General features: G+C 65.5%; 54 protein-coding genes (2 of these 54 running past the window's edge). 29 read left to right on the forward strand and 25 right to left on the reverse strand.

Annotated elements, in window-relative coordinates; all coding sequences use genetic code 11:
• The 3 genes from K410_RS0101795 to K410_RS0101805 all read left to right on the forward strand — a co-directional run.
• Positions 1-314, forward strand: partial view of a MaoC family dehydratase gene (locus K410_RS0101795; RefSeq protein WP_028133243.1) — the 3' portion only. 169 nt of this gene lie to the left of the window's left edge; the window shows 314 of its 483 coding nt (coding positions 170-483); its start codon lies beyond the left edge, outside the window; its stop codon occupies positions 312-314.
• Positions 315-398: 84 nt separating this feature from the next.
• Complete coding sequence (gene obgE / locus K410_RS0101800) at positions 399-1439, forward strand: GTPase ObgE (RefSeq protein WP_028133244.1); 1041 nt, start codon at positions 399-401, stop codon at positions 1437-1439.
• A gap of 236 nt (positions 1440-1675) precedes the next feature.
• A complete protein-coding gene (locus tag K410_RS0101805; RefSeq protein ID WP_028133245.1) occupies positions 1676-3310 on the forward strand; it encodes an alkaline phosphatase family protein in 1635 nt (544 codons plus the stop codon).
• 23 nt (positions 3311-3333) lie between these two features.
• On the opposite strand, the gene comJ is transcribed toward K410_RS0101805, so the two are convergent.
• Together comJ and K410_RS0101815 are read right to left on the reverse strand one after the other, a co-directional pair.
• Positions 3334-3840 (reverse strand): competence protein ComJ, encoded by a 507-nt coding sequence (comJ, locus tag K410_RS0101810; protein WP_028133246.1) that lies wholly within the window; start codon positions 3838-3840, stop codon positions 3334-3336.
• 27 nt (positions 3841-3867) lie between these two features.
• On the reverse strand, positions 3868-4833 hold the full coding sequence (locus K410_RS0101815; protein ID WP_028133247.1) for a Bug family tripartite tricarboxylate transporter substrate binding protein: 966 nt from the start codon (positions 4831-4833) through the stop codon (positions 3868-3870).
• Between the two features lie 191 nt (positions 4834-5024).
• Between K410_RS0101815 and proB the strand changes: the two genes are divergently transcribed.
• The 10 genes from proB to K410_RS0101865 all read left to right on the forward strand — a co-directional run bounded on the left by proB (position 5025) and on the right by K410_RS0101865 (position 14787).
• A complete protein-coding gene (gene proB / locus K410_RS0101820) occupies positions 5025-6146 on the forward strand; it encodes a glutamate 5-kinase (protein ID WP_028133248.1) in 1122 nt (373 codons plus the stop codon).
• A gap of 216 nt (positions 6147-6362) precedes the next feature.
• A complete protein-coding gene (locus tag K410_RS0101825) occupies positions 6363-7658 on the forward strand; it encodes a glutamate-5-semialdehyde dehydrogenase (RefSeq protein ID WP_028133249.1) in 1296 nt (431 codons plus the stop codon).
• 19 nt (positions 7659-7677) lie between these two features.
• Positions 7678-8322, forward strand: a complete 645-nt coding sequence (locus K410_RS0101830; RefSeq protein ID WP_028133250.1) for a nicotinate-nucleotide adenylyltransferase — start codon at positions 7678-7680, stop codon at positions 8320-8322.
• A gap of 237 nt (positions 8323-8559) precedes the next feature.
• Positions 8560-8916 (forward strand): ribosome silencing factor, encoded by a 357-nt coding sequence (gene rsfS, locus K410_RS0101835; RefSeq protein WP_028133251.1) that lies wholly within the window; start codon positions 8560-8562, stop codon positions 8914-8916.
• A 126-nt stretch (positions 8917-9042) separates the two neighbouring features.
• Positions 9043-9525 carry a 23S rRNA (pseudouridine(1915)-N(3))-methyltransferase RlmH gene (rlmH, locus tag K410_RS0101840; protein WP_028133252.1) on the forward strand — a complete coding sequence of 161 codons (483 nt, stop codon included), beginning with the start codon at positions 9043-9045 and terminating at the stop codon, positions 9523-9525.
• Between the two features lie 32 nt (positions 9526-9557).
• Positions 9558-10919 carry a murein hydrolase activator EnvC family protein gene (locus K410_RS0101845; RefSeq protein ID WP_028133253.1) on the forward strand — a complete coding sequence of 454 codons (1362 nt, stop codon included), beginning with the start codon at positions 9558-9560 and terminating at the stop codon, positions 10917-10919.
• Positions 10916-12277 carry a S41 family peptidase gene (locus tag K410_RS0101850; RefSeq protein ID WP_028133254.1) on the forward strand — a complete coding sequence of 454 codons (1362 nt, stop codon included), beginning with the start codon at positions 10916-10918 and terminating at the stop codon, positions 12275-12277. The genes K410_RS0101845 and K410_RS0101850 overlap by 4 nt, the downstream gene beginning before the upstream one ends.
• A gap of 155 nt (positions 12278-12432) precedes the next feature.
• Positions 12433-13641, forward strand: a complete 1209-nt coding sequence (locus K410_RS0101855) for a divergent polysaccharide deacetylase family protein (RefSeq protein WP_028133255.1) — start codon at positions 12433-12435, stop codon at positions 13639-13641.
• Positions 13642-13719: 78 nt separating this feature from the next.
• Entirely contained in the window at positions 13720-14226 is a 507-nt protein-coding gene (locus K410_RS0101860; RefSeq protein ID WP_028133256.1) for an RNA pyrophosphohydrolase, read from the forward strand.
• A 60-nt stretch (positions 14227-14286) separates the two neighbouring features.
• Complete coding sequence (locus K410_RS0101865; RefSeq protein WP_028133257.1) at positions 14287-14787, forward strand: RNA pyrophosphohydrolase; 501 nt, start codon at positions 14287-14289, stop codon at positions 14785-14787.
• A 196-nt stretch (positions 14788-14983) separates the two neighbouring features.
• Here K410_RS0101865 and K410_RS0101870 read toward each other — a convergent pair whose 3' ends face one another.
• From K410_RS0101870 to K410_RS0101890, 5 genes are all read right to left on the reverse strand, one after another.
• On the reverse strand, positions 14984-15391 hold the full coding sequence (locus K410_RS0101870) for a F0F1 ATP synthase subunit epsilon (RefSeq protein ID WP_028133258.1): 408 nt from the start codon (positions 15389-15391) through the stop codon (positions 14984-14986).
• A gap of 114 nt (positions 15392-15505) precedes the next feature.
• Positions 15506-16939: a F0F1 ATP synthase subunit beta gene (gene atpD / locus K410_RS0101875; RefSeq protein WP_025032831.1), complete on the reverse strand. Its 1434-nt coding sequence runs from the start codon at positions 16937-16939 to the stop codon at positions 15506-15508.
• 83 nt (positions 16940-17022) lie between these two features.
• A complete protein-coding gene (locus K410_RS0101880; RefSeq protein ID WP_028133259.1) occupies positions 17023-17895 on the reverse strand; it encodes a F0F1 ATP synthase subunit gamma in 873 nt (290 codons plus the stop codon).
• Between the two features lie 146 nt (positions 17896-18041).
• On the reverse strand, positions 18042-19571 hold the full coding sequence (gene atpA, locus K410_RS0101885; protein ID WP_028133260.1) for a F0F1 ATP synthase subunit alpha: 1530 nt from the start codon (positions 19569-19571) through the stop codon (positions 18042-18044).
• Positions 19571-20131, reverse strand: coding sequence for a F0F1 ATP synthase subunit delta (locus K410_RS0101890; protein ID WP_028133261.1), 561 nt, complete (start codon positions 20129-20131; stop codon positions 19571-19573). Before K410_RS0101890 ends, atpA begins: the two co-directional genes overlap by 1 nt.
• A 675-nt stretch (positions 20132-20806) precedes the next feature.
• On the opposite strand from K410_RS0101890, the gene K410_RS0101895 reads away from it, so the two are divergent.
• Complete coding sequence (locus K410_RS0101895; RefSeq protein WP_028133262.1) at positions 20807-21304, forward strand: septal ring lytic transglycosylase RlpA family protein; 498 nt, start codon at positions 20807-20809, stop codon at positions 21302-21304.
• Between the two features lie 230 nt (positions 21305-21534).
• On the opposite strand, the gene K410_RS0101900 is transcribed toward K410_RS0101895, so the two are convergent.
• A complete protein-coding gene (locus K410_RS0101900) occupies positions 21535-23745 on the reverse strand; it encodes a primosomal protein N' (RefSeq protein WP_028133263.1) in 2211 nt (736 codons plus the stop codon).
• Positions 23746-23868: 123 nt separating this feature from the next.
• Here K410_RS0101900 and K410_RS0101905 point away from each other — a divergent pair, with 123 nt between their 5' ends.
• Together K410_RS0101905 and K410_RS0101910 are read left to right on the forward strand one after the other, a co-directional pair.
• Complete coding sequence (locus K410_RS0101905; RefSeq protein WP_028133264.1) at positions 23869-24834, forward strand: tyrosine recombinase XerC; 966 nt, start codon at positions 23869-23871, stop codon at positions 24832-24834.
• A 90-nt stretch (positions 24835-24924) separates the two neighbouring features.
• Complete coding sequence (locus tag K410_RS0101910; RefSeq protein WP_028133265.1) at positions 24925-25512, forward strand: DUF4337 domain-containing protein; 588 nt, start codon at positions 24925-24927, stop codon at positions 25510-25512.
• Positions 25513-25686: 174 nt separating this feature from the next.
• Here K410_RS0101910 and K410_RS0101915 read toward each other — a convergent pair whose 3' ends face one another.
• From K410_RS0101915 to zapE, 10 genes are all read right to left on the reverse strand, one after another.
• Positions 25687-26217, reverse strand: a complete 531-nt coding sequence (locus K410_RS0101915; RefSeq protein ID WP_028133266.1) for a hypothetical protein — start codon at positions 26215-26217, stop codon at positions 25687-25689.
• A 32-nt stretch (positions 26218-26249) separates the two neighbouring features.
• Positions 26250-27650, reverse strand: coding sequence for a dihydrolipoyl dehydrogenase (lpdA, locus tag K410_RS0101920; protein WP_028133267.1), 1401 nt, complete (start codon positions 27648-27650; stop codon positions 26250-26252).
• A gap of 56 nt (positions 27651-27706) precedes the next feature.
• A complete protein-coding gene (locus K410_RS0101925) occupies positions 27707-28468 on the reverse strand; it encodes an SDR family oxidoreductase (protein WP_155253194.1) in 762 nt (253 codons plus the stop codon).
• Between the two features lie 52 nt (positions 28469-28520).
• Positions 28521-29762 (reverse strand): 2-oxoglutarate dehydrogenase complex dihydrolipoyllysine-residue succinyltransferase, encoded by a 1242-nt coding sequence (gene odhB, locus K410_RS0101930; protein WP_028133269.1) that lies wholly within the window; start codon positions 29760-29762, stop codon positions 28521-28523.
• A gap of 154 nt (positions 29763-29916) precedes the next feature.
• Entirely contained in the window at positions 29917-32874 is a 2958-nt protein-coding gene (locus tag K410_RS0101935; protein WP_028133270.1) for a 2-oxoglutarate dehydrogenase E1 component, read from the reverse strand.
• A gap of 137 nt (positions 32875-33011) precedes the next feature.
• Positions 33012-33896, reverse strand: a complete 885-nt coding sequence (gene sucD / locus K410_RS0101940) for a succinate--CoA ligase subunit alpha (RefSeq protein ID WP_028133271.1) — start codon at positions 33894-33896, stop codon at positions 33012-33014.
• 33 nt (positions 33897-33929) lie between these two features.
• Positions 33930-34409: a DUF1579 family protein gene (locus tag K410_RS0101945; protein WP_028133272.1), complete on the reverse strand. Its 480-nt coding sequence runs from the start codon at positions 34407-34409 to the stop codon at positions 33930-33932.
• A 4-nt stretch (positions 34410-34413) separates the two neighbouring features.
• On the reverse strand, positions 34414-35613 hold the full coding sequence (sucC, locus tag K410_RS0101950) for an ADP-forming succinate--CoA ligase subunit beta (protein ID WP_028133273.1): 1200 nt from the start codon (positions 35611-35613) through the stop codon (positions 34414-34416).
• Positions 35614-35816: 203 nt separating this feature from the next.
• Positions 35817-36785 carry a malate dehydrogenase gene (gene mdh / locus K410_RS0101955; protein WP_028133274.1) on the reverse strand — a complete coding sequence of 323 codons (969 nt, stop codon included), beginning with the start codon at positions 36783-36785 and terminating at the stop codon, positions 35817-35819.
• A gap of 235 nt (positions 36786-37020) precedes the next feature.
• Positions 37021-38208: a cell division protein ZapE gene (gene zapE / locus K410_RS0101960; RefSeq protein ID WP_028133275.1), complete on the reverse strand. Its 1188-nt coding sequence runs from the start codon at positions 38206-38208 to the stop codon at positions 37021-37023.
• A gap of 199 nt (positions 38209-38407) precedes the next feature.
• Here zapE and K410_RS0101965 point away from each other — a divergent pair, with 199 nt between their 5' ends.
• On the forward strand, positions 38408-38662 hold the full coding sequence (locus K410_RS0101965; RefSeq protein ID WP_028133276.1) for a type II toxin-antitoxin system VapB family antitoxin: 255 nt from the start codon (positions 38408-38410) through the stop codon (positions 38660-38662).
• On the forward strand, positions 38662-39066 hold the full coding sequence (locus tag K410_RS0101970) for a type II toxin-antitoxin system VapC family toxin (protein WP_028133277.1): 405 nt from the start codon (positions 38662-38664) through the stop codon (positions 39064-39066). The genes K410_RS0101965 and K410_RS0101970 overlap by 1 nt, the downstream gene beginning before the upstream one ends.
• 17 nt (positions 39067-39083) lie before the next feature.
• Here the strand turns inward: K410_RS0101970 and thpR are convergent, their stop codons facing one another.
• Together thpR and K410_RS0101980 are read right to left on the reverse strand one after the other, a co-directional pair.
• Positions 39084-39620, reverse strand: coding sequence for an RNA 2',3'-cyclic phosphodiesterase (gene thpR, locus K410_RS0101975; protein ID WP_028133278.1), 537 nt, complete (start codon positions 39618-39620; stop codon positions 39084-39086).
• A gap of 171 nt (positions 39621-39791) precedes the next feature.
• Entirely contained in the window at positions 39792-40427 is a 636-nt protein-coding gene (locus K410_RS0101980; protein WP_028133279.1) for an arylesterase, read from the reverse strand.
• 55 nt (positions 40428-40482) lie between these two features.
• Here K410_RS0101980 and K410_RS0101985 point away from each other — a divergent pair, with 55 nt between their 5' ends.
• The 4 genes from K410_RS0101985 (at position 40483) to K410_RS0102000 (ending at position 45695) form a co-directional block, all read left to right on the forward strand.
• Complete coding sequence (locus K410_RS0101985) at positions 40483-41205, forward strand: ABC transporter ATP-binding protein (RefSeq protein WP_028133280.1); 723 nt, start codon at positions 40483-40485, stop codon at positions 41203-41205.
• The gene (locus K410_RS0101990; protein WP_028133281.1) at positions 41202-43772 is read left to right on the forward strand and encodes an ABC transporter permease; all 2571 of its coding nucleotides are present in this window, start codon (positions 41202-41204) and stop codon (positions 43770-43772) included. The genes K410_RS0101985 and K410_RS0101990 overlap by 4 nt, the downstream gene beginning before the upstream one ends.
• Before the next feature lie 281 nt (positions 43773-44053).
• A complete protein-coding gene (locus K410_RS0101995; RefSeq protein WP_028133282.1) occupies positions 44054-44845 on the forward strand; it encodes a Bax inhibitor-1/YccA family protein in 792 nt (263 codons plus the stop codon).
• 319 nt (positions 44846-45164) lie between these two features.
• Positions 45165-45695: a GNAT family N-acetyltransferase gene (locus tag K410_RS0102000; RefSeq protein WP_028133283.1), complete on the forward strand. Its 531-nt coding sequence runs from the start codon at positions 45165-45167 to the stop codon at positions 45693-45695.
• Between the two features lie 9 nt (positions 45696-45704).
• Here K410_RS0102000 and K410_RS0102005 read toward each other — a convergent pair whose 3' ends face one another.
• From K410_RS0102005 to acnA, 3 genes are all read right to left on the reverse strand, one after another.
• Positions 45705-46076 carry a DUF2794 domain-containing protein gene (locus tag K410_RS0102005; protein WP_028133284.1) on the reverse strand — a complete coding sequence of 124 codons (372 nt, stop codon included), beginning with the start codon at positions 46074-46076 and terminating at the stop codon, positions 45705-45707.
• 573 nt (positions 46077-46649) lie between these two features.
• Positions 46650-47426, reverse strand: coding sequence for a DUF1223 domain-containing protein (locus tag K410_RS0102010; protein ID WP_028133285.1), 777 nt, complete (start codon positions 47424-47426; stop codon positions 46650-46652).
• 235 nt (positions 47427-47661) lie between these two features.
• On the reverse strand, positions 47662-50382 hold the full coding sequence (gene acnA / locus K410_RS0102015; protein WP_028133286.1) for an aconitate hydratase AcnA: 2721 nt from the start codon (positions 50380-50382) through the stop codon (positions 47662-47664).
• A gap of 239 nt (positions 50383-50621) precedes the next feature.
• Between acnA and ccmA the strand changes: the two genes are divergently transcribed.
• From ccmA to K410_RS0102040, 5 genes are all read left to right on the forward strand, one after another.
• Positions 50622-51224, forward strand: a complete 603-nt coding sequence (gene ccmA / locus K410_RS0102020; protein WP_028133287.1) for a heme ABC exporter ATP-binding protein CcmA — start codon at positions 50622-50624, stop codon at positions 51222-51224.
• A gap of 163 nt (positions 51225-51387) precedes the next feature.
• Positions 51388-52056 carry a heme exporter protein CcmB gene (gene ccmB, locus K410_RS0102025; RefSeq protein WP_028133288.1) on the forward strand — a complete coding sequence of 223 codons (669 nt, stop codon included), beginning with the start codon at positions 51388-51390 and terminating at the stop codon, positions 52054-52056.
• Between the two features lie 91 nt (positions 52057-52147).
• Positions 52148-52936: a heme ABC transporter permease gene (locus K410_RS0102030; RefSeq protein ID WP_028133289.1), complete on the forward strand. Its 789-nt coding sequence runs from the start codon at positions 52148-52150 to the stop codon at positions 52934-52936.
• On the forward strand, positions 52933-53118 hold the full coding sequence (gene ccmD, locus K410_RS0102035) for a heme exporter protein CcmD (RefSeq protein ID WP_028133290.1): 186 nt from the start codon (positions 52933-52935) through the stop codon (positions 53116-53118). The genes K410_RS0102030 and ccmD overlap by 4 nt, the downstream gene beginning before the upstream one ends.
• Entirely contained in the window at positions 53115-53708 is a 594-nt protein-coding gene (locus K410_RS0102040; RefSeq protein ID WP_028133291.1) for a DsbE family thiol:disulfide interchange protein, read from the forward strand. The genes ccmD and K410_RS0102040 overlap by 4 nt, the downstream gene beginning before the upstream one ends.
• A 136-nt stretch (positions 53709-53844) precedes the next feature.
• On the opposite strand, the gene K410_RS0102045 is transcribed toward K410_RS0102040, so the two are convergent.
• A complete protein-coding gene (locus K410_RS0102045) occupies positions 53845-54447 on the reverse strand; it encodes a septation protein A (protein WP_028133292.1) in 603 nt (200 codons plus the stop codon).
• 3 nt (positions 54448-54450) lie between these two features.
• Positions 54451-55398: a signal recognition particle-docking protein FtsY gene (gene ftsY / locus K410_RS0102050; RefSeq protein ID WP_028133293.1), complete on the reverse strand. Its 948-nt coding sequence runs from the start codon at positions 55396-55398 to the stop codon at positions 54451-54453.
• Positions 55399-55442: 44 nt separating this feature from the next.
• Here ftsY and K410_RS0102055 point away from each other — a divergent pair, with 44 nt between their 5' ends.
• Both K410_RS0102055 and K410_RS0102060 read left to right on the forward strand, forming a co-directional pair.
• On the forward strand, positions 55443-56144 hold the full coding sequence (locus K410_RS0102055; RefSeq protein WP_028133294.1) for an RluA family pseudouridine synthase: 702 nt from the start codon (positions 55443-55445) through the stop codon (positions 56142-56144).
• A 221-nt stretch (positions 56145-56365) separates the two neighbouring features.
• Positions 56366-57246, forward strand: partial view of a DUF2336 domain-containing protein gene (locus tag K410_RS0102060; RefSeq protein WP_028133295.1) — the 5' portion only. Its footprint extends 229 nt past the window's final position; only the first 881 of its 1110 coding nucleotides appear in the window; the start codon lies at positions 56366-56368; the stop codon falls past the right edge of the window.

Raw genomic sequence — 57246 nt, forward strand, 5'->3', positions numbered from 1 at the left:
AATATTGCCGCAGCCGCGGCATGCCACATCTGCTCGCCCACGGCTTCCAGACCCTGATCCACACCGCGCCCGGCGCCGGCCTGTTTCCGTTCATGGTCGAGGACTCCCTGGTCGGCTTCCTCGAGCAGTCGAGCCGGTTTCTCAAGCCGGTGTTCGCGGACGACACGATCTATCCGGCGCTCGAGGTCACCGAGCTGGTGCCGGGCCGCACCACCGGCGCGGTGACGCTGCGCAGCACTGTGTTCAACCAGCGCAAGGAGCTGGTGCTGGAAGGGATGCAGAAATTCCTGATCCGGAAGCGGCCGGCTAGTTAAGCACGCCCCAAATTCGCGGAAATTCGGCCGATTTGCGGGCCTGTCCGGGTTGCCGCAAGGCACCGGCTGGCCTACCTATGGCCGATGAAATTCCTTGACGAAGCAAAGGTCTATATCCGCTCCGGCGACGGCGGGAACGGCTGCGTGGCGTTCCGCCGCGAGAAGTTCATCGAATTCGGCGGCCCCTCCGGCGGCAATGGCGGCCGCGGCGGCAACGTCATCATCGAGGTCGCCGACGGCCTCAACACGCTGATCGATTACCGCTACCAGCAGCACTTCAAGGCCCAGAAGGGCGAGAACGGCTCCGGCTCGGACCGCCACGGCGCCAACGGCAAGAACATCGTGCTGAAGGTGCCTGTCGGCACCCAAATCTTCGACGAGGACCGCGAGACGCTGATCCACGACTTCACCAAGGTCGGCGAGAAGTTCGTGCTGGCCGAGGGCGGCAATGGCGGATTCGGCAACGCGCATTTCAAGTCGTCGACCAACCGCGCGCCGCGCAACGCCAATCCCGGCCAGCCCGGCGAGGAACGCTGGATCTGGCTGCGTCTGAAGCTGATCGCCGATGCCGGTCTCGTCGGCCTGCCCAATGCCGGCAAGTCGACCTTCCTGTCCAAGGTCAGCGCGGCAAAGCCGAAGATCGCCGACTATCCCTTCACCACGCTGCATCCGCAGCTCGGCGTCGTGAATGCCGACGGCCGCGAATTCGTACTGGCCGACATTCCCGGCCTGATCGAGGGCGCGCATGAAGGCGCCGGTCTCGGCGACCGCTTCCTCGGCCATGTCGAGCGCTGCCGCGTGCTGCTGCACCTGGTCGACGCAACCTGCGAGCATGCCGGCAAGGCCTACAAGACGGTGCGCAAGGAGCTCGACGCCTATGGCGGCCAGCTCACCGACAAGATCGAGATCGTCGCGCTGAACAAGATCGACGCGGTCGAGCCGGACGAATTGAAGAAGCAGAAGGAGCGGCTGAAGCGCGCCGCCAAGAAGACCCCGCTGTTGCTGTCCGGCGTCACCGGCCAGGGCGTCAAGGAAGCCTTGCGCGCGCTGGCCGAGGTGATCGGCGAAGCCCCGGTGTCGGCCAAGGCCAAGAGCGCGGCGGAAGCCGAGCCCTGGTCGGCGTAGAGTCCCTCCGCTGTCGTCCCTGCGAACGCAGGGACCCATACCGCGTGATCTCTCGATTGCGGATGGTCGTATTACCGAACGACGAGTCTTCGCCAAACCACTCCCTGGGGTTATGGGTCCCTGCGTTCGCAGGGACGACAGCGGAGTGTGTGGCTGCGGGCAAGCGCAGCACCGGCTTGTCTTCACGCCTTCAATAGCGCAGCATCGAACAATCAAGAAACGACAAGGGACGACGCATGGCGCGCGCGAAGAACGTTCTCTGGATCATGTGCGACCAGCTTCGCTATGACTATCTCGGCTGCACCGGCCATCCCACGCTGAAGACGCCCAACATCGACGCCATGGCCAGGCGCGGCGTGCTGTTCAGCAAGGCCTATGTGCAATCGCCGATCTGCGGGCCCTCGCGGATGTCGTTCTACACCGGCCGCTACATGCGCTCGCACGGCTCGCACTGGAACGGCTGGCCGCTGCGCGTTGGCGAGCCCACGCTCGGCGATCACCTCAAGAAGATCGGCGTGCGCAACGTGCTGGTCGGCAAGACCCACATGGCGCCCGATCTCGAGGGCATGAAGGCGCTCGGCATCCCCCCGGAATCGGTCATCGGCGTGCATGTCGCCGAATGCGGGTTCGAGCCCTACGAGCGCGACGATGGCCTGCATCCGACCGGGCGGCCGCGCCCGAAGTACGATGAGTATCTGCGCCAGCAGGGCTTTGAAGCCACCAATCCCTGGGAGCACTGGGCCAATTCAGGCGCGGCCGACGACGGCAGCTTGCAGAACGGCTGGCTGCTGGTGCACGCCGACAAGGCCGCGCGCGTGCCGGAGGAGCATTCCGAGACGCCCTACATGACCCGGCGCGCGATGGACTTCATCAGCGAGGCCGAGACCGACGGCAAGCCGTGGTGCCTGCATCTGTCCTACATCAAGCCGCACTGGCCCTATATCGCGCCCGAGCCCTATGCCAGCATGTATTCGACATCAGACATGATCCCGGTGATCCGCTCGGAGCGCGAGCGGCAGAATCCGCATCCGGTGTTCGGCGCCTATATGGACATGCGCTACTCCCGCAACATGGCGCGCGACGATGCCCGCGAGAAGGTGATCCCGACCTATATGGGCCTGATCACCCAGATCGACGACCAGATGGGCGTGCTGATGAAGTTCTTGGGCGAGCGCGATCTGCTGGATACGACCATGATCGTGTTCACGTCGGATCATGGCGATTATCTCGGCGATCACTGGATGGGCGAGAAGGATCTGTTCCACGAGCAATCCGCGAAGATTCCGCTTGTTATCATCGACCCCTCGAAGGAGGCCGATTCCACGCGCGGCACGCGCAGCGACGCGCTGGTCGAGGCCATCGACCTCGCCCCCACCTTCGTCGATTATTTCGGCGGCAAGGTGCCGGGCCACATCCTCGAGGGACGCTCACTGCTGCCGCTGCTGCGCGGACCGACGCCCCCGGACTGGCGCAAGGTGGCGTTCTCCGAATACGACTACGCCATGCAGGACGTCAGGCTGAAGCTGAACCAGCCGATCGAGCGCTGCCGCCTGTTCATGGTGTTCGACGGCCGCTGGAAATACGTCCACGCCTCCGGCTTCCGCCCGATGCTGTACGACCTCGAGACCGATCCGGACGAATATCTGGACCGCGGCGACGATCCCGAATGCGCCGGCATCGTCGCGCGATTGCAAGCCGAGCTGTTCGACTGGGCGCTGCATCCGAACGGCCACATCACCACGCCCCGCGAGAAGATCGCGGCCTATGCGGACAACCAGCTCCAGGTGAAGAACGGGGTCTTGATCGGCATCTGGGACGAGACAGAGCTCGCCGCCATCAAGGACGGCATCGCGCAGCGCGCGAAGATGTAAATCAAATTATGGCTCGGCACGTCTCAAGGGCGGTCCACGAGCCGTCCTTCGACGTCCGGCCTGCCCGGAACCAGAAAGAGGCGATACCACTCGACATCTTTTCGCTGGGCGAATTCGAGATCAGTGAGCTTCGTACTCTCGCCGAGGCTCAATTGATCGATTCCAAGATTTTGCGCGGCCGCATAGAGCGAATAATCGCCCGGCTCCACGCCTGCCGAATATGCAGACTCATTGTCGATCACCGACATGACGTGAACCCGTCCGCTCCCGGATCGGAAGTGGACGCAAGTGATCCGCTGCCATTCATCGAACGAGGGCGGCCGGCTAGCGGCGACAAGCTCGACCCAATGGTCATTGAGATCAGCTTCGGTATTGATCATGCGGAACGTGGGCGCGCCTGCAAAGCCCCGTTTGGATTTCTCGTGGTTCCAATTCTCATCAGCACCAAGCGGTCTGCGCGGATCGTCGCATACGACGATCTGATAGTGACTCGCAAACAATCGCGCGGCGCCAAGCAGTTGCTGTTCCATTAGCGGGGCCGAATTCACGATTACGGTTCAATTCTCGATCTTGTAGCCTGTCGCCTTCACGATCGGCTGCCACAACGCGGTGTTGGCGGCGAGTTCCTTGGTCAATCCGTCCGGGGCCGAGCCGACCGGAATGAGGCCGATCGCGGTGAGCTTCTCCTTCACCTCCGGCTTGGCCAGCGCCGCACTCGCGGCCGCGGCGAGCTTGCCGGCGAAGTCCGGCGGGCTGCCGGCGGGAAGCCACATGCCGTACCAGGCGTCGGCAACGAGATCGATGCCGCTCTCCTTCAGCGTCGGCACTTCAGGCGCGAACGGCGAACGTTCGGCGCTCGACACCGCGATGATCTTGACGCCCTTGGCGCGATGCTGCGGCAGCGCATCCGCCAGCGTCGTGATGCCGAACGCGATGTGACCGCCGACGAGGTCGTTGAGGATCGGCGCGCTGCCGCGATAGGGCACGCGGGTGAGGGGAATGCCGAGGTCCTTCTCGAGCTTGGAGCCCGTGAAGTGGGGAATGGTGCCGTTGCTCGGCACGCCGAACGAGGTCTTGTCCGGATGCGCCTTCAGCCACGCCACGAAGCTCCTGAAATCGGCCGCCTCGACCGCCGGGTTGATCACCAGCGCGAATTCGAACCGCGCCAATAGCGACACCGGCATGAAATCCTTGGCGGTATCGAAGCTCGGTGTTTTCTCCACCATCGGCAGCAGGTACATGGTCGGACCCGTCGTCACCAGCACCATGCTGCCGTCGGGGCTAGCCCCCTTCACCGCCTTGATGCCGATCAGGCCGTCGCCGCCGGTGCGGTTCTCGACCACCATGGTCCGTTGCAGCACCGGTGCCATCTCCTGCGCGAGCAAGCGGCACAGCGTGTCGCCGCCGGCCCCTGCCGCAAACGGGAAGATGATCTTGGTCAGCCCGGCCTGCGCGTGCGTCTCACCCGCCTGCGCCAGCAGCGGCAGAGCGATACATCCGGCCATGAATTCGCGGCGATCCATGCGTTTCCCCTTTGACCCCATTTTGATTGGTATCAATTAGGACCAGAGCAGCGTCCCGGACAAGGCCGATCTTGGCCGTTTACCATGCCGGCCGCCTTGCGCCGGACATCGTCCTGCTGCAAAAGCGGGCCTATCGGCGCCGCTCTTTCGCTCCGCCGTTTCCAACGCAGAGCAGATCGTCCAAGCGCATGATGGCCAGCCCCGAACTCAGTCAATTCCGCCGCATCGTCGTCAAGGTCGGCTCGGCGTTGCTGGTCGATTCCGACAAGAGCGAGGTGCGGGCGTCCTGGCTGGCCGCGCTTGCCGACGACATGGCCAAGCTGCACGAGGAAGGGCGCGACGTCCTCGTGGTCTCCTCCGGCTCGATCGCGCTGGGCCGCAGCCGGCTGAAATTGCCGCGCGGCCCGCTGAAGCTGGAAGAGAGCCAGGCCGCGGCCGCGGTCGGCCAGATCGCGCTGGCGCGGATCTGGTCCGAGGTGCTCGGGGCCCACGGCATCGGCGCCGGCCAGATCCTGGTGACGCTGCAGGACACCGAGGAGCGCCGCCGCTATCTCAACGCGCGCTCCACCATCGGCAAGCTGCTGGAATGGCGCGCCATCCCCGTGATCAACGAGAACGACACGGTGGCGACCAACGAGATCCGCTACGGCGACAACGACCGCCTCGCCGCGCGCGTCGCCACCATGGCGAGTGCCGACCTGCTCGTGCTGCTGTCCGACATCGACGGGCTCTACGACGCCCCGCCGAAGAACAACCCGAATGCCAAGCTGATTCCGGTGGTCGAGAGCATCTCCTCGGAGATCGAGGCGGTGGCGGGCGATGCCGAATCCGAGCTGTCGCGCGGCGGCATGCGCACCAAGGTCGAGGCGGCCAAGATCGCCACGACAGGCGGCACGCATATGCTGATCGCCTCCGGCAAGATCGAGCATCCGCTGCAGGCGATCGCCGATGGCGGCCGCTGCACCTGGTTCCTGACGCCCGCCAACCCCATCACCTCGCGCAAACGCTGGATCGCGGGCACGCTGGAGCCGAAGGGCACGCTGACGATCGATGCCGGTGCGGTCACGGCGCTACGCGCCGGCGCCAGCCTGCTGCCGGCCGGCGTGATCAAGGTCGAGGGCCAGTTCGCCCGCGGCGATGCCGTGATCGTGCGCGGCCCCGACTTTAGCGAGGTCGGCCGCGGCCTGATCGCCTACGACGCCGACGAGGCCGAGCGGATCAGGGGCCGTTCCTCCCCGGACGTGATGGCCATCCTCGGCATCAGCGGCCGCGCCGAGATGATCCACCGCGACGATCTGGTGGTGGGCGGGTAAGGGACTTACCGTCATGCTTGGGCTTGTCCCGGGCATCCACGTTCTTTCGGAGCCAGCCAAGGCGTGGATGGCCGGGCCAGGCCCGGCCATGACGCCGGTGATAGGCCAGTGAACGAGCCTGCCCCGCCGGTCGGGCCCCTGCCATACCCTGCCCGCCCTTCGCAAAAGCGGGATTTCCGTGCTAGGACACCGCCTTAGCAGAAGGTTGAAACTCCAATGGCCGCCCCCCTCAAAGCCGTCGACGGCAATGCCGATCTCCAGGCGCTGATGTCCGATCTCGCCACCCGTGCCCGCGCGGCCGCGCGGGTGCTGGCGCTGGCGCCGCCGGAGCAGAAGAACCGGGCGCTGGATGCCATGGAGCGGGCGATCCGCAGCCGTGCGGCCGCCATTCTCGCCGCCAATGCCGAGGACGTCGCCGAGGCCCGCGCCTCCGGCAATGCCACCTCCGCCTTCATCGACCGCCTGACGCTGACCGAGGCGCGGATCGAGGGCATGGCCGAGGGTATCGCCATTGTGCGCGGCATCGCCGATCCGGTCGGCACCGTCACCGAGAGCTGGCAGCGGCCGAACGGCATGACCATCGAGCGCGTGCGCGTGCCGCTCGGCGTCGTCGGCGTGATCTTCGAGAGCCGGCCGAACGTGGCGGCGGACGCCGGCGTGCTGTGCCTGAAATCCGGCAACGCCGTGATCCTGCGCGGCGGCTCCGACAGTTTCCGTTCCTGCCGCGCCATCCACGAGTGTCTGGTGCAGGGCCTGCGCGAAGCCGGCCTGCCTGAAGCTGCGATCACGCTGGTGCCGACGCGCGACCGCGCCGCGGTCGGCATGATGCTGTCAGGATTGAACGGTGCCATCGACGTGATCGTGCCGCGCGGGGGCAAGAGCCTCGTCGCCCGCGTCGAGCAGGAAGCGCGCGTGCCTGTCTTCGCGCATCTCGAAGGCGTCAACCACGTCTATGTCGATGCCAGCGCCGATCTCGCCATGGCGAAGTCGATCGTGCTCAACGCGAAGATGCGCCGCACCGGCGTCTGCGGCGCGGCCGAGACGCTGCTGGTCGACCGCGCCGCCGCCGGCAAGAATCTGAAGCCGCTGGTCGAGATGCTGCTCGATGCGGGCTGCGAAGTGCGGGGCGACGACGCGGTGCAGAAAACGGACGCGCGCGTCAAACCCGCCAGCGACGACGATTGGGACACCGAATATCTCGATGCGATCATCGCGGCGAAGGTGGTGGACGGCGTCGACGGCGCGATCGCGCACATCCAGAATCACGGCTCGCACCACACCGATGCGATCGTGAGTGCCGACGAGGCTGCGGCGAACAAGTTCCTCAGCGAGGTCGATTCGGCAATCGTGCTGCACAACGCCTCGACGCAGTTCGCCGATGGCGGCGAGTTCGGCTTCGGCGCCGAGATCGGCATCGCCACCGGGCGCTTCCACGCCCGCGGCCCTGTCGGCGCCGAGCAATTGACGAGCTTCAAATATCGCGTCCACGGCACCGGGCAGACGCGGCCGTAAACGTCGCGAGGCGCGGGCATTGAACAACGATTTCGTCCTGCCGCGCTTCTTGGCGCAAGCGGTCCCGCCTTACACGGAGGGCATGCGCATCGGTCTGCTCGGCGGCTCGTTCAACCCGCCGCATCAGGCGCATCGGGCCATCAGCCAGTTCGCGCTGAAGCGATTGCAACTCGATCGCGTGTGGTGGCTGGTGACCCCCGGCAATCCGCTGAAGGAGAACGGCCCGCTGCATGAGCTCGGCGCGCGCATGCAGGCCGCGCGCGACGTCGCCGACGATCCCAGGATCGAGGTCAGCTGTCTCGAATCCGTCATTCACACCCGCTATACTATCGACACGATCAACACCTTGCGCCGCCGCCTCTCGGGCCTGCGCTTTGTCTGGATCATGGGCGCCGACAACCTCGCTCAATTCCATCGTTGGCAGCACTGGCGGCGCATCGCCGACCAGGTGCCGATCGCGGTGGTCGATCGCCCGCCGCAGAGTTTTCGCGCCCTCGCCTCGCCCGCTGCCAAGGCGCTGGCGCGCTACCGCCTGCCCGAGAAGAAGGCCCCGCTGCTCGCTGATCAACCGGCGCCGGCCTGGGTCTTCCTGACCGGAATGAAGCTGAACCTGTCCTCGACGGGCCTGCGGAACCCGGACGGAAGCTGGAAAGGTACGAAGTGAGTCAGACCTTGGGGGGCGTGGGGGCTTCGGGCCTCTCTGGCATATTGAAACCCTTAACCCCACATGATGTAGTGTAACCGGTGGACGCCGGATTCGGCGTTCGCGATACAGTGAAAGGAATGGTCCCTGACCGCATCTGTATTGTCCAAGTCTACTTCCCCGAAGTCAGCTTCGACGAAGCCTGTTTTACCCAAGGTTGCCAAGCCGGCGCGTAAAACATCGACCAAAGCTGCGGCCTTGGAGGCGCAACCCGACGCCGACAAGACGCTGAGCCTGATCCTCTCCCGCCTCGAGGACATGAAGGCGGAAGAGACGGTCACCATCGACCTTCGCGGCAAATCGGCGTACTCCGACTACATGATCGTCACCACCGGCCGGGCTAACCGGCACGTCGGCGCGATCGCGGAAAACGTCACCAAGAGCCTGAAGGAGAACGGCATCAAGAACATCCATGTCGAGGGCTTGCCCAATTGCGACTGGGTGCTGATCGATTCCGGCGACGTGATCGTGCACGTGTTCAGACCCGAGGTCCGCGAATTCTACAATCTCGAGCGATTGTACACGCAGGGCCCAGGGGCGGCGAAGGCGATCTAGGCTCCAAGGCGATCTAGGCTCGCTGGCCGATTTCGAATCGGCTGACGCGCATGCTAGCGTCGTGCGCGCGCATCATGCGCGCGGTGTTGAAAACGCGACCCTGAAGAGATCAAGCCTGAAGATATCATGCGTGTTGCCGTCATTGCGGTGGGCCGGCTGAAGCAGGGGCCCGAACGGGAGCTTGCCGACCGCTATTTCGAGCGGTTCAGCGAAGCCGGCGGCAAGCTCGGATTCCGCGGGCTGAGCGTCTACGAAGTCGCCGAAAGCCGTGCGCGGGACACAGCGACGCGGATGGCCGAGGAGGCCGCGGCGATCTCGGCGCATGTCCCGGAAAAATCCATCCTGGTGGCGCTGGACGAGCGCGGGCAGAATCTCGATTCCACCGTATTCGCACGGCATCTGGCGCGCTGGCGGGACGAAGGCACCGGACATACTATCTTCATGATCGGAGGGGCGGACGGACTTTCGCCCGAATTGCGCCGTAAGGCCAAGCTCGCGATCGCGTTCGGCTCTGCGACCTGGCCGCACCAAATGGTCCGCGTCATGCTTCTGGAACAGCTTTACCGGGCCGCCACCATTCTGGCCGGCCATCCCTATCACCGCGCGTGATGCGCGCCACAACGAGCATCTTTGCCTAAGCGATGCGAGCGCCTGTCCTCAACCTGCTGCTGATCGCGAGCGTCTTGGATACAGGCGTCCTGCAAACAGGCGTTCTGGGCGCAAGCCTCGCGCAGGCTCAGACTGCGCCGCCGCAGACCGCAGCCATTTCGCCCGAAGCCATCAAGCAGCGCGAGCAGGAGCTGGAAGCCGCCCGCGCCAGGCAGAAGAGCGCGGAAGAGGCACAGGCCAAGCTCAAGGCCGAGATCACCTCGCTGGGGAAGGACCGCACCCAGCTCAATCAGCAGCTGATCGACACCGCCGCCAATGTGCGCACGGTCGAGACCAAGATCGACGACACCGAAGCGCGGCTGCGAAGCCTGAACGGCCGCGAGCAGGAGATGCGCGCGTCGCTGGATTCGCGCCGCGGCGACATCGTCGAGGTGCTGGCGGCGTTGCAGCGGGCCGGGCGGCGGACGCCGCCGGCGCTGCTGGTGCGGCCCGAAGACGCGCTGCAATCCTTGCGCACGGCGATGCTGCTCGGCGCCGTGGTGCCGGAATTGCGCGGCCGCGCCGAGAAGATCGCAAGCGAGCTCGGCGAGCTCGTGGCCCTGCGCAAGACCATCGCTTCCGAGCGCGACCAGCTCGCCGCCGACCGCGACCGGGTCCGTAGCGACCAGACCCGGCTCACCGCCCTGGTCGAGGAGCGGCAGCGCCAGCAGGCGGCGCGCGAAAAGGATCTCGACGCCGAGAACGCGCGCGCGATCATGCTGTCGAAGCAGGTCGGCGATCTCCAGGGCCTGATCACCAAGATGGAGCAGGACCTGCAGAGCGCCGCCAAGGCCGCCGAGAAAGCGGCCGAGGCCGCAAGGCAGGCCGAGGCCAAGGAAGCCAAGCTGGCGGCCGCTAGCGCCAAGTCGGGCCCGGGCGCATTCAAGGACCGGTCCCGGACCACCCCCGCCATCGCGTTCGCCTCAGCCAAGGGTCTGCTGCCGCTTCCAGTTAACGGTAACAAGATCAGGGATTTCGGCGGTTCCGACGGGGTCGGCGGGGTTCAGAAGGGCATTTCGCTGGCAACCAAGCCCGGCTCCCAGGTCACAACGCCGTGTGACGGCTGGGTGGTCTATTCCGGCCCGTTCCGCAGCTATGGACAACTCTTGATCCTCAATGCCGGGGGCGGGTATCATGTCCTGATCGCCGGGATGGAGCGTATTTCGGTCAACATCGGACAGTTCGTGCTCACGGGAGAGCCGGTCGCGACCATGGGGTCGACATCTCAAGTCGCCTCCATTCTCGCGACGAACGCGAGTCAACCTGTGCTGTATGTCGAGTTCCGTAAGGACGGCACTCCAATCGATCCAGGCCCATGGTGGGCCGCAAATGAAGGCGAGAAGGTTCGCGGATGATGCGCAAGACTTCAGTAATCCTCCTCAGCGCCGCCACCGGTGCAGCGCTGACGCTGTTCGTGACCCAGCCGCGCGCGGTCTTCATGGGCTCCAGCGCACGAGCCGCCACCGCGGACACCTATCGCCAGCTCAATCTGTTCGGCGACGTGTTCGAGCGCGTGCGCTCCGACTATGTCGAGAAGCCCGACGACACCAAGCTGATCGAATCGGCCATCAGCGGCATGCTCACCGGCCTCGATCCGCATTCCAGCTACATGGACGCCAAGAGCTTCCGCGACATGCAGGTGCAGACGCGCGGTGAGTTCGGCGGCCTCGGCATCGAGGTCACGATGGAAGACGGCCTCATCAAGGTGGTCTCGCCGATCGACGACACGCCGGCCTCGCGCGCCGGCGTCATGGCCAACGACATCATCACCAATCTCGACGACGAGGCGGTGCAGGGCCTGACCCTGAACCAGGCGGTCGAGAAGATGCGCGGCCCGGTCAACACCAAGATCAAGCTCAAGATCATCCGCAAGGGCCAGGACAATCCGATCGACGTCACCCTGGTGCGCGACAACATCCGCGTCCGCTCGGTGCGTGCGCGCGTGGAGCAGGACGACATCGGCTATATCCGCATCACCACCTTCAACGAGCAGACCACCGAAGGGCTGAAGCGCGAGGTCGGCAACCTCACGAACCAGATCGGCGGCGACAAGCTCAAGGGCTTCATCATCGACCTGCGCAACAACCCGGGCGGCCTGCTCGAGGAAGCGGTCACCGTCTCCGACTCCTTCCTGGAGAAGGGCGAGATCGTCTCGACCCGCGGCCGCAATGCCGAGGAGACCCAGCGCCGCACCGCGCATTCCGGCGACCTCACCAAGGGCAAGCCGGTCATCGTGCTGGTCAATGGCGGCTCGGCCTCGGCGTCCGAGATCGTCGCCGGCGCGCTGCAGGACCACAAGCGCGCGACCATCGTCGGCACGCGCTCGTTCGGCAAGGGCTCGGTGCAGACCATCATTCCGCTCGGCAGCGGCAACGGCGCGTTGCGCCTGACCACGGCGCGCTATTACACGCCGTCGGGCAAGTCGATCCAGGCCAAGGGCATCGTGCCCGATATCGAGGTGCTGCAGGACGTGCCGGACGAGCTGAAGGCGCGCACCGACACCAAGGGCGAGGCTTCGCTGCGCGGCCATCTCAAGAACGACGGCGACGAGAAGACCGGCTCGCAATCCTACGTCCCGCCGGACGCCAAGGACGACAAGGCGCTCAAGCTCGCCGGCGACCTGCTCCACGGAATCAAGAACAGCGCCTCGGCCGCGCCCGCGCCCGGCGGCGATAGCAAGGCCACGACCGACAAGCCCAAAGCGGCGAACTAGGTCGACGAACCAGCTCGCGCATCACGCGATCCCTGAAGGGCGGCTCCAGGAGCCGCCCTTTTTGCTTGGGAACTCCCGGCATCCCCGGCCTCTCCCGGCCTGCCGCCGCTTGACCTCGGCGTGGTATCGTCATTCGCAGTGATTCGGGATCGCGCATGACTGAAACGGCCGATGATCTGAGCGCCCCGCTCGGACAGGACAAGCCGCGCCGGAAACGCCGGCTGCGGCTGCCGTTCACGGCCACGCAGCTGCTTGCCGTGCTGCTCGGCCTGTTCCTTGTCACCTTTGCCGGCTTCGCCCTCTTCAACAAGGATCCGCTCGGCGGCGAGCCGATGACCCGGATCGCGATCAAGCCGGCGGACAAGGCAGCGGACGACAAGCCCGCCGCAGCTCAGGACAGCAAGCACGAGACCAAGGAGGCGCCCAAGCAGGCCTCTCCCGGCGAGCAGAAGACCGTCACCATGATCGACGGCTCCACCGGCGCCCGCCACGACGTGGTCATCGGCGGCGGCGATGGCGCCGACAAGGGCGAGGCTGCAGCGTCAGCCCCGCCGCCCGTGATGGCCGGGATCAATCCGAAGCTGCTGGAGAAATCGCGCTACGGCATGATCCCGGTGGTGGCCGACGGGCTGAAGCCGTTTAACGTCTATGCCGCGGATGCCGATCGCGCCAAGGCCGCCAAGATGCCTGTCGTCGCCATCGTGATCGGCGGGCTCGGCGTCGGCGCCGCCAAGACCACGGACGCCATTATGAAGCTGCCGGGGGCGGTGACGCTGGCCTTCACGCCCTATGGCGCCGATCCCGGCAAGCTCGCCGAGCGGGCCCGTGCGCAGCGCCACGAGATCTTCCTCCAGATCCCGATGGAGCCCTACGATTTTCCCGACAACGACCCGGGACCGCAGACGCTGCTGACCTCGCTCAGCGCCGACCAGAACATGGACCGCCTGTACTGGCATCTGAGCCGGATGCAGGGTTATGCCGGCATCGCCAATTTCATGGGCGCCCGCTTCATCGCGACCGAACCGGCGATGCAGCCGATCGTCCGCGAGGCGGCCAAGCGCGGCCTCGGCTTCTTCGACGACGGCTCCTCGCCCCGCAGCATCGCAGCCCAGACGGCAGCGAGCCAGGCCATGCCGTTCGGCAGGGGCGACATCGCGATCGACGTGGTGCCGACGGCGACCGAGATCGACCGTGCCCTGAACAAGCTTGAATCGACGGCACGCGAGCGCGGCATCGCCGTCGGCACGGCCTCCGCCCTGCCCGTCTCGATCGACCGCATCGCCGCGTGGACCAAGACATTGGCCGACCGGGGCATTCTCCTGGTGCCATTGACAACCGCGATGCTGAAATCAAAATCCAGCTAAATCAACGGATTGGTGCGGCGCTTGTCCTGACGGGGGACCGGTTCAGCCGTACCGGCAGCATGTGAGAGGTCTGGCGGAATGGCGCGTTACGAGGATCTGCCCTACCGGACCTGTGTCGGTGTGATGCTGCTCAACAAGGAAGGACGCGTGTTCATCGGCCGCCGTGCCGGCGGCATCGAGCATGTCGACGACACCCATGTCTGGCAGATGCCGCAAGGCGGCGTCGATCCCGGCGAGGACACCTGGGAAGCCGCCAAGCGCGAGCTGTACGAGGAGACCAGCGTCCGCTCGGTGGAGCGGCTCGGCGAGGTCCCGGACTGGCTCACTTACGACATTCCGCGCACGGTCGCCGGACGCGCCTGGAAAGGCCGCTACCGCGGCCAGCGCCAGAAATGGTACGCGGTGCGCTTCACCGGCAAGGACAGCGAGATCAACGTCGAAAAGCCCGGCGGCGGCGGCCACAAGGCCGAGTTCATCAGCTGGCGCTGGGAGCCGATGAAGAATTTGACCGGACTGATCATTCCGTTCAAGCGCCCGGTCTATGAACGCGTGGTGCAGGAATTTTCCGCGCTGGCGGACCGATAAATCGGATTCGCCCCGCCTTCGGTGCTAATGCATCGCCGGGACGATGATGAGAGATTGCGCGTGACGACTGAAAAGCCCTACCGCCCCAATGTGGGGATCGCGCTGTTCAATGCCGATGGCCGCGTGCTTATCGGCCACCGCTTCAAGGGCGACGGGCCCGAGATCATCCTGCCTGGCCTCGACTGGCAGATGCCGCAGGGCGGCGTCGACGAGGGCGAGAACCTGCGCGACGCGGCGATGCGCGAGCTCTGGGAGGAGACCAGCGTCGTCAGCGCGGACTATCTCGGCGAGACCGATTGGTACACTTACGAATTCCCGCCCTACGACGGACCGCAGACGCATCGCCTGGCGAAATTCCGCGGCCAGCGTCAAAAGTGGTTCGCGCTGCGCTTCACCGGCACGGATGACGAGATCGACCCGCTGACGCCGCGCAACGGCCAGCCCGCCGAGTTCGACGCCTGGCGCTGGGAGCGCCTCGACCGCGTCGCCGACATCGTGGTGCCGTTTCGGCGCGAGGTCTATCGCGCAGTGGCCGGCCAGTTTGCGCCCTTCGCAAACTGAAAACCGCGAAAACAACCCCATGCACAGTAGAACGGGGTTGAAATCGTTGGAGGATTTCGGCCGGCCATTTGCGGCTGCGCGTGTGAGAGACCCTCATCTCTCGGTCAACAAAGTTTCAGCGCCCGCCACGGTCGGTGACGAGCGCTGAACCTGTTCAGGAATTTCAGACCTGAGCCCCGGAGTGGTGCCCCGGGGCTTAGTGCATAGCCGTCGCGTTGAGCTGATGCTGGATGCTCTTGAAGTGGTCGAGCCGCTCGATGGCGTGATCGAGCTCGCCGCCTTCGTGCTCCTTCAGGCTCTCTTCCATCTCCGCGATCGTCTCGGCGAACTGGGCACGATCGAGCTCGGCCAGCGACGTCGCGACGTCGGCGAGCACGGTCAGGCCCTTTTCGGAGACCTCGGCGATGCCGCCGAGCACGATGATCTTCTCGTGCTTGCCGCCGGTGGTGATCGTGAGAATGCCGGGGCGGATCGCCGCCACGACCGGCGCATGCCCTGCCAGCACGCCGAAGTCACCCTCGACGCCGGGGATGTCGACCTGGTCGACCTCGCCCGAGAAGGCGAGCTTTTCCGGAGAGACGAGATCGAAGTGGAAGGTGGCCATGGGCTATCCGTTGTTTTCCGCTTGTCACCCGCGGGCTCGACCCGCGGGTCCATCCATCAAAATTCTCTTTGATGGATCGCCGGGTCAAGCCCGGCGATGACGAGATGAGGAAGCTTAGGCGGCTTCCGCCGCCAGCTTCTTGCCCTTCTCGACGGCTTCTTCGATGGTGCCGACCATGTAGAAGGCGGCTTCCGGCAGGTGGTCGTACTTGCCTTCCACGAGGCCTTTGAAGCCCTTGATGGTGTCGGCGAGGTCGACGAACTTGCCCGGCGAGCCCGTGAAGATTTCGGCGACGTGGAACGGCTGCGACATGAAGCGCTCGACCTTGCGGGCGCGAGCCACGGTCAGCTTGTCCTCTTCCGAAAGCTCGTCCATGCCGAGAATGGCGATGATGTCCTGAAGCGCCTTGTAGCGCTGCAGCACCTGCTGGACCTGACGGGCGACCGCGTAATGCTCCTCGCCGACGACCAGCGGGGAGAGCATGCGCGAGGTCGAGTCGAGCGGGTCCACCGCCGGGTAGATGCCCTTTTCGGCGATCGAGCGCGACAGCGTCGTGGTCGCGTCAAGATGCGCGAACGAGGTCGCGGGCGCCGGGTCGGTCAAGTCGTCGGCCGGAACGTAGATGGCCTGCACCGAGGTGATCGAGCCCTTCTGCGTGGTGGTGATGCGCTCCTGCAGCGCGCCCATGTCGGTGGCCAGCGTCGGCTGATAACCCACCGCCGAAGGAATACGACCGAGCAGCGCCGACACTTCCGAGCCGGCCTGGGTGAAGCGGAAGATGTTGTCGACGAAGAACAGCACGTCCTGGCCCTTGTCGCGGAAGTCTTCCGCGATGGTCAGACCCGTGAGCGCGACGCGGGCGCGGGCGCCGGGCGGCTCGTTCATCTGGCCGAACACCAGCGCGCACTTCGACTTCACGCTCGGATCGGGGTTCTTCGGATCGGCGTTGACCTTGGATTCGATGAACTCGTGATAGAGGTCGTTGCCTTCGCGGGTGCGCTCGCCGACGCCGGCGAACACGGAGTAACCACCGTGCGCCTTGGCGACGTTGTTGATCAGCTCCTGAATCAGCACGGTCTTGCCGACGCCGGCGCCGCCGAACAGGCCGATCTTGCCGCCCTTGGCGTAGGGCGCGAGCAGGTCGACGACCTTGATGCCGGTGACGAGAATTTCGGCTTCGGTGGACTGGTCGGTGTAGGTCGGCGCTTCCTGGTGGATGGCGCGCAGGCCTTCGGTCTTGACCGGACCGGCTTCGTCGATCGGCTCGCCGATGACGTTGATGATGCGGCCGAGCGTGCCTTCACCGACGGGAACGCGGATCGGAGCGCCGGTGTCGGTCACTTCCTGGCCGCGGACCAGACCTTCGGTGGTGTCCATCGCGATGGTGCGGACGGTGGACTCGCCGAGATGCTGGGCGACTTCGAGCACCAGACGGTTGCCGCCGTTCTTGGTCTCGAGCGAATTGAGAATGGCCGGGAGGTGGCCTTCGAACTGCACGTCGACGACGGCGCCGATGACCTGGGTGACGCGACCGACCTGGGCTGCCATTGAATGTCTCCTTCGATCCGAACTTCTAAACCGCGGTCAGCGTGACCGGGATGTTGCGTGTAATGGGTGCTGAAGCGTCCTGGTCAGACGGCCTCGGCGCCCGAGATGATTTCGATCAGTTCCTTGGTGATCTGCGCCTGACGCGTGCGGTTGTAGACCAGCGTCTGCTTGCGGATCATCTCACCGGCGTTGCGCGTCGCGTTGTCCATCGCGCTCATCTGCGCGCCGTAGAACGAGGCGTTGTTCTCGAGCAGCGCGCGGAAGATCTGGACCGCGAGGTTGCGCGGCAGCAGGCGGGTGAGAATCTCGTCCTCTTCCGGCTCGTATTCGTAGGACGTCGTGTTGGCGGCACCGCCCTCCTCGACCACCAGCGGAATGATCTGCTGGGCGGTCGGGATCTGCGCGATCACCGACTTGAAGCGCGAATAGAACAGCGTGCAGACGTCGAACTCGCCGTTGTCGAAACGCGCCAGCACCTTCCGGGCGATCTCCTCGGCATTGACGAAGCCGAGCTGGCGGACGCTGCGCAGGTCCATGTGCTCGACGATCTGCTTGTCGAACTGGCGGCGCAGCTGCTCGTAGCCCTTGCGTCCGACGCAGAAGAACTTCACGTCCTTGCCCTGCGCCATCAGCGCCAGGGCGCGCTCGCGGGCGAGACGCACGATGGAGGAGTTGAAGGCGCCGGACAGGCCGCGCTCGCCGGTGCAGACCAGCAGCAGGTGGACCTGGTCCTTGCCGGTGCCGGCCAGCAGCACCGGTGCGCCGGGCGAGCCCGCCGCGGCGCTGGCGATGTTGGAGATCACCGCGCTCATCTTGTCGGCATAGGGACGCGCCGCTTCCGCGGCGGTCTGTGCGCGGCGCAGCTTGGAGGCTGCGACCATCTGCATGGCCTTGGTGATCTTCTGCGTCGCCTTGGTGGAGGCGATGCGGACGCGCATGTCTTTAAGTGACGCCATTCTTCGTCCCCGACGGTTCGATCGCTCGGATCAAGCCGCTAGCCTATCTCTGTCGTCATGCCCGGGCTCGTCCCGGGCATCCACGTCTTCGTCTCCACGCAGCGCGTGGATGGCCGGGCGGAAGCCCGGCCATGACGGCGCTTCAATTAAGCGAAGCTCTTCGCAAAGCCTTCGACCACCGACTTCAGCTTCGCAGCAACGTCGTCGGAGAGGTCGCGGCTGTCGCGGATCGCGTTGAGGATGTCGACGTGCTTGCCGCGCAGCAGCGAGAGCAGGCCGTCCTCGAAGGCGCGCACCTTGTTGAGCGGGAGCGGATCGAGATAGCCGTTGGTGCCGGCCCAGATCACGCAGACCTGTTCTTCCATCTTCAGCGGCGAGAACTGCGGCTGCTTCAACAGCTCGGTCAGGCGCGAGCCGCGGTTGAGCAGGCGCTGGGTCGAGGCGTCCAGGTCGGAGCCGAACTGCGCGAACGCCGCCATTTCGCGGTACTGCGCGAGCTCGCCCTTGATCTTGCCGGCGACCTTCTTGGTGGCCTTGGTCTGCGCCGAGGAGCCGACGCGCGACACCGACAGACCGACGTTCACCGCGGGACGGATGCCTTGGAAGAACAGGTCGGTTTCCAGGAAGATCTGGCCGTCGGTGATCGAGATGACATTGGTCGGGATGTAGGCCGACACGTCGTTGGCCTGGGTTTCGATGACCGGCAGCGCCGTCAGCGAGCCCGAGCCCTGGTCCTTGTTCAGCTTCGCCGCGCGCTCGAGCAGGCGGGAGTGCAGATAGAACACGTCACCGGGATAAGCTTCGCGGCCCGGCGGGCGACGCAGCAGCAGCGACATCTGGCGATAGGCGACGGCCTGCTTCGAAAGGTCGTCATAGATGATGACGGCGTGCATGCCGTTGTCGCGGAAGTACTCGCCCATGGTGCAGCCGGTGAACGGCGCGATGTACTGCATCGGCGCCGGATCCGAGGCGGTGGCGGCGACGACGATCGAGTATTCGAGCGCGCCCTGCTCTTCCAGCACCTTGACGAACTGGGCAACCGTGGAGCGCTTCTGGCCGACCGCGACGTAGACGCAGTACAGCTTGATGTTCTCGTCGGGCTGCGCGTTGAGCGGCTTCTGGTTCAGGATGGTGTCGAGCGCGATCGCGGTCTTGCCGGTCTGGCGGTCGCCGATGATCAGCTCGCGCTGGCCGCGGCCGATCGGGATCAGGGCGTCGATCGCCTTGAGGCCGGTCGCCATCGGCTCGCTCACCGACTTGCGCGGAATGATGCCGGGCGCCTTGACGTCGACGCGCATGCGCTTGTCGGCCTGGATCGGGCCCTTGCCGTCGATCGGGTTGCCGAGCGCGTCGACGACGCGGCCGAGCAGGCCCTTGCCGACCGGCGCGTCCACGATGGCGCGGGTGCGCTTGACGGTCTGGCCTTCCTTGATCTCGCGGTCGGCACCGAAAATAACGACGCCGACGTTGTCGGTTTCGAGGTTCAGCGCCATGCCGCGGGTGCCGTTCTCGAACTCGACCATTTCACCGGCCTGGACGTTGTCCAGACCGTAGACGCGGGCGATACCGTCGCCGACGGACAGCACCTGTCCGACTTCGGAGACTTCAGCTTCCTGGCCGAAATTCTTGATCTGGTCCTTGAGGATCGCGGAAATTTCCGCGGCGCGGATGTCCATCAGCCTGCCTCTTTCATCGCGTGCTTGATCGAATTGAGTTTGGTGCGAAGCGAACCATCGACCATGCGGCTGCCCAGCTTGACGACGAGGCCACCGATGATCGCGGGATCGACTTTCACGTTCAGCGCGACGTCCTTGCCGGTCACCGACTTCAGGGCAACCTTGAGGGCGTCGAGATTCTTGTCAGAGAGTGCTTCCGCCACCGTGACGTCGGCCGTCGTCTCGCCCTTGAACTTGGCGACGAGGGCGCGGTAGCCGCGAATGACGTCCGCCACCACGAACAGGCGGCGGTTGGCGGTCAGCACTTTGAGGAAATTGGCGGAGATGCCGGCGATGCCGGCCTTGGCCAGCACGGCCGACAGGGCCCTGGACTGGGCGTCGGCGGCGAACACCGGGCTACGGACGAGACGCTTCAGATCGGCGCTCTCGTTCAGCAGGGCCTCGAATTTCTCGAGATCGGCTTTGACCTCGTCGACCACTTTCTGATCGCGGGCCAGGTCGAACAAGGCCGTTGCATAACGGCCGGACACACCGGAAACGGAGGTATCTTCTGCAGCCACAGACGCGCTCTTTTTGCTGTCAAACTCGCAAGGGAAAAACCGTCGCCACGAAGCGGCGCCTAGCGATCCAAGCCCTTGGAATTCAAGCGGGACTTCGATTTTCGACCAGCACGGGACGTGCCGGGCTCGTTAAAATCGCGGCTTTGCTAACATAGCAGGCGCGCAGGTGCAACATGACGCCAAATTAAAGGCACGAGGTTCTGTCGCCAGTTCGTCGCACGCTGCCACATCTCTTGTCCGGTGCGGCGATCGGAGCAGGACTCGATCAAGCACTTGGATGGCGATCTTCCCGGTCGCGGAATTGGCGGGGTTCGCCGCTCTGCCCGGATTGGTTCCTGCCCCCAGTGCATAGCGGCCATGAACACGGATCGCTGAGCCGTGAATCCCGCACCGACAGCTTCACTCGCCGAATACTTACCCAATTCTAAACGCCGGAAGGGATAACTTCGCTTTACAGTATTCGAAAGTAATCCGTAGGTTAATAAATCGTTAAAGGCGAAGATTAGGAAACATGAGATGAATATCTTGTTCGAGTAACAAGATGTTTCATGACGACACAGAACGGATTTACTGCCCAATTCACGCCGCATTGGGAATCGAAACGCCAGACCGCTCACAAATTGATGGGGGCTCCACTTGCCACATATGTGGCAATACTAGCTTAGGGACCAATAAATGCTGTCTTTGAAGACGCTGGGCTTCGTGACCCGGCCGCGTACGGCGATCGCTTTCGTTGCCGCAACTCTCCTGATCGGTGGAACTGCCACCGAAGCTTCCGCCAAATCCCGCCACCACAAGCATCATCACCGTCACCACGCCCAGGCCGACACCAATGCGAGCTCCGATTGGCGCAACGCCAATGCGTCGATGAATCCGACCTCGGGCAGCGGCCGCAGCTTTTCCGGCATGGCCTCCTTTTACGGCAACGAGTCCGGCAGCAAGACTGCCTCGGGCCAGCGCTTCAACCAGAACGCCATGACCGCGGCGCACCGCTCGTTGCCGTTCGGCACCAAGCTGCGCGTCACCCATGGCAGCCAGAGCGTCGTCGTCACCATCAATGATCGCGGCCCGTTCATCCGCGGCCGGGTTCTCGACCTCTCCACGGGTGCCGCCCGCGCCATCGGCCTCACCAGTCGCGGCGTCGGCCGCGTCACCGCGGAAGTCGTCTCCTAAGGCGCCAGCCGCGCCTCACGTCAACGCGCAGTTTCCATCAATTTGATGCGCGCCTGAAACAAGCCCGCGGTCTTGGGGGACCGCGGGCTTTTTTACTTTCTGTCATTCCGGGGCGCGCGTAGCGCGAGCCCCGGAATCCATCGCGCGGCAGAGTTGGTGGAGGAATGGATTCCGGGCTCGCGACTTCGTCGCGCCCGGAATGACGACCAAGCATTTGGTGACAGTGGCGCTTACAAAAAGCTCTGCGGGTCGACGTCGACTTCGAGCTTCTGATTGCCCGATGGCTTCGGGCAGACCGCGAGCCAGTTGCGCAAGTAATCCGACAGGTCGAAATTGCGCGCCGATTTGACCAGGATGCGGAAGCGGTAGCGGCCCTTGATCACGGCGAGCGGCGCTTCGGCGGGGCCGAGCACCACGACGCGCTCGTCGCGCGGCGCCAGCGTCGCCAGCTTGCGGCCAAAACCTTCGGCGCTGGGGCGGTCGCCGGCGGAGATGATCAGGCTGGCGAGCCGTCCGAACGGCGGATACAGCGTCTTCTCGCGCAGCTCGATCTCGCTGTCGTAGAAGGCCTCGCGGTCGCAGGCGATCAGCGCCTTCATCACGGGATGGTCGGGCTGGTGGGTCTGGAGATAGCCGACGCCGCGGCCCTGCTCGCGGCCGGCACGGCCGATCACCTGGTTGAGCAATTGCCAAGTGCGCTCCGCCGCGCGCGGATCGCCGTTGGACAGGCCGAGATCGGCATCGACCACGCCGACCAGGTTGAGCCGCGGAAAATTATGCCCTTTTGCCACCAGCTGCGTGCCGATGATGATGTCGACGCGGCCCTCCGCGATCTCGGCGAGCTCGCTTCGCATCGTCTCGATCGAGGTGACGAGATCGCTCGACAGCACCATGGTGCGCGCCTGCGGAAACAGCGCGGCCGCCTCTTCCTGCAGGCGCTCGACGCCCGGCCCGACCGCAACCAGCGATTCCTCGGCCGAGCAGTTCGGACAGATGTGCGGGCGCGGCATCGAGAAGCCGCAATGGTGACAGACGAGGCGCTGGCGGAAGCGGTGATCGACCAGCCAGGCATCGCAGACGGTGCAGGCGAAGCGATGGCCGCAGGTCCGGCACAGCGTCAGCGGCGCATAGCCGCGGCGATTGAGGAATAGCAGCGCCTGCTCGCGCCGCTCGATTGCGGTCCTGATCTCGCCGGCCAGCCGCGGCGAGATGAAGCGGCCGCGCGCGGGCGGCTCGCGGCGCATGTCGATGGCCTCGATATGCGGCATGTGCTGGCCGCCGAAGCGCGAGGGCAGCGCGATGCGCTGATAACGGTTCTTGCGCGCATTGACCTCGGACTCGACCGACGGCGTCGCCGAGGCCAGCACCACCGGGATCTTGGCGATGTGCCCGCGCACCACCGCCATGTCGCGGGCGTGATAATGCACGCCCTCGTCCTGCTTGTAGGCCTGGTCGTGCTCTTCATCGACCACGATCAGGCCGAGATCGGCGTAAGGCAGGAACAGCGCCGAGCGCGCCCCGACCACGACCGGCGCGGTGCCGCCAGAGATCGCCGCCCAATTGCGCGCGCGCGTGCGCGGGGTGAGCTCGGAATGCCATTCGATCGGCCGCACGCCGAAGCGCTGCGCGAAGCGATCGAGAAACTGTCCGGTGAGCGCGATCTCCGGCATCAGGATCAGCGATTGCCTGCCGCGGCGGATGGTTTCCGCGACGGCCTCGAAATAGACCTCGGTCTTGCCCGAGCCGGTGACGCCGTCGAGCAGCGCGACGTGGAAGGTGCCGTTGGCGGCGAGCGCGCGCATCGCATCCACGCCGGCCCGCTGCAGCGGGGAAAAATCCGGCCGGCCGAAATCCGGATCGGGCGCCGGGGGCGGCGCCGGCGGCGGCATCGGCTCGACCGTGAGCGTGCCTTCGTCGACGAGACCGTCGATCACGCCTGAGGAGACGCCGGCCTCCTTGGCGGCTTCCGACTTGCCGTGCAGCAGCCGGTCCGACAGCAGCTCGATCACGCGCTGGCGCGCCGGCGTCAGCCGCTTCGGCGGCGCGCCGGTCAGGCGCACGCCGGGACGTATCCGCTCCGGACCGAGATTGTCGCCCATCCGCAGGCACATGCGCAGCACCATGCCGCGCGGGCTCAGCGTGTAATTGGCGACCCAGTCGACCACCTGGCGCAGCTCCGGCTTGAGCGGCGGGATGTCGAGCTTCTCGCTGACCTCCTTGAGCCGGTTGTGCAGGCGCGGATCCGGATTGGCGTTCTCGCCCCAGACCACCGCGAGCACCTCGCGCGGCCCGAGCGGCACACCGACGAGATCGCCCGCCTTCAGCTCCATGCCGCGCGGCACCTTGTAGGAGTAGGTCTGGTCGAGCGCGACCGGCACCAGCACGTCGACCATGCCGGTCGCGTTGGTGGGGGCGGCGTTGCTGCGCGACGAATGATCCATCAACGGTCTTTGCAGGGAGAATCGGAACCCGGGGGTGTGAAGGCTAGCGTCCCGGGGCCGCCTTAGCGAACGATAAACGAGTGTGATGCGATATACTGTGCGGAATCATTCCGTCCAGAGCGCATGAGCAAAGCCGCCGCACCAAAAATCGAGCTCGCCAGCGCCGATCCCTCGATCGCGCAGGAGATGACGCGCTGGCTGTCGCATCTCGGCGCCGAGCGGCGGCTGTCGCCGAAGACGCTGGAAGCCTATGGCCGCGACTTGCGGCAATGCCTGGATTTCCTCTGTGCCCATTGGGGCGAGCGCGTCACGCTCGAGCGTTTCGCCGCGCTGGAAGCCACCGACGTGCGCGCCTTCATGGCGATGCGCAGGGCCGACGACATCGCCGGCCGCAGCCTGATGCGTGCGCTGGCGGGCTTGCGCTCGTTCGGCCGCTTCCTCGAGCGCGAAGGCAAGGGCAAGGTCGGCGCACTCTCCGCGATCCGTGCGCCGAAGGTGGCGAAGAGCCTGCCGAAGCCGCTGCCGATGGCCTCCGCAAAACGTCTGGCCGATGCCGACGAGCGCGCCGGCGAGGACCGCGAGACCTGGATCCTCGTGCGCGATGCTGCGGTGATGGCGCTGCTGTACGGCTCGGGCCTGCGCATCTCCGAAGCGCTCGGCCTGAAGCGCCGCGAGGTGCCGCGTCCCGGCGAAGGCGACGTGCTGGTCGTCACCGGCAAGGGCAACAAGACCCGCATGGTGCCGGTGCTGCAGAACGTGCTGGAGCTGGTGCAGGAGTACGCTTCGATGTGCCCTTATCCGCTGCCGGCGGAGGGCCCGATATTCGTCGGCGCGCGCGGCGGGCCCTTGAGCCCGCGCATCATCCAGCTCGCGATGGAGCGGCTGCGCGGCGCGCTCGGCCTGCCCGACAGCGCCACCCCGCACGCGCTGCGCCATTCCTTCGCCACGCATCTGCTCTCGCGCGGCGGCGACTTGCGCGCCATCCAGGAATTGCTCGGCCATTCCTCGCTGTCGACCACGCAGGTCTATACCGGCATCGATTCCGAGCGCCTGCTCGAAGTCTATGCGAGCGCGCATCCCCGGCGCTGATACTGACATGAAGCTGTCATAGCTCGCGTGCCTCTTGCGCCGGCCGCGCGGTTGGTTCAATCGTTGCGGAACCGAGACAGGAGAGACATCATGGGCGCACACGAAAGCATGGAGCATGCCGAGCACGCCGAGCACGCGTCCGGCTCGAACAAGAAGATCGCGCTCCTGATCGCGGTGCTGGCATTATTTCTTGCGATCTCGGAGACGCTCGGCAAGGGCGCGCAGACCGAATCGATCAGCAAGAACGTCGAGGCCGCCAATCTCTGGGCGTTCTTCCAGGCCAAGAGCATCCGCCGCACCGTGATGGTGACCGCAGCCGAGCAGGGCAAGCTCGCGCTCGCCGCCGCCGACGAGGCCCAGAAGCCCGCCGTGCAGAAGCAGATCGACGACTGGACCAGAACGGCGGCACGCTACCGCTCCGAGCCCGAGACCGGCGAAGGCACCGAGCAGCTCGCCGAGAAGGCCAAGCACGCCGAGCACGCGCGCGACGAGGCGACCGCGAAATACCATCACTTCGAGCTGGCCTCGGCCGCCTTCCAGATCGGCATCGTGCTGGCCTCGGCCACCATCATCACCGGCATGCTCGCGCTGGCTTACGTCAGCGGCGTGCTGACGATCGCCGGCCTGTTCATGACCGCACTCGGCCTGTGGTGGCCGCATCTGCTGCATTTGCATTGAGGGGTCGAGGCGCGGTTCTCACCGCGTCATTGCGAGGAGCCCTTGCGACGAAGCAATCCAGACTGCCTCCGTGGAAAGATTCTGGATTGCTTCGCGGAGCCTGTCATCGGGCCGCGCTTCGCGCGGACCCGTTGGCTCGCAATGACGGAGGATAAAGGCGCGTGCCTCCGCCGTCTACCGCGCCTGATGCACGCTCTTCCTGAAGCGCCGGATCATGCGCAGCGTGCGTGACGACCAGCCCTCGCCGTTGCCGGCGATCAGCTCGCGGATGCGCTGCTTGATCGGGTTGACCAGCTCGGCGGCCTTGGCGCGGATCCTCAGCACAAGGTCGTAGATCCGCTCGAACCAGTGCATCTCCAGCAGCTTGTGGCGCGTCACGTCGAACACGAAGGCGGTGACGCCGACGCCGACCAGCTTTGCGAACACGATCATGAAAACCGCGCTGGTCCAGTATTGGTGCGCGAGCAGCCAGAGGCCGACCAGCTTGAGCGGAAACAGCGGCACGACCGGGACGGCGAACACGATCAGCGTCATGGCCGGCGACAGCGCATTGACGCGCTCCGTCAGCCAATGCTTGAAGCGCGCCAGCGGAATGGCCGCGACGATCCTGGCGACGACCGGCTCGAGATGGTCCCACAGCCAGGCTTCGATCAGGAAGATGATCGCAAGCAGGACCCAGAGCGGTTGAAGAAGGCGGCGCAGCATGTGTTTCCCGCCCGGTTCGGCGCCGGGCGTGGCTACATATGGATGGCCCGCTTGCCGACTGCAAGCGCGGCCTCCTTGACGGCCTCCGAGCGGGTCGGATGCGCGTGGCAGGTGCGCGCGAGATCTTCCGCACTGCCGCCGAACTCCATGAGAACACAGGCCTCGTGGATCATTTCGCCGGCTTCGCGGCCGATGATGTGCACGCCGAGCACGCGATCGGTCTTCGCATCTGCGAGAATCTTCACAAAGCCGTCAGTGGTCTGGTTGACCTTGGAGCGGCCATTGGCGGTGAACGGAAACTTTCCGACGGTATAGGCCACGCCCGCCTGCTTCAGCTCCTCCTCGGTCTTGCCGACGGAGGACACTTCCGGCGAGGTATACACGACGCCCGGGATCACATCGTAATTCACATGGCCGGCCTGGCCGGCGATGATCTCGGCCACCGCAACGCCTTCGTCCTCGGCCTTGTGCGCCAGCATCGGGCCGGCGACGACGTCGCCGATGGCATAGACGCCCTTCACGCTGGTGGCGAAGTGCGGATCGATCTGCACGCGGCCGCGATTGTCGAGCGCAACGCCGGCTTCCTTGAGCCCGAGCGCGTCGGTGTAGGGCACGCGGCCGATGCAGACGAGCACGACGTCGGCCTCCAGCGTCTCGGCGGCGCCGCCGGCGGCGGGCTCGACCGTCGCTTTCAGCGTCTTGCCGGAGGTATCGACGCCGGTGACCTTGGCCCCCAGCTTGAACGCAAAGCCCTGCTTTTCCAGGATGCGCTGGAATTGCTTGGCGATCTCGCCGTCCATGCCGGGCAGGATGCGGTCGAGGAATTCGACCACGACGACTTCGGCGCCCAAACGATGCCAGACCGAGCCGAGCTCGAGGCCGATCACGCCGGCGCCGACGATCAGGAGCTTGCCGGGGACCTTGTCCAGCGACAGCGCGCCGGTGGACGACACGATCCGCTTCTCGTCGATCTCGATGCCCTTGAGCCGCGCGATGTCCGAGCCGGTCGCAATCACGATGTTCTTGGTCTCGACGACCTGGGACTTGCCGTCGGCGGAGACCTCGACCTTGCCGGTGCCGAGGATCTTGCCGGTGCCCTTGAGCACGTCGATCTTGTTCTTCTTCATCAGGAACTCGACGCCCTTGACGTTGCCGTCAATGCCCTGCTGCTTGAAGTTCATCATCGCCGGCAGATCGAGCTTCGGCGCCGACACCGACACGCCCATCTTGGCGAAGGAGTGCGCGGCTTCCTCGAACATCTCGGAGGCGTGCAGCAGCGCCTTCGACGGCATGCAGCCGACATTGAGGCAGGTGCCGCCGAGGGTGGCGTTCTTTTCGACCACGGCGACCTTCATGCCGAGCTGGCTGGCGCGCACCGCGCAGACGTAACCGCCAGGTCCAGTGCCGATGACGACGAGATCGTAGGTAGCCATGAGAGAAGTCCCGTAAGTTTAGCGTGATGAGATTGTGTCAGCGTCCGCGCGGCGCGTCAGCGTCCGCCGGACACATCGAGAGTGGCTGCGGTGATGTAGGAGGCCTCGTCCGACATCAGCCAGAGGATGGCGTTGGCGATCTCGTCGGCGGTGCCGACGCGCTTCATCGGCACCATATGGGCCAGGCGATGGTGCCGGTCGGGCTCGCCGCCCGAGGCGTGGATCTCGGTGTCGATCAGGCCGGGGCGAATGCCCGCGACGCGAATGCCTTCGCCGGCGACCTCATAGCCGAGGCCAGTGGTGAAGGAATCGATCGCGCCCTTGGAGGCGGCATAGTCGACATAGGTGTTGGGCGCGCCGAGCCTGGCGGCGACCGACGACAGATTGACGATGACGCCGCCCTCGCCGCCGTGCCGGGTCGACATCCGCTTCACCGCCTCGCGCGCGCAGAGGATCGAACCCGTGACGTTGACCGCCAGCACGCGTTGGATACGCTCGGCCGACATCTCGTCGACGCGCACGCCGCTGGTGCCGACGATGCCGCCGTTGTTGACGAGCGCCCCTAACGTGCCGAACTTGTCGGCCTCCTTGAACAGGTCGATGATGTCGCGCTCCTCGGCGACATCGCACTTCACCGCAACGGCCTTGCCGTTGCTGGCCTCGATCTGCGCCACCACCTCGTCGGCAGCCTTCTTGTTGCTGGCATAGCCGACCACGACCCGGTAGCCGCGCGCGGCCGCCGCGATCGCGGTTGCCCGCCCGATGCCGCGGCTGCCGCCGGTGATGACAACGACCTTATCCGTCACATCAGCCTCCATGGTTCGACACGCGCCGTCGCGCATGGCGACGGCGCTCGCAGAGCATCAGGGATCAGAGATCGAGCACCAGGCGCGCCGGATCTTCCAGGCTCTCCTTGACGCGAACCAGGAAGGTGACGGCTTCCTTGCCGTCGATGACGCGGTGGTCGTAGGACAGCGCCAGGTACATCATCGGGCGGACCTCGATCTTGCCGCCGACGACCATCGGCCGCTCCTGGATCTTGTGCATGCCGAGGATGCCGGACTGCGGCGCGTTCAGGATCGGGGTCGACATCAGCGAGCCGTAGATGCCGCCATTGGTGATGGTGAAGGTGCCGCCCTGCATCTCGTCGATCTTGAGCTGGCCATCGCGGGCGCGGCGGCCGAAATCGGCGATGCTCTTCTCGATGTCGGAGATCGACTTGTGGTCGCAGTCGCGCACCACGGGGACGACGAGACCCTTGTCGGTGCCGACGGCGACGCCGATGTGGTAATAGTTCTTGTAGATCAGGTCGGTGCCGTCGATCTCGGCGTTGACGGCCGGGATGTCCTTCAGCGCCTGCACGACGGCCTTGGTGAAGAAGCCCATGAAGCCGAGCTTGGCGCCGTGCTTCTTCTCGAACGCGTCCTTGTAATGCGCGCGCAGCGCCATGACGTTGGTCATGTCGACCTCGTTGAAGGTCGTCAGCATGGCCGCGGTGTTCTGCACGTCCTTGAGGCGGCGCGCGATGGTCTGGCGCAGCCGGGTCATCTTGACGCGCTCTTCGCGGGCGGCGTCATCGGCCGGCGACGGCGCGCGGACCTGCACCGCAGCGGCAGGCTGGTTGACCGGGGTCGGCGCCGAGGCCGCGCGCTCGATCGCGGCCAGCATGTCGCCCTTGGTGACGCGGCCGTCCTTGCCGGAGCCCGGAACGGTCGAGGCGTCGATGCCGGTCTCGGCGGAGAGTTTTCGCACCGACGGCGCGAGCGGCGCATCGGCCGGCGGCGCCTTCGGGGCAGCGGTAGCGGCTGGAGCCGCAGCAGCGGGTGCGGGGGCAGCAGCGGGTTTCGCTGGTGCGGCGGCGGGCTTGGCAGCACCGGCACCTTCGGTGATCTGGCCGAGCAGCGCGCCGACCGCAACGGTCGCGCCATCGGCGGCGATGATCTCGCTCAGCGTGCCGGCGGAGGGCGCGGGCACTTCGATGGTGACCTTGTCGGTCTCGAGCTCCACCAGGGGCTCGTCGACGGCGACGGGATCGCCGGCCTTCTTGAACCAGCGGCCGATGGTGGCCTCGGTGACGGATTCGCCGAGCGTCGGCACACGAATTTCAGTCATGGTCTTTTCCTTAAGGAGATCGCGGTCTTGAATTCATGTGTCATCGCTCGCGAAGGCGGGCGATCCAGTACGCCGTGACGTCGATGAGCAGAACGAATGCCGCGGAGTACTGGATGCCCCGCCTTCGCGGGGCATGACTCAGTTTGAAATTGCCTCAGCTCAGTGCTTCGTCCAGGAACGCCTTCAGCTGCGCCTGATGTTTGGACATCAGACCCGTGGCGGTCGCGGCGGAAGCGGCGCGGCCGACATAACGCGGACGCCGGCTCGCGCCGTTCACCTGGTTCAGCACCCATTCCAGATAGGGCTCGATGAAGTGCCAGGCGCCCATGTTGCGGGGCTCTTCCTGGCACCACACCATCTCGGCCTTCTTGAAGCGCGACAGCTCGGCCACCAGCGCCTTCAGCGGCACTGGATAGAGCTGCTCGACGCGCATCAGATAGATGTCGTCGATGCCGCGCTTCTCGCGCTCCTCGTAGAGGTCGTAATAGACTTTGCCGGAGCACAGCACGATGCGGCGGACCTTCTCGTCGGGGACGAGCTTGATCGCCTCGCTCGGCAGCATCTGGGCGTCATCATAGAGGATGCGATGGAAGGTCGTATCCTTGGCCAGCTCCTCGAGACGCGACACCGCCCGCTTGTGACGCAGCAGCGACTTCGGCGTCATCATGATCAGCGGCTTGCGGATCTCGCGATGCAGCTGGCGGCGCAACGCATGGAAGTAGTTCGCCGGCGTGGTCGGATAGACCACCTGCATGTTGTCTTCCGCGCACATCTGCAGGAAGCGCTCGAGGCGCGCCGAGGAGTGCTCCGGCCCCTGGCCCTCATAGCCGTGCGGCAACAGGCAGACGAGACCGGACATGCGCAGCCATTTGCGCTCGCCCGAGGAGATGAACTGGTCGAACACGACCTGCGCGCCGTTGGCGAAGTCGCCGAACTGGGCTTCCCACAGCGTCAGCGTGTTCGGCTCGGCGAGCGAATAGCCGTATTCGAAGCCGAGCACGGCCTCTTCCGACAGCAGCGAGTTGATGACCTCGTAATGGCCCTGCTCGCCGCCGAGATGGTTGAACGGCGTGTAGCGGCTCTCGTCCTCCTGGTCGATCAGGACCGAGTGACGCTGCGAGAAGGTGCCGCGTTCGCAATCCTGGCCGGACAGGCGGACATGGTGGTTCTCGTTCAAGAGCGTGCAGAACGCCAGCGCCTCGCCGGTCGCCCAGTCGATGCCGTTGCCGCTCTCGATCGCCTTGGAGCGGTTCTCCAGGAAGCGCTGGATGGTGCGGTGGACGCGGAAGCCGTCCGGCACCTTGGTGATCTTGCGGCCGATGTCCTTCAGGATCGGCAGATCGACGCCGGTGACGCCGCGGCGGGCGTCCTCTTCCTGGTCGGCGATCTTGAAGCCTGCCCATTTGCCGTCGAGCCAGTCGGCCTTGTTCGGCTTGTAGGAGGTGCCGGCCTCGAACTCGGCATCGAGCCGGGCGCGCCAGTCGGCCTTCAGCTTGTCGACCTCGCCCTCGGTGACCACACCTTCGGCGATCAGGCGCTTGGAGTAGAGCGTCAGCGTCGAGGGATGGGCCGCGATGCGCTTGTACATCACCGGCTGGGTGAAGGCCGGCTCGTCGCCCTCATTGTGGCCGTAGCGGCGGTAGCACCACATGTCGATGACGACGGGCTTGTGGAATTTCTGCCGGAATTCGGTCGCGACCTTGGCCGCGAACACCACGGCTTCCGGATCGTCGCCGTTGACGTGGAAGATCGGCGCGTCGATCATCTTCGCCACATCCGACGGATAGGGCGAGGAGCGCGAGTAGCGCGGATAGGTGGTGAAGCCGATCTGGTTGTTGACGATGAAGTGCACGGAGCCGCCGGTGCGGTAGCCCTTCAGATCGGACAGGCCGAAGCACTCGGCGACCACGCCTTGACCTGCGAACGCGGCGTCGCCGTGCATCAGCAGCGGCATCACGGAGATGCGCATATCGGGCGGATCGCCGTGCTGGTCCTGCTTGGCGCGCACCTTGCCGAGCACCACGGGATCGACGATCTCGAGATGCGAGGGGTTGGCGGTCAGCGACAGATGGATGCGGTTGCCGTCGAACTCGCGGTCCGAGGAGGCGCCGAGGTGATACTTGACGTCGCCGGAGCCTTCGACCGCGTCGGGATTGGCCGAGCCGCCCTTGAATTCGTGGAACAGGGCGCGGTGCGCCTTGCCCATCACCTGCGTCAGCACGTTGAGACGGCCGCGATGCGGCATGCCCAGCACGATCTCTTTCACGCCGAGATTGCCGCCGCGCTTGATGATCTGCTCGAGCGCCGGGATCAGAGCCTCGCCGCCGTCGAGGCCGAAGCGCTTGGTGCCGGTGAACTTGGTGTCGCAGAACTTCTCGAAGCCTTCGGCTTCGACCAGCTTCTGCAGGATGGCCCTGCGGCCCTCGCGGGTGAACGAGATCTCCTTGTCGGGTCCCTCGATGCGCTCCTGGATCCAGGCCTTCTGCGCCGCGTTGCTGATATGCATGAACTCGACGCCGAGCGTCTGGCAGTAGGTGCGTTCGCAGATCGCGGTGATCTCGCGGATCGTCCCGTATTCGAGACCGAGCACGTGATCGAGGAAGATCTTGCGGTCGAAATCGGCCTCGCTGAAGCCGTAGGTGCGCGGGTCGAGTTCTTCGCGGTTGCGCTGGGCCTCGATGCCGAGCGGATCGAGCTTGGCGTGGAAGTGACCGCGCATACGGTAGGAGCGGATCAGCATCAGGGCGCGGACGGAATCGCGCGTCGCCTGGAGCAGGTCGGCGGAGGAGATGTCCGCACCCTTGGCCTGCGCCTTTGCGGCGATCTTGCCGCCGACCGTCTTCTCGACCTCGGCCCAATTGCCGTCGAGGGCGGAGGTCAGATCATCCTTGGGGGTGAGTGGCCAGTTGTCCCGCTCCCAGGACGGTCCTTCCGCGTTCTTGCTGATGTCCGCGGGCGCATCGTTCAGGCTCTTGAAGAACTCCTGCCACTCGGCGTCGACCGAAGACGGGTCCTTCTGGTAGCGGGCGTAGATTTCGTCGATGTAGGTGGCGTTGGTGCCCTGCAAGAATGATGACAGAGCAAAGGCTGCGTTCGCGTCCTGGCGAGACATACTGGAGTTCCTGGCGATTTCGGTTCGCGCATAACAAACGGCGCTGGCACCGAGCTCCCCGGCAGAGGCTCGGCGCGACAGGCACCCTTTACCCTATTTGCTGCGAAACTTCGCCCGGAAAAGCACGAAGAAGTGAATTAGCCTTTCAATTTTTCGGCAAGCGTATGACCGAGCCGGGCGGGCGAGGGAGACACTGTAATCCCTGCCGATTTCATCGCCTCGGTCTTGGAACCGGCGTCGCCCTTGCCGCCCGAAATGATCGCGCCGGCATGGCCCATGCGGCGGCCCGGAGGGGCGGTGACACCGGCGATGAAGCCCACCATCGGCTTCTTGCGGCCGCGCTTGGCCTCGTCCTTGAGGAACTGGGCGGCATCCTCCTCGGCCGAGCCGCCGATCTCGCCGATCATGATGATGGATTCGGTCTTGGGATCGCCCAGCAGCATTTCCAGCACGTCGATGAACTCGGTGCCCTTGACCGGGTCGCCGCCGATGCCGACCGCGGTGGTCTGGCCGAGGCCCTCCTGGGAGGTCTGGAACACGGCTTCGTAAGTCAGCGTGCCCGAACGGGAGACGATGCCGACCGAGCCGGTCTTGAAGATGTTGGCGGGCATGATGCCGATCTTGCACTCGCCGGCGGTCATGACGCCCGGGCAGTTCGGTCCGATCAAGCGGGACTTGGAGCCGAGCAGCGAGCGCTTCACCCGCACCATGTCGAGGACGGGAATGCCCTCGGTGATGCAGACGATCAGCGGGATCTCGGCATCGATGGCTTCGCAGATCGCATCCGCCGCGCCCGGCGGCGGCACGTAGATCACCGACGCATCCGCGCCGGTCTTCTCGCGCGCCTCGCGCACCGTGTCGAACACCGGCAGGCCCAGATGCGTCGAGCCGCCTTTGCCTGGCGAGGTGCCGCCGACCATCTTGGTGCCATAGGCGATCGCGGCCTCGGAATGGAAGGTGCCGTTCTTGCCGGTGAAGCCCTGGCAGATGACCTTGGTGTTCTTGTCGATCAGGATGGACATGAGGTCTGCTTTCGCGAACTAACGAGTGAGAGGTCAGTGGATGCGGCGGTAGACGCCGGTGAGCACGTCAGCCCAGCCTTCCGCGTCCGGCGAGAACTGAATCTTCAACGAGTAGGAATCCTCGTTGATGATCTCGTAGACGTGGCGCGCATTGCCGCGGAGCGAGCCGCGCACCAGCGTCAGGGTCTTGCCGACCCAGCCGCCGGAGGCGGGCGAGGGCGGCGTGTAGCCGAGCGAGTCGTACCAGAACAATTTGTAGGTCCGGTCGTCGCGGTCGTAACTGAAGATGCCGTGGGTGGCGAAGATCTGCTTGCCGTCGCGCATCTGGACCGAGTCCTGGATCAGATAGAACCCGTTGAGATCCATGCGCGCGACGGTGCGCGAGGTCGCCGGCCCGCCCGCCGTCCAGCGCGACGGGAAGACCATCTCCTCACCATCCCATTCGCCGGCGAACGCGGCGAGGCGCGCATGCTCGGGAAGCGGGGATGATGCGGCGAGATGGTCCTGGGCCATGGCGTTAGCCTCCCTTGACGGCCTTCACGATCTTCTGCGCGGCGTCGTCGAGATTGTCGGCCGGCACGACGTTGAGGCCGGATTCACGGATGATCTTCTTGCCGAGCTCGACGTTGGTGCCTTCGAGGCGGACCACCAGCGGCACGCTGAGGCCGACTTCGCGAACCGCCGCCGTGACGCCCTCGGCGATCACGTCGCACTTCATGATGCCGCCGAAGATGTTGACCAGGATGCCCTTCACGTTGGGATCGGCGGTGATGATCTTGAAGGCGGCGGCGACCTTCTCCTTGCTGGCGCTGCCGCCGACGTCGAGGAAGTTCGCCGGCGCCATGCCGTAGAGCTTGATGATGTCCATCGTCGCCATGGCGAGACCGGCGCCGTTGACCATGCAGCCGATGTCGCCGTCGAGCGTGACATAGTTGAGATCGTATTTCGACGCCTCGATTTCCTTGGCGTCTTCCTCGGTCAGATCGCGCAACGACACCGCGATCTCGGGATGGCGGAACATGGCGTTGTCATCGAACGACACCTTGGCGTCGAGCACGCGGAGCTCACCCTGCTTGGTGACGACGAGCGGATTGATCTCCAGCATCGACATGTCCCTGGCGACGAAAGCGGCGTAGAGCTGCGCGGTGAGCTTCTCGGCCTGCTTGGCGAGGTCGCCGGACAGATTCAGCGCCTTCGCCACGGTGCGGCCGTGATGGCCCATGATGCCGGTGGCGGGATCGACCGAGAAAGTGACGATCTTCTCGGGCGTGTTGTGTGCGACGTCCTCGATGTTGACGCCGCCTTCGGTCGACACCACGAAGGAGACGCGCGAGGTCTCGCGGTCGACCAGGATCGAGAGGTAGAATTCCTTGTCGATGTCGGAGCCGTCCTCGATGTAGAGGCGGTTGACCTGCTTGCCGGCCGGGCCGGTCTGCACGGTCACCAGCGTGGCGCCCAGCATCTGCTTGGCGAATTCGTTGACCTCTTCCACCGACTTGGCGATGCGGACCCCGCCCTTGTCGCCGGCGGACGCCTCCTTGAACTTGCCCTTGCCGCGCCCGCCGGCATGGATCTGGCTCTTCACCACCCAGACCGGGCCGGGAAGCTTCCTTGCGGCGGCGTCGGAGTCCGAGGCCTTGAGAACCGCTACGCCGCGCGAAATCGGAACGCCGAATTCATGCAGCAGCGCTTTGGCCTGATATTCATGGATATTCATATGGTCGCTCCCTGAACCCGCGGGCGGTGACCCCATGGGCCCGCCTCAGTCTTGTGGCTGGCATACCATATACCACAGGAACTGCAACCCGGATTCTTTGACATCGAGATCTCTGCCGAACCGAACCCCACCCCGGTCAGCCGGGTCCGGAAGTGAAACCGCCGAAGACCGGGTTTCGATCTTCGGCGGGATTTTTTTGCGCCTCAGCGGCCGAGAAGATCGGGTGCGATCTTCTTGCAGGCATCGACCAGACCCTGCACGGCACCGACCGACTTGTCGAAGGCCTCGCGATCCTTCCCGGCAAGCTCGATCTCGACGACGCGCTCGACGCCCTTGGCGCCGATCACGACGGGCACGCCGACATACATGTCCTTCACGCTGTACTCGCCGTTGAGATAGGCGGCGCAGGGCAGCACGCGCTTCTTGTCACGCAGATAGCTCTCGGCCATCGCGATTGCCGAGGCGGCCGGCGCGTAAAAGGCGGAGCCGGTCTTGAGCAGGTTGACGATCTCGGCGCCGCCGTTGCGGGTGCGGTCGACGATCTCGTCGAGGCGCGCCTGCGAGGTCCAGCCCATCTTGACGAGGTCGGGCAGCGGAATGCCGGCAACGGTGGAGTACTTCACCAGCGGCACCATGGTGTCGCCATGGCCGCCGAGCACGAAGGCAGTGACGTCCTCAACAGAGACGTTGAACTCGTCGGCCAGGAAGTAGCGGAAGCGGGCCGAGTCCAGCACGCCGGCCATGCCGACGACCTTCTTGTGCGGCAGGCCGGAAGCCTTCTGCAGCGCCCAGACCATCGCGTCGAGCGGATTGGTGATGCAGATGACGAAGGCGTCGGGCGCGTACTTCTTGATGCCGGCACCGACCTGCTCCATGACCTTGAGGTTGATGGAGAGCAGGTCGTCGCGGCTCATGCCGGGCTTGCGCGGCACGCCGGCGGTGACGATGCAGACCTTGGCGTTGTCGAGCGCCTCGTAGGAATTGGCGCCGGTGTAGTGCGCGTCGAAGCCATCGACCGGCGAGGACTGCGCGATGTCGAGCGCCTTGCCCTGCGGCACGCCCTCGGCGATGTCGAACATCACGACGTCGCCCAGTTCCTTCAGGCCGATGAGGTGAGCCAGCGTTCCGCCGATCTGACCGGAGCCAATCAAAGCAATCTTGTCGCGCGCCATGTGAGCCTGTCCTTTAGACACGTAAGGAGGGGAAAACTGAGACGGGTGGTTATCCCTTTCGCCTCCCCCGTTCAAGTCGCCCAATGCCCAATTGTCGGGCTTGGCGCGGCCGCGGGCACGCAGCCCTGTCATTCCCGGGCGTGCGGAGCACGAGCCCGGAATCTCGCGCGACAATCTCGGGATTCCGGGTTCGCGCTGACGCGCGCCCCGGAATGACGGCGGTGGCAAATAGGACTTAAGTCTCTACCAGGCCCTTGGTGGAGCCGCTGGCGGTGGAATCCTTGCGGCCATGAGCCAGCGCCAGATAGGATTCCGAGCTCATCTCGATCAGGCGCGAGGCGGTCCGCTTGAACTCCATGGCCTCAGTGCCCTCATGGGCGAGGTACAGAGAAATCGGGTTGGCGTCGGCCGAGGCCATCAGCTTCACCGCATTGTCATAGAGGGTGTCGATCAGCGTGATGAAGCGCTTGGCGGCGTTGCGCTGGGAGAAATCCATCACTGGAATATGGTCGACCAGGATGGTGTGATAATCGTGCGCCAGCCTGAGGTAATCCGATGCGCCGAGCGGCTTCTCGCAGAGGTCGGCGAACGAAAACCGCGCCACGCCGTGAGCGGAGCACGGCACGTGCAGGATGCGGCCCTTGATCGAAATGTCGCGCGAGCGGCATTTGGCGCCGCCGGACATCCGCGACCAGGCGCGATCGAGCGCAGCGTCCGCATCGCGATCGGCCGGCGTCAGCCACATCGGCACGCCCTGCAGCTTCTCCAGCCGGAAGTCGGTGCGCGCATCGAGCCGCGCGACGTCCATGTGGTCGGTGATCTGCTTGATGAAGGGCAGGAACAGCGACCGGTTCAGGCCGCCTTTGTAGAGATCGTCAGGCGCCACGTTGGAGGTCGCGACCACGACGGTGCCGAGCTCGAACAATCTGGCGAACAGGCGTCCCAGGATCATCGCATCCGCGATGTCGGTGACGTGGAATTCGTCGAAACAGAGCAGCCAGCTCTCCTCGAAGATCGCATTCGCCGTCAGCGCGATGACGTCGCCGTCGGCGATCTCGCCGCGCGCGATGCTCTGGCGATAGTCGTAGATGCGCTCATGCACGTCGGCCATGAACTCGTGGAAATGCGCGCGGCGCTTGTGCTCGACATCGGAGTGCTGGAAGAACAGATCCATCAGCATGGTCTTGCCGCGGCCGACCTCGCCATGAATGTAGAGCCCGCGCGGCACATCGTCCTTGTCACCGCCGCCGAACAGGCGGCTGAGCAGGCTCTGCTTGCGTTTGGGACTGTAGGTCGCAAGCCGCAGGTCCAGCGCCGCATAGGCCTCGGCGACCTCCGCCTGCGCAGCATCGGGCTCGATCGCACCGGAGGCGATCTCGGCCTGATAGGCTTCGCTGAAGGGGGAACTCGGGGTCGAGAGCATGGCCCTTTACCGCCAGAGACCGGCGGAGATTGCAACGCATATTGTCGCAACGGCTTATGCGGTTACTTCTTTCATGCAGCGGGTCGATTGCACCACGCCAACCGATCCACGGGACAGGTTCGTCCATCCAGGGGGGCTTCCCCCACCTTGCCTTTCATCGAGGTAGAATATACCTGTCGAGGAACCAAGGAACCTCAGGATGGCATTGAGCATCAAGGACCCCGAAACGGAACAATTGGCGCGGAGTCTCGCGCAGTTAACCGGCGAGACTATTACCACGGCGACCAAGCGCGCCATCGAGGAGCGATTGCGCCGCCTCGCTGGCCAAGACAATAAAGACGCGCTGCTTGAGGACATGGCCGAGATCAGGCGTCGCTGGAGCGAAATGCGCGTCGTGGACGACCGTTTGCCCGAGGAAATTCTCGGATACGACGAGCATGGATTGCCGCGCTGATGGTGATCGACACATCGGCTATCGTGGCAATCGCGCTCAACGAGGATGATGCAGCCGATCTTGAGCGACTGATCGCGGACGATCCGATCCGCCTGATCTCCGTAGCAACGGTGCTTGAAGCAACAATGGTGATCGAGACGCGGCTGGGTGATCCGGGCGGACGCGAGTTCGATCTCTGGCTCGTCAAGATCGGCGCCAAGATCGTCGCCGTCGATGCCGTGCAAGCCGATACAGCGCGGCGGGCCTGGCGGCGCTACGGAAAGGGACGACACGCCGCGTCGCTCAACTACGGTGATTGCTTCTCCTATGCGCTGGCTATGACCCGCGGCGAACCCCTGTTGTTCAAAGGCGAGGACTTCGCGAAAACCGACGTCGGGCGATCAGGCGTGGCGCCGCCGCGATAACGCGCGGAGGTGCAGAGCTACTCGCACAGCTCGTAGGCGTCCTCGACAACGTAAGGGCCGCCGCCGGTCGAGGCGCGCGAGGAGAACAGCACGAAGCGCTCGGCCATGAACGCCTTGCTCGGGAAATAGCCGCGCAGCGAGAGATAGTCGGCGACGTCGCGGTCGGTGGCATCGTGCAGCCGGGCCAGCGTCACATGCGGGATGTATTTGCGGCCTTCCGGGTTGAGACCGATCCGCTGCATCATGCGTTCGAGCTCGGCCTGCAATTCCATCAGCGGCTTGTTCGGCGCGATGGTCGCGACGACGGCGCGCGGCTTGCGGCCGCCGAAGCTGGTCAGGCCCTGCACCTTGACCTCGAAGGGCTTGCGGTCGACGCGAAACAGCATCGAGGCGATCTCGTTGGCGGAGGCGCCGTCGATATCGCCGATGAAGCGCAAGGTGACGTGATAATTTTCGGGATCGATCCAGCGGGCGCCGGGAAGGCCTCCTCTCAAGTTGGAAAGCGCCTGGCCGATCTCGGCCGGAATTTCCAGACCCGTGAACAAACGCGGCATCGTTTCGCACTCCCGATGCTTGGGTACGATCCCCGAGCAGGATCATATCCAAATTAGAGCCGGCGACGAATCACCGGTACCCTGATTCCTATCGCAGTTGTGTGACTCTGCGAAGCATGCCGCGCCTCACCCCGGTAAAACCCTGGGAATTACTGATAGCGCTGCCTGCTTTCAACGCCGTTGCTCAGCGATCGTGCCAACGAATGCCTCCACGGCGGGCATGATCTTGCCGACGATGATGTCGACGCCTTCAGCGGTCGGATGAATACCGTCGGGCTGGTTGAGCTTGGCGTCGGCCGCAACGCCCTCCAGAAAGAAGGGGTAGAGCGGCACGTCGAATTGTTTCGCCAGATCCGGATAAATCGAATTGAATCGCGCGGCATAATCGGCGCCGTAATTCGGCGGCGCCAGCATGCCGCACAGCATCACCGCGATCTTGCGCGCCTTGAGCCGCTGGACGATGTCGGCGAGCGCGGCGCGCGCCAGATCGGGAGCGATGCCGCGCAAGGCGTCGTTGGCGCCGAGCTCGACGATGACCCCGTCGGTTCCCTCGGGGACCGACCAGTCGAGCCGGTCGCGGCCGCCGGAAGTGGTGTCGCCGGACACCCCGGCATTGGTCATGTCGACCGCTATGCCTTTGGCTTGCAAAGCCTTTTTTAGCTTCTGGGGGAATGCGTCCTGAGCCGGCAGGCCGAGGCCGGCGCTCAGGGAATCGCCGAGCACGACGAGCTTGATCGGCTTTGTCGCGTCCGCCCAGGCCGAGTTCGCCATTGTCATGAAGGCGAGCATCAACACGGCTATGTGCATGAACAATCCGTAACGCCTCTCGACCGCGCTATCGGAGTTGCCATATGACCGGACCATGGACACTCGCATCGATCCCTCTTCGCTCGCCGTCACATCGGCGGACACCATCGCCATCTCCAACGTCAATCTCTCATTGGGCACGGGCGCGGCACGCGTTCACATCCTCAAGAATATCAGCTTGCGGGTCGGCCGCAGCGAGACGGTCGGCCTGATCGGCCCATCAGGCTCGGGCAAATCCACGCTGCTGATGGTGATGGCGGGGCTGGAGCGTCCTGACAGCGGAGAGGTGGTGGTCTCAGGCACGCCTTTCAATGCCCTCGACGAGGACGCGCTGGCCCGCTTCCGCGGCCGGCAGGTCGGCATCGTCTTCCAGTCCTTTCATCTGATCCCGACCATGACGGCGCTGGAGAACGTCGCCGTGCCGCTCGAGCTTGCCGGCAATCCCGATGCCGCCAAGCGCGCGGCGGAGGAGCTGCAATCGGTCGGGCTCGGCGACCGACTGCATCATTATCCGACGCAGCTCTCGGGCGGTGAGCAGCAGCGCGTCGCGCTGGCCCGCGCGCTGGCGCCCGATCCCGCCATCCTCGTCGCCGACGAGCCGACCGGCAATCTCGACGAGGCCACCGGACAACAGATCGTCGATCTCCTGTTCAGCAAGCACGCCGAGCGCGGCATGACCCTGGTGCTGGTGACGCACGATTCCTCGCTGGCGCATCGCTGCGATCGCGTGATCCGCCTGCGCTCGGGCCGCATCGACACGCAGACTGCGCCGGCATGAGCACGGCTGCCGAGCCCTTTGCGAAGCCGAACGGCGTCGCGCTGTCGCTGCGTTATGCGCTGCGCGAATTGCGCGGGGGCCTGCGCGGCTTCTACGTCTTCATAGCCTGTATCGCGCTCGGCGTGATGGCGATCGCCGGCGTCGGCTCGGTGTCGGCGAGCCTCTCCGACGGCCTTGCCCGCGAGGGCCGCACGCTGCTCGGCGGCGACGTCTCCTTCGTGCTGTTCCAGCGCGAAGCCAAGCCCGAGGAGGTTGCCTTCCTGCGCTCGCGCGGCACGGTCTCGACCGCCGCCACCTTGCGCGGCATGGCGCGCGCGGCCGACGGCCAGCTCGCACTGGTCGAGATGAAGGCGGTCGACGACACCTATCCGATGCTGGGCCAGCTCACGCTGGCGCCACAGCTGGCGATGTCCGACCTGCTCGCGGAGCGCGACGGCGCGTTCGGCGCGGCCGCCGATCCGACCCTGCTGGCGCGGCTGTCGCTGAAGATCGGCGACCGTGTCACGATCGGCTCGGCGACCTTCCAGATCCGCTCGACGGTCGAAGCCGAGCCCGACAAGCTCGCCGGCGGCATCGGCTTCGGCCCGCGCTTCCTGATCAGCCAGGCCGGCCTGCGCGCCACCGACCTGATCCAGCCCGGCAGCCTGGTGCGCTGGGTCTACCGGGTGAAGCTGCCTGAGGCCGCCAACAACGAGCGCGCCACCGAAGCCTTCATCGCGGATGCGCGGAGCGCCGCGCCGCAGGCCGGCTGGGAGATCCGCAGCCGCTCCAACGCCTCGCCGCAGCTCGAACGCAACATCAACCGCTTCACCCAGTTCCTGACGCTGGTCGGGCTCGCCGCGCTGCTGGTCGGCGGTGTCGGCGTCGCCAATGCGGTGAAGAGCCATATCGACCGCCGGATCGAGGTGATCGCGACCCTCAAGGCCGTCGGCGCCACCGGCCGCGACGTGTTCGGCATCTATCTGGCGCAGGTTCTCGTGCTCGCGGGCATCGGCTCGGTGATCGGCCTTGCGCTCGGCGCCGCCATGCCGTTCGCCATCGTCGGCCTGTTCGGCAAGCTGCTGCCGCTGCCGGTGGTGCCGGCCGTGCATGCCGACGAGCTCGCGCTGTCGTTCGTCTACGGCCTCCTGACCGCGCTGGCCTTCGGCCTGTGGCCGCTCGGCCGCGTCCACGACGTGCCGGTGGCCGCTTTGTTCCGCGACACCGTCAGCTCGGAATGGCACCGGCCGCGCGCGGGCTATCTCGTGTTCATGGGCGTGGTGATCGCGCTGCTCATCACCGTGGTGATCGGGCTCTCCTTCGACAAGCGCATCGCCGCGGTGTTCGTGACCTCCTCGGTCGTCGTGTTCGCGCTGCTGCGCGGCATCGCCGCCCTGCTGATGGCGATCGCGCGGCGGCTGCCGCGGACGCGGCTGCCGATGCTGCGGCTCGCGATCGCCAACATCCACCGGCCGGGCGCGCTGACGCCCTCGGTCGTGCTGTCGCTGGGGCTCGGGCTCGCCGTGCTCGTCACCATCACCCAGATCGACGGCAATCTGCGGCGGCAGTTCCTCGCGGCCCTCCCCGATCAGGCGCCGTCGTTCTTCTTCATCGACATTCCGAGCGGGCAGGCCGCACCGTTCGACGATTATCTCCGCAAGATCGCGCCCGGCGCGAAGGTCGAGGACGTCCCGATGCTGCGCGGGCGCATCGTCGCCGCGCGCGGACTGCGTGCCGAAGAGCTCAAGCCGTCCGCCGATTCCGAATGGGTGCTGCAGAGCGACCGCGGCCTGACCTATACCGGCGAGCTGCCGAAGGGCTCCAAGGTGGTCGAGGGCGAATGGTGGAGCGCCGATTATTCCGGCCCGACCCTGGTCTCGATGGAGAAGAAGATCGCCGACGGACTGGGCCTCAAGCTCGGCGACGAGATCGTGGTCAACGTGCTCGGCCGCGACATCCCGGCCAGGATCGGCAATCTGCGCACCATCGACTGGCAGGGGCTCGGCATCAACTTCGTCCTGGTGTTCTCGCCGAACGCCTTCAAGGGCGCGCCGCACACCCATATCGCGACACTGACGGAACCGGGCGGAAATGCCGCAGCCGACGGCAAGATCATCAGGCAGGTGGCCGACGCCTATCCGATGGTGACGAGCGTGCGGGTACGCGAGGTGATGGAGACCGTCGGCTCGGTGGTGACCAATCTGGCGCTGGCGATTCGCGGCGCCAGCGCGGTGACCCTGATCTCGGCGATCCTGGTGCTGGGCGGGGCGCTTGCCGCCGGTCATCGCCACCGGGTCTACGATGCCGTGATCCTGAAGACGCTGGGCGCGACGCGGCTGCGGCTGCTGGGTGCCTATGCGCTCGAATACCTCCTGATCGGGCTCGCCACCGCCGTGTTCGGGGTGATCGCCGGCAGCATCGCAGCCTGGATGATCGTGACCCGGCTGATGACGCTCAGCTTCGTCTGGCAGGCCGGCAGCGCGGCCGGAGTTGTGGCGGCCGCGCTCGTCGTCACCGTCGGGCTCGGGCTCGCGGGCACGCTGCTGGCGTTGAACAAAAAGCCCGCCACGGTGTTGCGGAATTTGTGACAAATGGTAGCGGCTGCGCGCACGGATGCGGAATCGCACGATTCCCGCGATTAACCACGACTGCCCGTCAGGTTCGCGTCAGGATTGCCGCCAAGGGCGACATTCAGCCGCGCGTGGAAGGTTGCAGCGGATGTGTTAGTTTCCCACATATCGAATGGGTTCGGAGTCCGGATTGTTAGCCAAAATTTAGTCGGCTGGCGTCGGTATCCGAGATAGAAATTGACGAACCGGCGGCATGGCGACCCTCGTGCCGGACCGGACCAACCAACGGGAATTCGACCATGTCGGACCTAGACCGTAACTACGCTTCTCCTTTCGGCAGGGCCGCCGGGCGTGTTGACGCCGCGACGGTCGATGCCGGCCTGCGCGCTTACATGCTGCGCGTCTACAATTACATGACCATCGGCCTGGCCATCACCGGCCTCGCCGCGCTCGGCGTCTACATGGCTGCCGTGACCGACGTCGCGACGCCGGATGCGGTGCGCGTCGGCAAGCTGTTCCTGACGCCGTTCGGCTACGCGATGTTCGTCAGCCCCCTGAAGTGGCTGTTCATGCTCGCGCCGCTGGCGATGGTGTTCGTGATCTCGGCCGGCATCAACCGTCTGGCTCCCTCGACCGCCCAGATCCTGTTCTGGGTGTTCTCGGCGCTGATGGGCATCTCGCTGTCGTCGATCTTCCTGGTGTTCACGCACACCTCGATCGTGCGGGTGTTCTTCATCACCGCGGCCACCTTCGGTGCCCTGAGCCTCTATGGCTACACCACCAAGCGTGACCTCACCGGCATGGGCTCGTTCCTGTTCATGGGCCTGATCGGCGTGGTACTCGCCAGCCTGGTGAACCTGTTCCTGGCCAGCTCGATGCTGCAGTTCATCGTGTCGGTGGTCGGCGTGCTGGTGTTCTCGGGCCTCACCGCCTGGGATACCCAGCGGCTGAAGAACGACTACATCTACGGCTATGCCTCGGCCGGCGGTGACATCGCAGAGCGTGCGGCCATCACCGGCGCGCTGTCGCTGTACCTGAACTTCATCAACCTGTTCACGCTGCTGCTGCAGCTGCTCGGCCAGCGCGAGTAGGCGACGGACCAGAGCGAACGACACGAACCCCGGCCGCGAGGCCGGGGTTTTTGTTTGGGCCCGGTGCCCGTAGCCCGGATGGAGCACAGCGCAATCCGGGGCAATCCCTCCGCGGATGCGGCGGCCCCGGATTACGCTTTCGCTCCATCCGGGCTACGAGGGCGGTCTCTCCTCGTCGTTGCGAGGAGCCCTTGCGACGAAGCAATCCAGAGTCCCTCCGCGGATGCATTTCTGGATTGCTTCGCTGCGCTCGCAATGACGGGGGTGGAGGCGGCGGAGGCCCTTCCAGCGTCCGCGCGAAGGCTCTAATCTTCCCGTCATGTCCGCACCCGAAATCAGGCCCACGCTAGAGGCCGACCTTCCCGCCATCACCGCCATCTACCAGCAGGCCGTCCGCGAGGGCACCGCGACGTTCGAGCTGGAGCCGCCCGACCTCGCGGAAATGACGCGCCGCTACCGCACGCTGATCGACGGCGGCTATCCCTATTTCGTCGCCATCCTCGAGGGACGCGTGGCCGGCTACGCCTATGCCGGCGCCTACCGGCCGCGGCCGGCCTATCGCTTCACGGTCGAGAACTCGATCTATCTCGATCCATCGTTCCACCGCCGCGGTATCGGCTCGTTGCTGCTGGAGCGGCTGGTCGGCGAATGCGAGGCGCGCGGCTTTCGCCAGATGATCGCGGTGATCGGCGATTCCGCCAATGCCGGCTCGATCGGCCTGCACACCAGGGGCGGCTTCAGGATGATCGGCACGCATCCCAATGTCGGGCTGAAATTCGGCCGCTGGCTGGATACGGTGATGATGCAGCGCGACCTCGGCGAGGGCGCGAGAACGGTGCCGGAGAAGTAGGGCAGGTCGTCACACCACCGCAAGCTTCCGATCGATCACCAGCAGCACGCGCTCCAGCTCGTGGCCGCGGCGCAGGATCAGGCCGGTCGCCGAGATCACGCTGTACATGCCCTGCTTGCGCGCCAGGCGCGGATCCTTCTCGATACGATAGATCGGTACTTCCGAAGCGCGGCGATAGACCGAGAAAACGGCGCGGTCCTTCAGGAAGTCGATGGCGTAGTCGCGCCACTCGCCGTCGGCGACCATGCGACCATAGAGATTGAGGATACGGTTCAGCTCGAGCCGGTTGAACGTCACCCTGCTCTGTTGCGCATTCACAGCGACGGGGCGCGCCGCCGCGCGCTGCTCGCTCGGATCGGCATCCTCCGACATCAGACTCATGGAGAGCCTCCTCATCGCACCACTTAACCCGGTCCGCGAACCGTCCCCGGAACCGGATCATGACAAGGGCATGATTGCGCCAACCGTTCTTCGCCGCAAGGCCCTCGATGGAACCCGGTGCCTGCATTCAACCGGTCGAATCCGCCGCGACTCCTCCCACACGCAAAGGTGGAACTCTGTCGCGGCAAACCGTCACGGGATCGTTAGCAGGAATCATAGTATCGCCGCTTTTCCGCCTAGCGACTGCCGCCCTGCACTGCGAGAAGATTCACGTGCGTTGACCCGGTCCTTTCGGTTCCGGATTCCTCAGCCCCCAGCCCCCCGGGGTCGAACAGGATCGGGTCTGTACGCGCGACAAGGAGGGCCAACGCAAGTTGGTCCTTTTTTGTTTGTGCCGGGATGTTTCCGTTGCCTCAGTCATTCCGGGACGCACGAAGTGCGAGCTACGGTGCGCAATTGCGCACCTGAGAATCCATTTCTCGTCTCAGCAAGTGGATTGATGGATTCCGGGCTCGCGCCAATTGGCGCGCCCCGGAATGACGAGAGGCTGATTGTCTTGAGACCTTGCGCTCTTCAATGCAGCGACGTGTACGCCGCGCCCAGCATCGGGCCGGGCTTCTCCCGGCTGCCGTCCTGGACGTAGACCACAGCGCCATCGACGCCGTCGCGCGTGAGGTTCTCGATCGGCACCGTCCAGCTTTCCGGACGCCCGGTCCAGTCACCGACCTTGAGCAGGTTGCGCACCACGTTGTGATAGGTGACCTGCTGCCCGCGATTCTCGCCGCGGGTGATCGCGATCGGCACCGACTTGGCGATCGAGCAGATCCAGACCTCGCCGCGCGAGACGGCCGGCTCGTTGCTCGCGGCGACCGAGACGTTGATCTGCTTGCCCGCGAGCGACATCGTCACCGGCACGCTCATCACGCCCGTACCCTTGGTGGCCTTGCCGATCGCATTCTCGATGCCGGCACGATCGTTGCCGACGACATGGGTGGAGCCGTTGACCACGACCTGCGGGGTGTAGACCTCGCGGTCGCCACGCATGCGCGAATAGGCGCGCTGCCGCGCCGAGAAACGCGAATCCGCCAGCGTGTCCTTCCAGCCCAGATAGTCCCAATAATCGATCGGCATGCTCAGCGCGATGATCGACGGGTCTTTCGAGAGATCGCCGATGATCTGGTCGGCGGGCGGACAGGACGAGCAGCCCTGCGAGGTGAACAATTCGACGACGGCACGAGGCTCAGCGTCCGCGGGGCGGATGACGGCGATGATCGCACAGATGCCGAGAGCTCCCGACCAGAGCGCGCCGGTCCAACGTGAAATCGGATGAGAAGCCGTCATTGTCGTCATGTCGAACGTCACACACCATTGCTCGTGGGAATGGAGATCTTATCGCCGGATCGTCACCGTAGTCTTACGGGCGGAGCACACTCGATCCTCCTGGGCAACCCGTCCAACGGGAGGTTTTCCGCGGGGCGGGCCCATCTGGAGCATGCCGCAAACGCTTGAAGGCGGCCTTGTGATAGGCCGCCTTCATCCCGTCTTCTACTCACTTCGCAGTGAGCCATTGTTCACAAATCCGCGCTTACGCCGCGAGCTTGCGCAGCACGTAGTGCAGGATACCGCCGTTGCGGTAATAGTCGAGCTCGTCCAGCGTATCGATGCGGCAGAGCAGCGAAACGCGCTGCAACGAGCCGTCGCCGGAGACGATCTCCGCGGTCAGCTTCTGGCGCGGCTTGAGGTCGCCGACGAGGCCGCGCAACGTGACCTTCTCGTCGCCCTTCAGACCGAGCGAGGACCAGGAGGTGCCTTCCTCGAAGGTCAGCGGCAGCACGCCCATACCGACGAGGTTGGAGCGATGGATGCGCTCGAAGCTCTGGCAGATCACGGCGCGCACGCCGAGCAGACGCGTGCCCTTGGCCGCCCAGTCGCGCGAGGAGCCGTTGCCGTATTCGGCACCGGCGAACACCACCAGCGGCACCTTCTCTTCCTGGTACTTCATCGCGGCGTCATAGATCGACATCTGCTCGCCGTCGGGCCAGTGCTTGGTGAGGCCGCCTTCCGGAATGTTGCCGTCGGCGCCCTTCAGCATGAAGTTCTTGATGCGGATGTTGGCGAAGGTGCCACGCATCATCACTTCGTGGTTGCCGCGGCGCGTGCCGTACTGGTTGAAGTCGGCGGGACGCACCTGGTGCTCGCTGAGATACTTGCCCGCGGGCGAGGTAAGCTTGATCGAACCGGCCGGCGAGATGTGGTCGGTGGTGATCTTGTCGCCGAACATGGCGAGGATGCGCGCCTCGACGATATCGGTGACCGGCTCCGGCTCCTTCTTCATGCCGTCGAAATAGGGCGGGTTCTGCACGTAGGTCGAAGACATGTTCCAGCGATAGGTCTCGCTCTCGACCGTCTTGATCTTGCGCCAGTTGGTGTCGCCCTTGAACACGTCGGCGTACTTCTTCTTGAAGATCGACGCGGTCACGAACTTCTTCATGAAGGCGTTGATCTCCTTGGTCGTCGGCCAGATGTCCTTCAGGTAGACCGGCTTGCCGTCCTTGCCCTCGCCGAGCGGCTCGGTGGCGAGGTTCTTGGTGACGCTGCCGGCGAGCGCGTAGGCGACGACCAGCGGCGGCGAGGCCAGGTAGTTCGCCTGCACGTCCGGCGAGACGCGGCCTTCGAAGTTGCGATTGCCGGAGAGCACGGCGGCCGCGACCACACCGTTGTCGTTGATCGATTTCGAAATCTCTTCAGGCAGCGGACCGGAATTGCCGATGCAGGTGGTGCAGCCGAAGCCGACCAGGTTGAAGCCGACCTTGTCGAGATAGGGCTGCAGGCCGGAATTGGCGAGATATTCGGCGACCACCTGGCTGCCCGGGGCGAGCGAGGTCTTCACCCACGGCTTGGCCTTGAGGCCCTTCGCCGCGGCGTTGCGCGCCAGGAGGCCGGCGCCGATCAGGACGCTCGGATTCGAGGTGTTGGTGCAGGAGGTGATCGCGGCGATCACGACGTCGCCATGGCCGATATCGAAGTTCTTGCCTTCGACCGGGAAGCGCTTGGTGGGCTCCTCGGCCTTCTTGTACTCGCTGCCGAGCGCAAGCGAGAAGCCCTCCGCGACGGTCGGCAGCGCGATGCGGCCTTCGGGGCGCTTCGGGCCGGCCATCGACGGCACGACGTCGCCGAGGTCGAGGGTCAGCGTTTCCGTGAACACCGGATCGGGCGACTTGGCGGTGCGGAACAGGCCCTGCGCCTTGGCATAGGCCTGCACCAGCGCAACGCGCGCCGAGGCACGGCCGGAGGTCTTGAGATAGTCGAGCGCGGCGGCATCCACGGGGAAGAAGCCGCAGGTCGCGCCGTATTCGGGGGCCATGTTGGCGATGGTGGCCTTGTCGGCGACGGAGAGATGGTCGAGGCCCGGGCCGAAGAACTCGACGAACTTGCCGACGACGCCGAGCTTGCGCAGCATCTGCGTCACCGTGAGCACGAGGTCGGTGGCGGTGACGCCTTCCTTCAGCGCGCCCTTCAGCTTGAAGCCGACGACGTTGGGCAGAAGCATCGACAGCGGCTGGCCGAGCATGCAGGCTTCCGCCTCGATGCCGCCGACGCCCCATCCGAGCACGGCCAGACCGTTGACCATGGTGGTGTGGGAATCGGTGCCGACCAGCGAGTCGGGATAGGCGACCTCGAAAGTGCCGGTCTTCTTGCCGACCGTCATCTTCTCCTTCTTGGTCCAGACCGTCTGGGCCAGATATTCCAGGTTGACCTGGTGGCAGATGCCGGTGCCGGGCGGCACGACGGAGAAGTTCGAGAACGCCTTCTGGCCCCATTTCAGGAACTCGTAGCGCTCCTGGTTCTGCTTGTATTCCTCGGTGACGTTCTTGCCGAAGGCCTTGTTGTCGCCGAAGAAGTTCACGATCACGGAATGGTCGATCACGAGGTCGACCGGCACCAGGGGATTGATCTTCTCGGCGTCGCCGCCGAGCTTCTGCATCGCGTTGCGCATCGCGGCGAGGTCGACCACCGCGGGCACGCCGGTGAAGTCCTGCATCAGCACGCGCGCCGGGCGGAACGCGATCTCATGCTCCAGCGACTTCTTGCGCAGCCATTTGGAGACGGCGACGATGTCCTCTTTCTTGACCGAACGGCCGTCCTCGTTGCGCAGCAGGTTCTCGAGCAGGACCTTCATCGAATAGGGAAGTTTGGAAATTCCCTTCAGACCATTCTTCTCGGCCGTGGGCAGGCTGTAATAGACGTAGGTCTTGGCGCCGACCTTGAGGGTCTTTTTGCATTTGAAGCTGTCGAGCGAGGTCATGTAGGAATCCCAATTGTTAGCTATACCCGGCAGGGTATCTTAACACCGTCAGCGTATCAGGCTGGGCCGCTTGCAGGGGCAGGTTGAGTTGCTGCATCAAGTAGTTCCGGGCTTATAGAAGCTTTCTAACCGCACCGCCACAGCCACAATCGTGCCGCAGCAATCGCGAGCCAAAAATTCCCATGCGCTACCCCAAGTTTTCCTGAGGCCCGGCTTTGAGTGAATTGAAACGAGGCGAGATGCGGCTCTCCGGACAGGGAGTTGCCTGCGTGCGGGGCGGCCGCCAGGTGTTTGCCGGGCTCGATTTCGCCGCGGTCTCCGGCGAGGCGGTGGCTGTGGTCGGCCGCAACGGCTCGGGCAAGACCTCGCTGCTGCGGCTGATCGCGGGCCTGCTGGTGCCGGCGGGCGGCCAGATCGCGCTCTCCGGCGGCGATGCCGAGCTGACGCTGCCCGAGCAGTGCCATTATCTCGGCCATCGCGATGCCCTGAAGCCGGCCCTCAGCGTGGCGGAGAACCTGACCTTTTGGGCTGATTTCCTGGGCGGCGAGCGCGGTGACGCGGCGGCGACCCTCGCCACCGTCGGGCTCGACCATGCCACCCATCTGCCTGCGGGCTTCCTCTCGGCGGGCCAGCGCCGCCGGCTGTCGCTGGCGCGCCTGCTGACCGTCCGCCGCCCGGTCTGGCTGCTGGACGAGCCCACCAATGCGCTGGACGTTGCCGGCCAGGACATGTTTGGCGGCCTGATGCGCGAGCACCTGTCGCGCGGCGGCCTCATCGTCGCGGCGACCCATGCCCCGCTCGGGATCGAATCGCGGGAGCTGCGGATCGGGGGCGCTGCGTGATTCCCATGCACCCTCAGCTTTCCGAGCGGCTAGGCACCGGCCTCTCCGTTCCCTCGCCTCTCTCTTCTGGGGGAGCCTTCGTTGTCGAGACCCCCTCTCCCCAGCCCTCTCCCGCAAGCTGGGGAGGGAGCGCACCGCCCTTGCGGCACGAGGGGAGCCCGCCATGACTGCCCTCGCCGCCCTCATCCGCCGGGACATCCGGATCGCGCTCCGCGTCGGCGGCGGGGCGCTGATCGGGGTGCTGTTCTTCCTGACCGTGGTGGTGCTGATGCCGTTCGCGGTGGGGCCGGATCTGGCGCTGCTGTCGCGGCTGGGGCCGGCCATCCTCTGGCTCGGCGCGCTGCTGGCGAGCCTGCTGACCCTGGACCGGCTGTTTATGGCCGACCACGAGGACGGCTCGCTCGACCTGATCACGATGAGCCGGACGCCGCTGGAACTCGCCTGCGCCGCCAAGGCGCTGGCGCATTGGCTGGCGGCGGGCCTGCCGCTGATTGTCGCAACCCCCGTGCTCGGCCTGCTGCTCAACCTCGACATGGTCGCGACCGGGGCGGTGGCGCTGACACTGCTGGCGGGCACCCCGGCGCTGACGTTCACCGGCATGATCGGCGCGGCGCTGGCGGTGACGCTGCACCGCGGCGGCCTGCTGATGGCGGTACTGGTGCTGCCGCTGTCGATTCCGGTGCTGATTTTCGGGGTTGCGGCCTCGCAGGCCGTGATCGTCGGCCCGATGACGTTCGGCGCGCCGTTCTCGATCCTGTGCGCGCTGTCGCTGGTCAGCCTGGTGATCGGCCCCTTCGCAGCCGCAGCGAGCCTGCGGCACGGGCTCGATTGAGATGCGCTCGACCGACCTTGACCCCGATCAACTTTCGCCCCGCGCTTTCGTGCTGATTGCCTGAGCGGCCATCGATGATTATCAGGGTACCATGTCACTGATCGACCTCGCCAACCCCACGCGGTTCCTCGCGCTGACAGCGCGGGTCCTGCCGTGGCTCGCGGCCGCGACCGTCGTCCTGCTCGCGATCGGTCTCTATCAAGCCGCGCTCGCGCCCGACGACTACCAGCAGGGCGCCACGGTGAAGATCATGTTCATCCACGTGCCCAATGCCTGGCTGTCGATGTTCGTCTGGGGCGTCATGAGCATCGCCTCGCTGGGCACGCTGGTGTGGCGGCATCCGCTCGCCGACGTCGCCGCCAAGGCTGCCGCTCCGATCGGCGCCGCCTTCACCTTCCTGGCGCTGCTCACGGGATCGCTGTGGGGCCGGCCGATGTGGGGCACCTATTGGGAATGGGATGCGCGGCTGACCTCGGTGCTGATTCTGTTCCTGATGTATCTCGGCCTGATGGCGCTGTGGCGCGCGGTCGACGATCCCTCGCGCGCGGCCCGCGCCGCCGCGGTGCTGACCCTGGTCGGCGCGCTCAATTTGCCGATCATCAAATTCTCCGTCGACTGGTGGAACACGCTGCACCAGCCGGCCTCGGTGATGCGCATGGGCGGATCGGCCCTCGACAAATCCTTCCTGATTCCGCTGCTGGTGATGGCGATCGCCTTCACGCTGCTGTTCGTGACGCTGCATCTGGCGGCGATGCGCAACGAGATCCTGCGCCGCCGGGTCCGCTCCCTGCAGATGATGCAGGCGAGCCGCGTCGCGTTCTCCAGCGAGATGGGCGCCGGCTCGCGCGGGCAAAATGCGAACGAAGTCGGGGCCGCATGATCATGTCGCTCGGTCCCTATGCATCCTTCATCGTGACGTCCTATGCGGCGGCGGCGCTCGTGGTCGCGATCCTGATCGGCTGGATCGCGCTCGACTATCGCAATCAGACCCAGCGCCTGCGCGAGCTGGAGGAGCGCGGCATCACGCGCCGGTCCGGCCGCAGCGCGACGGACCGGCGATGAGCGATCAACCCGCCTCCGCGGCGCCGCAGCGCCGCACCTTCCTGATGGTGCTGCCGCTGATCGCCTTCATCGGCCTTGCGCTGCTGTTCTGGTTCCGGCTCGGCAGCGGCGATATCTCGCGGATTCCTTCGGCGCTGATCGGCCGTCCGGCGCCGCCGACTATTTTGCCTGAGCTCGCGGGGTTGCAGGACAACGGCGCGCAGGTGCCGGGCCTCGATCCCGCCGCGTTCAAGGGCAAGGTCAGCCTCGTCAACGTCTGGGCGTCCTGGTGCGTGCCGTGCCACGACGAGGCGCCGCTGCTCACCGAGCTGGCAAAGGACAAGCGCTTCCAGCTGGTCGGCATCAATTACAAGGACGCCGCCGACAATGCGCGGCGCTTCCTGGGACGCTACGGCAACCCGTTCAGCCGCGTCGGCGTCGACGCCAACGGTCGCGCCTCGATCGAATGGGGCGTCTACGGCGTGCCGGAGACATTCGTCGTCGGCCGCGAGGGCACCATCGTCTACAAGCTGGTCGGCCCGATCACGCCGGACAATCTGCGGACGGTGCTGATGCCGCAGATGGAGAAGGCGCTGAACGCGGGCTCGTAGGGCATCTCGTGCCCCGGACGCAGCGCAGCGATCCTTTCAATGCGCTGCAGAGCCGGGGCCCATGTCACCCATGACGTCGCGGCCGGAGAGAGACTGGGTCCCGGCTCGCGCTTTGCGCGTCCGGGACACGAGCCCCTCACCCCTTGCTGATGTCCCCGGCCTCGGCCTCGCTCCTCTCCAGCGACACCGGCTCGAGGTGGTAGCGCTTGGTCAGCGGCATCTGGGCGATGGCGAAGATCATCGTGATGGGCGTCACGCCGAACACCTTGAAGTTCACCCAGAAGTCCGTGCTCTGCGTGCGCCAGATGATCTCGTTCAGCGCCGCCATGCCGGCGAAGAACAGCGCCCAGCGCAGCGTAAGGATGCGCCAGCCCTGCGGCGTCAGGTTGAACACCTGGTCGAACATCACGGCGATGAAGGAGCGGCCGAACAACAGGCCGCCGCCGAGGATCGCCGCGAACAAGCCGTAGATGATGGTCGGCTTGAGCTTGATGAAGGTCTCGTCGTGCAGCACCAGGGTGAGCGTGCCGAACACCAGCACGATCACGCCCGTCACGATCGCCATGATCGGGATGTGGCGTGTCACCACGTAGGACGCGACCATCGCGATTGCGATCGCCACCATGAAGGCCCCGGTCGCGGCGAACAGGTTGAACTTCGCGTTGACGAAGAAGAACACGAGCAGCGGACCGAGCTCGGTCGCCAGCTTGAACAGCGGATGCGGCTGGGTCTTGTCCATTGTTCAGCTTTCGATTCCGGCGATGGCGCGGGCGAAATCGCGCGCGGTGAAGGGCGCAAGATCGTCGACGCCTTCGCCGACGCCGATGAAATGCACCGGCAGCTTGAACTTCTCGGCGAGCGCCACCAGGATGCCGCCGCGCGCGGTGCCGTCGAGCTTGGTCATGACGAGGCCGGTGACCCCGGCGGTGCGATGGAAGGCCTCGACCTGCGACAGCGCATTCTGGCCGACGGTGGCGTCCAGCACCAGCAGCACGGCATGCGGCGCAGTGTCATCCACCTTGCGGATGACGCGCACGACCTTTTCGAGCTCGTTCATCAGCTCGGCCTTGTTCTGCAGACGCCCGGCGGTGTCGATCAGCAGGACGTCGATGCTCTGCTCCCTGGCCGCGGTGAGCGCGTTGAAGGCAAGGCTTGCGGAATCCGAGCCTTGCGCGCCCGCGATGACGGGCGTCCTGGTCCGCTCGCCCCAGACCTTGAGCTGCTCGATGGCTGCTGCGCGAAAGGTGTCGCCGGCGGCCAGCATCACCTTGCGGCCTTCGGAGGCGAATTTTTGCGAGAGCTTGCCGATCGTGGTGGTCTTGCCGGAGCCGTTGACGCCGACCACGAGAATGACGAACGGCTTCCTGGCCGCATCGATCTCGAGCGGCTTTGCCACCGGCGCCAGCACCTTCTCGACCTCGGTGGCGACGACGTCCTTGACCTCGTCCGCCGAGATCGCCTTGTCGTAGCGGCCGGTGCCGACCGCATCCGCAATGCGCACTGCGACGGAGGTGCCGAGATCGGCGCGCAGCAGCACATCCTCGATGTCGTCGAGCATGGCGCGGTCGAGCTTGCGCTTGGTGACGAGGTCGGCGACCGCGGTCCCGAGCGAGGACGAGGTGCGCTTCAGCCCGTTGGACAGGCGGCGCCACCAGCTCAGCTTGGGGGTCTCGGAAGTGGTATCGTTCATGGAGGCGTGTTAGCCGTTCCCGCTTCCAAACGAAAGTCTTGCAATTGCTCGATGTTCCCGAATTGACCGCCGAGGAGATTTTGTCGCGCGTGCTCCATCGCGACGGGCTGATGCTTGTCATCAACAAGCCGGCCGGCCTGCCGGTGCATCGCGGCCCCAAGGGCGGTCCCAATCTGGAGGATTCCTTCGACGCGCTGCGCTTCGGCCTGCCGCGCCCGCCGGTGCTGGCCCACCGGCTGGACAAGGACACCTCCGGCTGCCTCGTGCTCGGCCGCCATCGCAAGGCGACTGCCTCGCTCGGCCTGTTGTTCAAGCACGGCAAGATCGGCAAGACCTACTGGACCGTGGTCGAGGGCGGCCCCTCCGAAGACGAAGGCACCATCGACATGCCGCTGGGACGGCTCAATGCCGAGCGCGGCTGGTGGCAGAAGCCCGATCCGGAAGGCCAGAAGGCCGTCACGAATTGGAAGGTGATGGGCCGCGGCGACGGTTTCACCTGGCTCGCCATGGAACCGGTGACGGGACGGACCCATCAATTGCGGGTGCATTCGTCGGCCACCGGCTGGCCGATCTTCGGCGATAACATTTACGGCAACGGCCCGCGCTTCGGCGAGCCGAAGCTGCATCTGCATTCCCGCGAGATCGTGGTGCCGATCTCCCGGAACAAGGAGCCGGTCCGCGTCGTGGCGCCGGCTCCGCCGCATATGCATGAGAAGCTGAGGGCTTGCGGCTGGAACAGGGAGTAAACTCGGACCCTCATGGTGAGGAGGCGCGTCAGCGCCGTCTCGAACCATGAAAGGCCCCGCTACCGCGGCCCGAGCCTCGATCCTTCGAGACGCCCGCTTCGCGGGCTCCTCAGGATGAGGGTCATGGAGCCATGGTTTACGAAACCTTCAGTCCTCGTCCCTCATGATCGCGGTTGCTTAGAACAAGCTTCCGTCAATTCGCTCAGGACGAGCAACGCGTCATGTCCACGGCCGGGCTATCGATCATCGACGAGGTCGAATCCGCGATTCGCGCCGGCTCGCCGGAGAAGGGCCTCGCAACGGCCCGCCGGGTCACCGATCTGTTCCTCACCTCCGCCGGCAGTTTCGACGACGAGCAGATCGCGCTGTTCGACGACGTGCTCGATCGCCTGATCGGCACCATCGAGCTGCGCGCGCTCGCCGACATGGGCGCACGCATCGCGCTCGCCGAGATCAGCGCGCAGCTGGCGCCGGTCGCGCAGGCGCCGCCCTCCGTGATCCGTCGCCTCGCCAGCAACGACGAGATCCGCATCGCAGGTCCCGTGCTGCAGGAATCCGCCCGCCTCGACGATGGCGAGCTGGTGAAGATCGCATCAGCCAAGGGCGAGCCGCATCTGCTCGCGATCGCCGGCCGCTGGTGGCTGAAGGAGGTCGTCACCGACGCGCTGCTGGCGCGCCGCTATCCCAGCGTCAGCCGCAAGCTCGCCGCCAATCCCGGCGCGCGCGTCTCCGGACAAGGTTTCGCGCTCATGGTCGCCCAGGCCGAGGCGGATCCTGAGCTTGCCGTCAGCGTCGGCGTCCGCGTCGACCTGCCCTCGGAGCTGCGCCGCCGATTGCTGCGCTCGGCGACCGATGCCGTGCGCGCCAGCCTGTTGTCGCGCGCACCGCCGCATCTGTTCGAGGAGATCCAGAGCGCAATCGCGGCCATCGCCGTCGGCGTCGAGCGCGAAATGTCGGGTGTTCGCGATTTCGAAGGGGCCAAGCGCGCCATCGCCGGCCTCAAGGCCACCGGCCAGCTCAACGAGGCGACGCTGCTCGGCTTCGCCAGGCAGCGGCGTTACGAGGAGACCGCCGCCGCCCTGGCTGCCCTGTCCGGATCGAC

It is taken from the genome of Bradyrhizobium sp. 22 (assembly GCF_000482425.1).
Taxonomy (GTDB): Bacteria; Pseudomonadota; Alphaproteobacteria; order Rhizobiales; family Xanthobacteraceae; genus Bradyrhizobium; species Bradyrhizobium japonicum_B.

Coding starts and splice junctions, on each gene's coding strand:
- K410_RS0101910 (WP_028133265.1), top strand. CDS start 24,925: ATGGGCGCACACGAAAGCATGGAGCATGCCGAGCACGCCGAGCACGCG.
- obgE (WP_028133244.1), top strand. CDS start 399: ATGAAATTCCTTGACGAAGCAAAGGTCTATATCCGCTCCGGCGACGGC.
- atpD (WP_025032831.1), bottom strand. CDS start 16,939: ATGGCAGCCCAGGTCGGTCGCGTCACCCAGGTCATCGGCGCCGTCGTC.
- K410_RS0101855 (WP_028133255.1), top strand. CDS start 12,433: ATGACTGAAACGGCCGATGATCTGAGCGCCCCGCTCGGACAGGACAAG.
- K410_RS0101850 (WP_028133254.1), top strand. CDS start 10,916: ATGATGCGCAAGACTTCAGTAATCCTCCTCAGCGCCGCCACCGGTGCA.
- K410_RS0101925 (WP_155253194.1), bottom strand. CDS start 28,468: ATGGAGGCTGATGTGACGGATAAGGTCGTTGTCATCACCGGCGGCAGC.
- K410_RS0102000 (WP_028133283.1), top strand. CDS start 45,165: ATGTCCGCACCCGAAATCAGGCCCACGCTAGAGGCCGACCTTCCCGCC.
- K410_RS0101980 (WP_028133279.1), bottom strand. CDS start 40,427: ATGCACATAGCCGTGTTGATGCTCGCCTTCATGACAATGGCGAACTCG.
- K410_RS0101970 (WP_028133277.1), top strand. CDS start 38,662: ATGGTGATCGACACATCGGCTATCGTGGCAATCGCGCTCAACGAGGAT.
- zapE (WP_028133275.1), bottom strand. CDS start 38,208: ATGCTCTCGACCCCGAGTTCCCCCTTCAGCGAAGCCTATCAGGCCGAG.
- K410_RS0101805 (WP_028133245.1), top strand. CDS start 1,676: ATGGCGCGCGCGAAGAACGTTCTCTGGATCATGTGCGACCAGCTTCGC.
- K410_RS0101990 (WP_028133281.1), top strand. CDS start 41,202: ATGAGCACGGCTGCCGAGCCCTTTGCGAAGCCGAACGGCGTCGCGCTG.
- K410_RS0101905 (WP_028133264.1), top strand. CDS start 23,869: ATGAGCAAAGCCGCCGCACCAAAAATCGAGCTCGCCAGCGCCGATCCC.
- ccmD (WP_028133290.1), top strand. CDS start 52,933: ATGATCATGTCGCTCGGTCCCTATGCATCCTTCATCGTGACGTCCTAT.
- K410_RS0101985 (WP_028133280.1), top strand. CDS start 40,483: ATGGACACTCGCATCGATCCCTCTTCGCTCGCCGTCACATCGGCGGAC.
- K410_RS0101900 (WP_028133263.1), bottom strand. CDS start 23,745: ATGGATCATTCGTCGCGCAGCAACGCCGCCCCCACCAACGCGACCGGC.
- rlmH (WP_028133252.1), top strand. CDS start 9,043: ATGCGTGTTGCCGTCATTGCGGTGGGCCGGCTGAAGCAGGGGCCCGAA.
- ccmB (WP_028133288.1), top strand. CDS start 51,388: ATGACTGCCCTCGCCGCCCTCATCCGCCGGGACATCCGGATCGCGCTC.
- ftsY (WP_028133293.1), bottom strand. CDS start 55,398: ATGAACGATACCACTTCCGAGACCCCCAAGCTGAGCTGGTGGCGCCGC.
- K410_RS0101845 (WP_028133253.1), top strand. CDS start 9,558: ATGCGAGCGCCTGTCCTCAACCTGCTGCTGATCGCGAGCGTCTTGGAT.
- ccmA (WP_028133287.1), top strand. CDS start 50,622: ATGCGGCTCTCCGGACAGGGAGTTGCCTGCGTGCGGGGCGGCCGCCAG.
- mdh (WP_028133274.1), bottom strand. CDS start 36,785: ATGGCGCGCGACAAGATTGCTTTGATTGGCTCCGGTCAGATCGGCGGA.
- acnA (WP_028133286.1), bottom strand. CDS start 50,382: ATGACCTCGCTCGACAGCTTCAAATGCAAAAAGACCCTCAAGGTCGGC.
- K410_RS0101965 (WP_028133276.1), top strand. CDS start 38,408: ATGGCATTGAGCATCAAGGACCCCGAAACGGAACAATTGGCGCGGAGT.
- K410_RS0101895 (WP_028133262.1), top strand. CDS start 20,807: ATGCTGTCTTTGAAGACGCTGGGCTTCGTGACCCGGCCGCGTACGGCG.
- sucC (WP_028133273.1), bottom strand. CDS start 35,613: ATGAATATCCATGAATATCAGGCCAAAGCGCTGCTGCATGAATTCGGC.
- K410_RS0102030 (WP_028133289.1), top strand. CDS start 52,148: ATGTCACTGATCGACCTCGCCAACCCCACGCGGTTCCTCGCGCTGACA.
- K410_RS0102005 (WP_028133284.1), bottom strand. CDS start 46,076: ATGAGTCTGATGTCGGAGGATGCCGATCCGAGCGAGCAGCGCGCGGCG.
- atpA (WP_028133260.1), bottom strand. CDS start 19,571: ATGGACATCCGCGCCGCGGAAATTTCCGCGATCCTCAAGGACCAGATC.
- comJ (WP_028133246.1), bottom strand. CDS start 3,840: ATGGAACAGCAACTGCTTGGCGCCGCGCGATTGTTTGCGAGTCACTAT.
- K410_RS0101860 (WP_028133256.1), top strand. CDS start 13,720: ATGGCGCGTTACGAGGATCTGCCCTACCGGACCTGTGTCGGTGTGATG.
- K410_RS0101825 (WP_028133249.1), top strand. CDS start 6,363: ATGGCCGCCCCCCTCAAAGCCGTCGACGGCAATGCCGATCTCCAGGCG.
- sucD (WP_028133271.1), bottom strand. CDS start 33,896: ATGTCCATCCTGATCGACAAGAACACCAAGGTCATCTGCCAGGGCTTC.
- K410_RS0101995 (WP_028133282.1), top strand. CDS start 44,054: ATGTCGGACCTAGACCGTAACTACGCTTCTCCTTTCGGCAGGGCCGCC.
- K410_RS0102040 (WP_028133291.1), top strand. CDS start 53,115: ATGAGCGATCAACCCGCCTCCGCGGCGCCGCAGCGCCGCACCTTCCTG.
- odhB (WP_028133269.1), bottom strand. CDS start 29,762: ATGACTGAAATTCGTGTGCCGACGCTCGGCGAATCCGTCACCGAGGCC.
- proB (WP_028133248.1), top strand. CDS start 5,025: ATGGCCAGCCCCGAACTCAGTCAATTCCGCCGCATCGTCGTCAAGGTC.
- K410_RS0101815 (WP_028133247.1), bottom strand. CDS start 4,833: ATGGATCGCCGCGAATTCATGGCCGGATGTATCGCTCTGCCGCTGCTG.
- K410_RS0101945 (WP_028133272.1), bottom strand. CDS start 34,409: ATGGCCCAGGACCATCTCGCCGCATCATCCCCGCTTCCCGAGCATGCG.
- K410_RS0102045 (WP_028133292.1), bottom strand. CDS start 54,447: ATGGACAAGACCCAGCCGCATCCGCTGTTCAAGCTGGCGACCGAGCTC.
- K410_RS0101935 (WP_028133270.1), bottom strand. CDS start 32,874: ATGTCTCGCCAGGACGCGAACGCAGCCTTTGCTCTGTCATCATTCTTG.
- K410_RS0101880 (WP_028133259.1), bottom strand. CDS start 17,895: ATGGCGTCACTTAAAGACATGCGCGTCCGCATCGCCTCCACCAAGGCG.
- thpR (WP_028133278.1), bottom strand. CDS start 39,620: ATGCCGCGTTTGTTCACGGGTCTGGAAATTCCGGCCGAGATCGGCCAG.
- lpdA (WP_028133267.1), bottom strand. CDS start 27,650: ATGGCTACCTACGATCTCGTCGTCATCGGCACTGGACCTGGCGGTTAC.
- K410_RS0101870 (WP_028133258.1), bottom strand. CDS start 15,391: ATGGCCACCTTCCACTTCGATCTCGTCTCTCCGGAAAAGCTCGCCTTC.
- K410_RS0101915 (WP_028133266.1), bottom strand. CDS start 26,217: ATGCTGCGCCGCCTTCTTCAACCGCTCTGGGTCCTGCTTGCGATCATC.
- K410_RS0102010 (WP_028133285.1), bottom strand. CDS start 47,426: ATGACGACAATGACGGCTTCTCATCCGATTTCACGTTGGACCGGCGCG.